At 53.7% G+C, this 57,671-nt stretch carries 50 protein-coding genes and 3 pseudogenes (2 of these 53 cut by a window edge); 19 read left to right on the plus strand and 34 right to left on the minus strand.

Translation table 11 applies throughout. From position 1 onward, the window contains the following. Window positions 1-513, plus strand: the 3' end of a protein-coding gene (gene hydA, locus HMPREF3119_RS03385; protein ID WP_070578447.1) for a dihydropyrimidinase. Its footprint begins 879 nt before the window's first position; the window shows 513 of its 1,392 coding nt (coding positions 880-1,392); its start codon lies off the left edge, out of view; its stop codon occupies window positions 511-513. Between the two features lie 46 nt (window positions 514-559). Beyond that, on the plus strand, window positions 560-1,492 hold the full coding sequence (arcC, locus tag HMPREF3119_RS03390) for a carbamate kinase (protein WP_070578450.1): 933 nt from the start codon (window positions 560-562) through the stop codon (window positions 1,490-1,492). Window positions 1,493-1,548: 56 nt separating this feature from the next. Here arcC and HMPREF3119_RS03395 read toward each other — a convergent pair whose 3' ends face one another. Further along, window positions 1,549-3,174, minus strand: a complete 1,626-nt coding sequence (locus tag HMPREF3119_RS03395) for a DUF4139 domain-containing protein (protein ID WP_070578453.1) — start codon at window positions 3,172-3,174, stop codon at window positions 1,549-1,551. 260 nt (window positions 3,175-3,434) lie between these two features. Here HMPREF3119_RS03395 and HMPREF3119_RS03400 point away from each other — a divergent pair, with 260 nt between their 5' ends. After that, the gene (locus tag HMPREF3119_RS03400) at window positions 3,435-4,664 is read left to right on the plus strand and encodes an MFS transporter (protein ID WP_070578456.1); all 1,230 of its coding nucleotides are present in this window, start codon (window positions 3,435-3,437) and stop codon (window positions 4,662-4,664) included. Window positions 4,665-4,810: 146 nt separating this feature from the next. Continuing rightward, window positions 4,811-5,362: an RNA 2'-phosphotransferase gene (locus HMPREF3119_RS03405; RefSeq protein WP_004238973.1), complete on the plus strand. Its 552-nt coding sequence runs from the start codon at window positions 4,811-4,813 to the stop codon at window positions 5,360-5,362. 6 nt (window positions 5,363-5,368) lie between these two features. Here the strand turns inward: HMPREF3119_RS03405 and fghA are convergent, their stop codons facing one another. Continuing rightward, the gene (gene fghA, locus HMPREF3119_RS03410) at window positions 5,369-6,199 is read right to left on the minus strand and encodes an S-formylglutathione hydrolase (RefSeq protein ID WP_070578459.1); all 831 of its coding nucleotides are present in this window, start codon (window positions 6,197-6,199) and stop codon (window positions 5,369-5,371) included. A 21-nt stretch (window positions 6,200-6,220) separates the two neighbouring features. Next, window positions 6,221-7,330 (minus strand): S-(hydroxymethyl)glutathione dehydrogenase/class III alcohol dehydrogenase, encoded by a 1,110-nt coding sequence (locus HMPREF3119_RS03415; RefSeq protein WP_004236057.1) that lies wholly within the window; start codon window positions 7,328-7,330, stop codon window positions 6,221-6,223. A gap of 131 nt (window positions 7,331-7,461) precedes the next feature. On the opposite strand from HMPREF3119_RS03415, the pseudogene HMPREF3119_RS03420 reads away from it, so the two are divergent. After that, window positions 7,462-7,614: pseudogene (locus HMPREF3119_RS03420) on the plus strand (TetR family transcriptional regulator); the annotation flags it as partial. A gap of 21 nt (window positions 7,615-7,635) precedes the next feature. Here HMPREF3119_RS03420 and HMPREF3119_RS03425 read toward each other — a convergent pair. Next, window positions 7,636-8,847 (minus strand): mechanosensitive ion channel family protein, encoded by a 1,212-nt coding sequence (locus tag HMPREF3119_RS03425; RefSeq protein WP_015422476.1) that lies wholly within the window; start codon window positions 8,845-8,847, stop codon window positions 7,636-7,638. 112 nt (window positions 8,848-8,959) lie between these two features. Further along, a complete protein-coding gene (locus tag HMPREF3119_RS03430; protein ID WP_004238977.1) occupies window positions 8,960-9,256 on the minus strand; it encodes a hypothetical protein in 297 nt (98 codons plus the stop codon). Between the two features lie 102 nt (window positions 9,257-9,358). On the opposite strand from HMPREF3119_RS03430, the gene HMPREF3119_RS03435 reads away from it, so the two are divergent. Next, window positions 9,359-10,717, plus strand: coding sequence for an Nramp family divalent metal transporter (locus tag HMPREF3119_RS03435; protein WP_036418853.1), 1,359 nt, complete (start codon window positions 9,359-9,361; stop codon window positions 10,715-10,717). A 38-nt stretch (window positions 10,718-10,755) separates the two neighbouring features. On the opposite strand, the gene yqeB is transcribed toward HMPREF3119_RS03435, so the two are convergent. Both yqeB and yqeC read right to left on the minus strand, forming a co-directional pair. Next, entirely contained in the window at window positions 10,756-12,372 is a 1,617-nt protein-coding gene (yqeB, locus tag HMPREF3119_RS03440; protein ID WP_049246440.1) for a selenium-dependent molybdenum cofactor biosynthesis protein YqeB, read from the minus strand. A 40-nt stretch (window positions 12,373-12,412) separates the two neighbouring features. After that, window positions 12,413-13,228 carry a selenium cofactor biosynthesis protein YqeC gene (yqeC, locus tag HMPREF3119_RS03445; RefSeq protein ID WP_004236063.1) on the minus strand — a complete coding sequence of 272 codons (816 nt, stop codon included), beginning with the start codon at window positions 13,226-13,228 and terminating at the stop codon, window positions 12,413-12,415. Window positions 13,229-13,374: 146 nt separating this feature from the next. On the opposite strand from yqeC, the gene HMPREF3119_RS03450 reads away from it, so the two are divergent. The 7 genes from HMPREF3119_RS03450 (at window position 13,375) to HMPREF3119_RS03480 (ending at window position 25,218) form a co-directional block, all read left to right on the plus strand. Next, window positions 13,375-13,926, plus strand: coding sequence for an NTP transferase domain-containing protein (locus HMPREF3119_RS03450; RefSeq protein ID WP_032099120.1), 552 nt, complete (start codon window positions 13,375-13,377; stop codon window positions 13,924-13,926). 344 nt (window positions 13,927-14,270) lie between these two features. Then, window positions 14,271-17,381 (plus strand): putative selenate reductase subunit YgfK, encoded by a 3,111-nt coding sequence (ygfK, locus tag HMPREF3119_RS03455; RefSeq protein ID WP_070578461.1) that lies wholly within the window; start codon window positions 14,271-14,273, stop codon window positions 17,379-17,381. Between the two features lie 2 nt (window positions 17,382-17,383). After that, window positions 17,384-18,709, plus strand: coding sequence for a putative aminohydrolase SsnA (ssnA, locus tag HMPREF3119_RS03460; RefSeq protein ID WP_070578464.1), 1,326 nt, complete (start codon window positions 17,384-17,386; stop codon window positions 18,707-18,709). Between the two features lie 58 nt (window positions 18,710-18,767). Further along, window positions 18,768-19,541 carry a molybdopterin-dependent oxidoreductase FAD-binding subunit gene (gene ygfM / locus HMPREF3119_RS03465; RefSeq protein ID WP_004236068.1) on the plus strand — a complete coding sequence of 258 codons (774 nt, stop codon included), beginning with the start codon at window positions 18,768-18,770 and terminating at the stop codon, window positions 19,539-19,541. A 3-nt stretch (window positions 19,542-19,544) separates the two neighbouring features. After that, window positions 19,545-22,415, plus strand: a complete 2,871-nt coding sequence (locus HMPREF3119_RS03470) for a molybdopterin-dependent oxidoreductase Mo/Fe-S-binding subunit (RefSeq protein ID WP_070578467.1) — start codon at window positions 19,545-19,547, stop codon at window positions 22,413-22,415. Window positions 22,416-22,476: 61 nt separating this feature from the next. Then, complete coding sequence (gene guaD, locus HMPREF3119_RS03475) at window positions 22,477-23,793, plus strand: guanine deaminase (RefSeq protein ID WP_004236071.1); 1,317 nt, start codon at window positions 22,477-22,479, stop codon at window positions 23,791-23,793. A 57-nt stretch (window positions 23,794-23,850) separates the two neighbouring features. Beyond that, entirely contained in the window at window positions 23,851-25,218 is a 1,368-nt protein-coding gene (locus HMPREF3119_RS03480; protein WP_004236072.1) for an NCS2 family permease, read from the plus strand. An 85-nt stretch (window positions 25,219-25,303) separates the two neighbouring features. Here the strand turns inward: HMPREF3119_RS03480 and HMPREF3119_RS03485 are convergent, their stop codons facing one another. Continuing rightward, the gene (locus HMPREF3119_RS03485) at window positions 25,304-26,230 is read right to left on the minus strand and encodes a diacylglycerol kinase catalytic domain-containing protein (protein ID WP_004236073.1); all 927 of its coding nucleotides are present in this window, start codon (window positions 26,228-26,230) and stop codon (window positions 25,304-25,306) included. Then, a complete protein-coding gene (locus tag HMPREF3119_RS03490) occupies window positions 26,227-27,249 on the minus strand; it encodes an SPFH domain-containing protein (RefSeq protein WP_070578470.1) in 1,023 nt (340 codons plus the stop codon). Before HMPREF3119_RS03490 ends, HMPREF3119_RS03485 begins: the two co-directional genes overlap by 4 nt. A gap of 159 nt (window positions 27,250-27,408) precedes the next feature. Here HMPREF3119_RS03490 and HMPREF3119_RS03495 point away from each other — a divergent pair, with 159 nt between their 5' ends. Beyond that, a complete protein-coding gene (locus HMPREF3119_RS03495) occupies window positions 27,409-28,131 on the plus strand; it encodes an NUDIX hydrolase (protein ID WP_004236075.1) in 723 nt (240 codons plus the stop codon). An 18-nt stretch (window positions 28,132-28,149) separates the two neighbouring features. Here HMPREF3119_RS03495 and HMPREF3119_RS03500 read toward each other — a convergent pair whose 3' ends face one another. The 24 genes from HMPREF3119_RS03500 to HMPREF3119_RS03615 form a co-directional block, all read right to left on the minus strand. Continuing rightward, on the minus strand, window positions 28,150-29,058 hold the full coding sequence (locus HMPREF3119_RS03500) for an ABC transporter substrate-binding protein (protein ID WP_004236076.1): 909 nt from the start codon (window positions 29,056-29,058) through the stop codon (window positions 28,150-28,152). Between the two features lies 1 nt (window position 29,059). Next, window positions 29,060-29,779 carry a (2Fe-2S) ferredoxin domain-containing protein gene (locus HMPREF3119_RS03505; RefSeq protein ID WP_070578473.1) on the minus strand — a complete coding sequence of 240 codons (720 nt, stop codon included), beginning with the start codon at window positions 29,777-29,779 and terminating at the stop codon, window positions 29,060-29,062. 12 nt (window positions 29,780-29,791) lie between these two features. Beyond that, window positions 29,792-31,756 carry a TonB-dependent receptor plug domain-containing protein gene (locus HMPREF3119_RS03510; protein WP_241157482.1) on the minus strand — a complete coding sequence of 655 codons (1,965 nt, stop codon included), beginning with the start codon at window positions 31,754-31,756 and terminating at the stop codon, window positions 29,792-29,794. A 338-nt stretch (window positions 31,757-32,094) separates the two neighbouring features. Further along, window positions 32,095-33,138 (minus strand): L-asparaginase 2, encoded by a 1,044-nt coding sequence (ansB, locus tag HMPREF3119_RS03515; RefSeq protein WP_004236080.1) that lies wholly within the window; start codon window positions 33,136-33,138, stop codon window positions 32,095-32,097. Between the two features lie 215 nt (window positions 33,139-33,353). Continuing rightward, complete coding sequence (gene eutR, locus HMPREF3119_RS03520; RefSeq protein ID WP_015422472.1) at window positions 33,354-34,388, minus strand: HTH-type transcriptional regulator EutR; 1,035 nt, start codon at window positions 34,386-34,388, stop codon at window positions 33,354-33,356. 35 nt (window positions 34,389-34,423) lie between these two features. Beyond that, a complete protein-coding gene (locus tag HMPREF3119_RS03525) occupies window positions 34,424-34,978 on the minus strand; it encodes a BMC domain-containing protein (RefSeq protein ID WP_004236084.1) in 555 nt (184 codons plus the stop codon). Between the two features lie 2 nt (window positions 34,979-34,980). Then, window positions 34,981-36,333: a 4Fe-4S dicluster domain-containing protein gene (locus HMPREF3119_RS03530; protein WP_004236086.1), complete on the minus strand. Its 1,353-nt coding sequence runs from the start codon at window positions 36,331-36,333 to the stop codon at window positions 34,981-34,983. Continuing rightward, a complete protein-coding gene (locus HMPREF3119_RS03535; RefSeq protein ID WP_004236088.1) occupies window positions 36,326-36,883 on the minus strand; it encodes a BMC domain-containing protein in 558 nt (185 codons plus the stop codon). The genes HMPREF3119_RS03530 and HMPREF3119_RS03535 overlap by 8 nt, the downstream gene beginning before the upstream one ends. A 47-nt stretch (window positions 36,884-36,930) precedes the next feature. Beyond that, complete coding sequence (gene eutL / locus HMPREF3119_RS03540; RefSeq protein WP_004238995.1) at window positions 36,931-37,590, minus strand: ethanolamine utilization microcompartment protein EutL; 660 nt, start codon at window positions 37,588-37,590, stop codon at window positions 36,931-36,933. A 13-nt stretch (window positions 37,591-37,603) separates the two neighbouring features. Then, window positions 37,604-38,497, minus strand: coding sequence for an ethanolamine ammonia-lyase subunit EutC (eutC, locus tag HMPREF3119_RS03545; RefSeq protein WP_004236091.1), 894 nt, complete (start codon window positions 38,495-38,497; stop codon window positions 37,604-37,606). 18 nt (window positions 38,498-38,515) lie between these two features. After that, window positions 38,516-39,877 carry an ethanolamine ammonia-lyase subunit EutB gene (locus HMPREF3119_RS03550; RefSeq protein WP_004236092.1) on the minus strand — a complete coding sequence of 454 codons (1,362 nt, stop codon included), beginning with the start codon at window positions 39,875-39,877 and terminating at the stop codon, window positions 38,516-38,518. A gap of 11 nt (window positions 39,878-39,888) precedes the next feature. After that, window positions 39,889-41,307: an ethanolamine ammonia-lyase reactivating factor EutA gene (gene eutA / locus HMPREF3119_RS03555; protein WP_004238997.1), complete on the minus strand. Its 1,419-nt coding sequence runs from the start codon at window positions 41,305-41,307 to the stop codon at window positions 39,889-39,891. 2 nt (window positions 41,308-41,309) lie between these two features. Continuing rightward, on the minus strand, window positions 41,310-42,575 hold the full coding sequence (eutH, locus tag HMPREF3119_RS03560; RefSeq protein ID WP_004238998.1) for an ethanolamine utilization protein EutH: 1,266 nt from the start codon (window positions 42,573-42,575) through the stop codon (window positions 41,310-41,312). A 48-nt stretch (window positions 42,576-42,623) separates the two neighbouring features. Beyond that, a complete protein-coding gene (locus tag HMPREF3119_RS03565; protein WP_004236096.1) occupies window positions 42,624-43,826 on the minus strand; it encodes an iron-containing alcohol dehydrogenase in 1,203 nt (400 codons plus the stop codon). Next, window positions 43,816-44,661 carry an ethanolamine utilization protein EutJ gene (gene eutJ, locus HMPREF3119_RS03570; RefSeq protein ID WP_004236098.1) on the minus strand — a complete coding sequence of 282 codons (846 nt, stop codon included), beginning with the start codon at window positions 44,659-44,661 and terminating at the stop codon, window positions 43,816-43,818. Before eutJ ends, HMPREF3119_RS03565 begins: the two co-directional genes overlap by 11 nt. A gap of 98 nt (window positions 44,662-44,759) precedes the next feature. Next, the gene (locus HMPREF3119_RS03575) at window positions 44,760-46,196 is read right to left on the minus strand and encodes an aldehyde dehydrogenase family protein (protein ID WP_004236100.1); all 1,437 of its coding nucleotides are present in this window, start codon (window positions 46,194-46,196) and stop codon (window positions 44,760-44,762) included. Between the two features lie 38 nt (window positions 46,197-46,234). Continuing rightward, on the minus strand, window positions 46,235-46,522 hold the full coding sequence (eutN, locus tag HMPREF3119_RS03580; RefSeq protein ID WP_004236102.1) for an ethanolamine utilization microcompartment protein EutN: 288 nt from the start codon (window positions 46,520-46,522) through the stop codon (window positions 46,235-46,237). A gap of 144 nt (window positions 46,523-46,666) precedes the next feature. After that, window positions 46,667-46,960 (minus strand): ethanolamine utilization microcompartment protein EutM, encoded by a 294-nt coding sequence (gene eutM / locus HMPREF3119_RS03585; RefSeq protein ID WP_004236103.1) that lies wholly within the window; start codon window positions 46,958-46,960, stop codon window positions 46,667-46,669. A 38-nt stretch (window positions 46,961-46,998) separates the two neighbouring features. Continuing rightward, complete coding sequence (gene pta / locus HMPREF3119_RS03590) at window positions 46,999-48,021, minus strand: phosphate acetyltransferase (protein ID WP_004236104.1); 1,023 nt, start codon at window positions 48,019-48,021, stop codon at window positions 46,999-47,001. Next, complete coding sequence (eutT, locus tag HMPREF3119_RS03595; protein WP_004239002.1) at window positions 48,011-48,856, minus strand: ethanolamine utilization cob(I)yrinic acid a,c-diamide adenosyltransferase EutT; 846 nt, start codon at window positions 48,854-48,856, stop codon at window positions 48,011-48,013. The genes pta and eutT overlap by 11 nt, the downstream gene beginning before the upstream one ends. A gap of 11 nt (window positions 48,857-48,867) precedes the next feature. Then, the gene (gene eutQ / locus HMPREF3119_RS03600; RefSeq protein WP_004236107.1) at window positions 48,868-49,632 is read right to left on the minus strand and encodes an ethanolamine utilization acetate kinase EutQ; all 765 of its coding nucleotides are present in this window, start codon (window positions 49,630-49,632) and stop codon (window positions 48,868-48,870) included. A 12-nt stretch (window positions 49,633-49,644) separates the two neighbouring features. Continuing rightward, on the minus strand, window positions 49,645-50,091 hold the full coding sequence (gene eutP / locus HMPREF3119_RS03605) for a EutP/PduV family microcompartment system protein (RefSeq protein ID WP_036418865.1): 447 nt from the start codon (window positions 50,089-50,091) through the stop codon (window positions 49,645-49,647). Between the two features lie 27 nt (window positions 50,092-50,118). After that, window positions 50,119-50,454: an ethanolamine utilization microcompartment protein EutS gene (gene eutS / locus HMPREF3119_RS03610; protein ID WP_004236109.1), complete on the minus strand. Its 336-nt coding sequence runs from the start codon at window positions 50,452-50,454 to the stop codon at window positions 50,119-50,121. A 312-nt stretch (window positions 50,455-50,766) separates the two neighbouring features. Further along, a complete protein-coding gene (locus tag HMPREF3119_RS03615; protein WP_105369943.1) occupies window positions 50,767-51,021 on the minus strand; it encodes a hypothetical protein in 255 nt (84 codons plus the stop codon). A gap of 391 nt (window positions 51,022-51,412) precedes the next feature. Here HMPREF3119_RS03615 and HMPREF3119_RS03620 point away from each other — a divergent pair, with 391 nt between their 5' ends. The 5 genes and pseudogenes from HMPREF3119_RS03620 (at window position 51,413) to nirD (ending at window position 57,479) form a co-directional block, all read left to right on the plus strand. Then, entirely contained in the window at window positions 51,413-52,123 is a 711-nt protein-coding gene (locus HMPREF3119_RS03620; RefSeq protein WP_004236111.1) for a UTRA domain-containing protein, read from the plus strand. 17 nt (window positions 52,124-52,140) lie between these two features. Further along, complete coding sequence (locus HMPREF3119_RS03625; RefSeq protein WP_064483883.1) at window positions 52,141-53,115, plus strand: sugar phosphate isomerase/epimerase family protein; 975 nt, start codon at window positions 52,141-52,143, stop codon at window positions 53,113-53,115. Between the two features lie 107 nt (window positions 53,116-53,222). Beyond that, a pseudogene (locus HMPREF3119_RS03630) lies at window positions 53,223-54,264 on the plus strand (MFS transporter). Window positions 54,265-54,599: 335 nt separating this feature from the next. Beyond that, window positions 54,600-57,141: pseudogene (nirB, locus tag HMPREF3119_RS03635) on the plus strand (nitrite reductase large subunit NirB). Window positions 57,142-57,143: 2 nt separating this feature from the next. Continuing rightward, a complete protein-coding gene (gene nirD / locus HMPREF3119_RS03640; RefSeq protein ID WP_004236118.1) occupies window positions 57,144-57,479 on the plus strand; it encodes a nitrite reductase small subunit NirD in 336 nt (111 codons plus the stop codon). 142 nt (window positions 57,480-57,621) lie between these two features. Here nirD and HMPREF3119_RS03645 read toward each other — a convergent pair whose 3' ends face one another. Next, window positions 57,622-57,671, minus strand: partial view of a dicarboxylate/amino acid:cation symporter gene (locus HMPREF3119_RS03645; protein ID WP_004236120.1) — the end only. The gene runs 1,246 nt beyond the window's last position; 50 of the gene's 1,296 nt are visible here — the last part of the coding sequence; its start codon lies off the right edge, out of view; its stop codon occupies window positions 57,622-57,624.

Here is a 57,671-nt window from a genome sequence, read left to right on the forward strand (position 1 = left end):
GAAGCCGATGCCTTGTGGCTGGGTATTGATGACGGCACGATTGATGTGGTCGCCACCGATCACTGCACCTTCCCGTATCAGCAGCGTCTGGCGCTGTCCGGCGGGAATTTCACCCGCTGTCCGAACGGCCTGCCGGGTGTTGAGAACCGTATGTTACTGCTGTTCTCTGCAGGCGTGATGCAGGGACGGATTTCACCGGAACACTTTGTTTCCCTCACCAGTGCGATGCCGGCAAAACTGTTTGGTATCTGGCCGGAGAAAGGCGTGATCCGCCCGGGCGCAGACGGTGATATCACCATTATCGATCCGGCGCAGGAAACCACTATCCGCCATGCGGATCTGCATGATAACGCGGACTACAGCCCGTACGAAGGCATGACGGTACAGGGCGCAGTCCGCTGCACACTGTCGCGCGGTGATATTGTTTACCGTGACGGCGAATTTACTGCTGAACCCGGCCGCGGCCGTTTCCTGAAACGCCGTCCGTTTAAGGCTCCGCACCGGTGTTATTAATTTTTTCCGATTATCGTTTCAACTAATTCATTACGGGTAAAAAAGGATGAAAAAAACAATCGTATTAGCACTGGGCGGCAACGCACTGGGAAATGATCTTCCGGGACAGATGGCTGCCGTCAAAACCACCTCTGTCGTGATTGCCGACCTGATTGCTCAGGGATACCGCGTTGTGGTCACACACGGTAACGGCCCGCAGGTGGGGATGATAACCGGCGCATTTGAGGCTGCCAGCAAAACCGAAGCCAAATCACCGGTTCTGCCGATGTCAGTCTGTGTGGCACTGAGCCAGGGATATATCGGTTACGATTTGCAGAACGCACTGCGTGAAGAGCTGCTGAACCGGGGTATCAATAAGCCGGTTGCCACTATCGTGACACAGGTGGAAGTGGATGCGGCGGATCCGTCATTTAAAAACCCGACCAAACCTATCGGCGCGTTCTACAGCAAAGAAGAAGCGGAAGCCCTGAGCAGGAAAGGGTTTGAGATGCGCGAAGATGCGGGCCGTGGTTACCGCCGCGTGGTCTCATCACCGAAACCGGTTGATATTATTGAAAAAGAAACCGTCAAAGCCATGCTGGATGCTGATCAGCTGGTGATCACTGTCGGCGGCGGCGGTATTCCGGTGATCCGCGACGGCAACACCCTGCGCGGGGCCAATGCGGTTATCGACAAAGACTGGGCGAGCGCCAAACTGGCAGAGATGATCGATGCGGATATGCTGATTATCCTGACCGCCGTGGAAAAAATTGCCATCAACTTCGGCAAACCAAACGAGCAGTGGCTGGATAAACTGACATCTGCGGATGCACAGCGTTATATCGATGAGAAACATTTTGCACCGGGATCTATGTTACCGAAAGTGGAAGCCGCGCTCTCCTTCAGCCGCAGTAAAAAAGGCCGCAAGGCACTGATTACTCTGCTGAATAAAGCCAAAGACGGTATTGAGGGTAAAACCGGTACTATTATCGGCGATTAATCTTCCTTTTGTTAATATAACGGCCGGGTTTCCCGGCCGTTTTTCTGCTGCAATAATTATAAACCACTGATTGGTTTTTCTTTCGGATATTTCAGTGTGTAACTCAGCGGCAGTTCCATTACCTGCTGCGGCTTCAGCTCCACTTTCCATTCCACTTCACCGGTCTGTTTATTAACGGTCCCTTCTCCGGTTTTGACATCTTTCACCAGGATATTGGTATCCTGACTGACCGGGATCTGATCAAAAACCGTTACCACCAGCGGCGCTTTGGCGAAAGATGACAGGGTAATCATATAGCCTTCGCTCTGTTCAACTGCAGAGCCCAGAATACCCGGCTGTTTTGTCAGTTTACTGTCCACCTTACGGCTGACCTGAATATCTTTATTCATACCGAACGGCAGTTCCAGCTCATTGGTGATCAGGCCGGAATCGATATAAGTCTGCCCGATATAACGGTTATCAAAATAGATATTCGCCTTACCGCTGAGCAGATTCAGCGCTGGTGCATTTTCCACAACCGCCTGTAAATACACATGCTCATCCATCTTCGGCCGTGTGATATAACGGTATTTTCCGTCCAGTGCCGTCTGTTTGATGGTCAGGGAACGGGATTCCGGAACTGACGGCAGGGAATACGGTTTATCAATACTGTACGTCAGGCTGATACCGTTACTCTCTGCGGTAACAAACGACGAGATCCCGCCGGCAGGGGCTTTTTTCACTGAGCGGTTACGGCTGTAATCCTTGTCCTCCGCCATCATGGCCACCGGAGCCGGTGCCAGCTCACCCATCACGGCATACTCATTGTACAGTGACAGATACTGCGGATAGAGCTGCGGCGGGGCAATACTCTGTACCGGATCGGCGGATGACAGCACCAGCTCCACCTGATCCCAGTCGATACCGGTGTTCTGGATCACATCCGCTTTGTAGGTCAGCGTCACCGGCTTATCCATACCGGCGCTGCGGATATCATAGGACGGTGCCCAGGCCGCATCCGGCGTGATATAGTCGATATCCAGTTCCGCTGTCACCGCTTTTTTCGCGGATACATTCAGCACCAGCTGTGTGCGGCGCTCCTTAAACTGTGTGACTTTCTCTTCATACTGCGCTTTCAGCAGTGCCAGTGCTTCGGTTTTTTCTTTGATTTGCCGGGAATATTCCAGCTGTTCCGCATAGATTTTTGCCATCTGAGTGCGGATAAAATCCAGCTTCTGCACGGATTGCTCCTGTGTCAGCGGCGCACCGCCGGTGCCGAAGAAATCCTGATCACGCAGCAGACCCAGCTGCTCGTTATTCACTTCCGTCTGCATATTCAGTTGCTGAATCGCCAGATCCTGCTCCTCAATCTGCGCCTTCATAGCATTGATTTCGTCTGAATACACCGGCTTTTCAATTTCGCTGCGCAGATTGACGGACTGAATGATGACATCATCATTATTCAGCATAACGGATAAGCTGCCGGGATTAATATTTCCGGCCACATTAGTCAGGATCACATCACTGTCACCGGCAGGCAGATTCAGTGTTGCGCTGTTACTCAGCTCTGCCCCGCGCAGGAAAATCGTGGCTTTGTTAAGTTTTACATCCTGAACAATTACATTCGGTTTGCCCGCCGCCGCGGCTGTTACCGCCATACCGGCGATCAGCAGGGTACTTTTAACGCCAAAGGTTAATGTCATTACTTAACTCCCTGATTATTATCATCACGATTCCGGCACCGTATACCGGCAGGCCGCTGTGTACACCATAACTCACCATAGTAGAACAGCTGCGGTAACGAAGATAACGGAATAACCTGAAAAGCGCGGCTGCCTGCCGTTTGCCGGGCTTTTTATATGTTACCGTCTCTTTAAAACGGTATTTTATGATTAACATTTGCACGTTTATTGTTTAGTATACTAAACACATTTTCTTCTGACGGATAAAAAAGGTCGCAACCATGACGACACTCCGGACACACACGGCAGCGCCTGCCACTTCACGCAACAAGCTGTTATGGATAGCCGGGATGGGCTGGACATTTGACGCCATGGATGTCGGGCTGCTGGCATTTCTGCTGGCCGCCTTACAGGCAGACTGGGGGCTGAGTGCCGCACAGCTCGGCTGGATCGGCAGTCTTAATGCCGCCGGGATGGCAGTCGGTGCCTTTGTTTTCGGTCTGATGGCAGACCGGAAAGGCCGCAAACCGGTGTTTATTCTCACTCTGCTGCTGTTCAGTCTGGGATCCGGACTGACCGCTGTCGCCGGTTCGCTGGCCGTGGTGCTGGTGCTGCGCTTTTTCATCGGTATGGGACTGGGCGGAGAGCTGCCGGTAGCCTCCACGCTGGTCAGTGAGAGCGTAGCCCCTCACGAGCGCGGCCGTGTGGTCGTGCTGCTGGAGAGCTTCTGGGCCTTGGGCTGGCTGATTGCGGCACTGATTGCCTATTATATTATCCCTGATTACGGCTGGCGTACGGCGATGCTGCTCAGTGCCCTGCCTGCGCTGTATGCCCTCTGGCTGCGGGCAAAGCTGCCGGAGCCGGTATCCCGCTATACCGCACAGGAGCGCCCGAAACTCACCATTGCACAATCGATGGCACTGATCTGGTCGCCGCAGTACCGCCGTGCCACCCTGATGCTGTGGATCCTGTGGTTCTGTGTCGTGTTTTCCTATTACGGTATTTTTCTCTGGCTGCCGGGCGTGGCGATCCTCAAGGGATTCAGCCTGATAAAAAGCTTCCAGTATGTGCTGATCATGACACTCGCCCAGTTACCCGGTTATTTCAGTGCCGCCTGGCTTATCGAGCGTTACGGCCGCAAATTCGTGCTGGTCACCTATCTCGCCGGAACAGCAATCAGTGCTTACGGGTTCAGTTGTGCGGAAACCGCCACAGCACTGGTCATTTCAGGGATGCTGCTCTCATTCTTTAACCTCGGTGCCTGGGGCGCGCTCTACGCCTACACACCGGAGCAGTATCCGGACAGTGTCCGCGCCACCGGCGCCGGTACCGCCACCGCAATCGGACGGATAGGCGGGATCCTCGGCCCTCTGCTGGCTGGTTACCTGATTCAGTATCAGTTTGCTGTCAGCACCATTTTCCTGATCTTCAGTGCAGCGGTGGTTATCGCCATTCTTGCGGTCATTTTCCTCGGTGCGGAAACCCGTAACCGCGAACTCAGTACCATTTAACATCTGTTCTGACGGCGGTTATTCCGCCGTCAGAGCCTGATGCAGCGCATAGTTATCGCTGTCATTCCTCCCCTTTACCGCAACAGGCGCGTATAATTCAGCCATTATGTCACTGCCGGATCGCCGGCAAAAACCGTAAAAAGAAAATGAATCAATACGATAAAATCAGTAAATTTCTGAGCTATGTCCTGCGGCACCAGCCGGACTCCATCGGGATCCGCCTCGACAATGAAGGCTGGACAGATATCACCGTACTGCTGCGTCAGGCCGCTGCTCACGGCACACCGTTTGACCGTGAAACGCTGGAAAAGGTGGTGGAAACCAATGACAAAAAGCGGTTTACGATCTCATCCGACGGCATGTATATCCGTGCGGCACAGGGGCATTCTGCCGGACAGGTGGCGATTGATTACCCGCCGCAGACACCGCCGGATATTCTGTATCACGGTACCGCTATCCGGTTTATCAGTGATATCTGTGAACTGGGGCTGATTGCCGGATCACGGCACTATGTACACCTCAGCGCGGATGAAGATACCGCACTGGCTGTCGGTGCCCGTCACGGCAAACCGGTGGTGCTCACCATTGCCGCCGGGGAGATGCATAAAACCGGTTATCCGTTCTATCTGGCGGATAACGGCGTCTGGCTGACGCCGCATGTACCGATTAAATACCTGTCGCAGAAAAAACCCGGCTGACCGGGTTTATGCGTTAAGACGTGCTGCATGCCACGCGATATGATCCGCGATAAAACTCGCAATGAAGTAATAGCTGTGATCATAACCGGCATGCACACGGATGGTGTGCGGGATATTGTGTGTTTCGCAGGCGGATTTCAGTAACCCGGTTTTCAGCTGTTTACTGAAGAAGGTATCGGCAAGCCCCTGATCAACCAGCACATCCGTCACCCGGTGGCCGGATTCAATCAGTTTCACCGCATCATACTGCTCCCACGCCGCTTTATCCTCTCCCAGATAGGCAGAGAAGGCTTTTTCGCCCCACGGCACCTGTGACGGTGACACAATCGGTGCGAATGCCGACACGCTGAGAAATGCATCCGGATTACGCAGCGCCAGCACCAGTGCTCCGTGCCCGCCCATCGAGTGCCCGCAGATACCGCGTTTTTCCGATGTGCCGAAATGTCCGCTTACCAGGGTGTGCAGCTCATCCAGAATGTAATCATACATCTGATAATGTGCTTTCCACGGCTCCAGTGTGGCATTGACATAAAACCCGGCGCCCTGGCCCAGATCGTACTCTTTATCATCCGCCACCTGACTGCCGCGCGGACTGGTATCCGGCGCGACAATCACCAGACCGAGCTCCGCTGCATAACGCTGCGCCCCGGCTTTGGTGATAAAATTCTGCTCGTTGCAGGTCAGCCCGGAAAGCCAGTACATCACCGGACATTTCTCTGTTTTTGCCTGCGGCGGCAGAAACACGGAAAAGGTCATCGGCGTACCGGTCACCGCAGAATGGTGACGCCAGACTTCCTGGCTGCCGCCGAAACAGGCGTGATGTTCAATCCGTTCCATATTATCTCCCTGAATACGTTATCAGTAATGAATGACGGTGCGGATGGATTTACCGTCGTGCATCAAATCAAAAGCTTCATTGATTTTATCCAGTTCCATCGTGTGCGTGACAAACGGTGCCAGCTCGATTTTGCCGCTCATGGCATCTTCCACCATTCCCGGCAACTGAGTACGCCCTTTCACGCCGCCGAACGCCGTACCTTTCCAGACTCGGCCGGTCACCAGCTGGAACGGACGGGTTGAAATCTCTTTTCCGGCACCCGCCACCCCGATAATCACTGACTGTCCCCAGCCACGGTGCGCACTTTCCAGCGCCGACCGCATCACATTGACATTGCCGATACATTCAAAGGTATGATCCACACCCCATTTGGTCATTTCGACCAGCACCTGCTGAATAGGTTTGTCATAATCATTGGGATTAATGCAGTCTGTGGCGCCGAACTGTTTTGCCAGCTCAAACTTGGACGGATTGGTATCGATAGCAAAGATGCGGCCCGCTTTTGCCTGACGTGCGCCCTGCACCACAGCCAGCCCGATACCGCCGAGGCCGAATACCGCCACAGAATCCCCTTCCTGTACCTTCGCGGTATTGTGTACCGCGCCGATCCCGGTGGTCACGCCGCAGCCGAGCAGACAAACCTGCTCCGCATTGGCCTGCGGATTGATTTTCGCCAGTGAGACTTCCGCCACAACGGTATATTCGCTGAATGTTGAGCAGCCCATATAGTGATAGAGCGGCTGACCGTTATACGAAAAACGGCTGGTGCCGTCCGGCATCACGCCTTTGCCCTGGGTTTCGCGGACCGCAACACAGAGGTTGGTTTTACCGGAGGTACAGAAATCACACTCACCACACTCGGCGGTGTACAGCGGGATCACATGGTCGCCCGGTTTCACACTGGTCACGCCCTCGCCGACCTCAACCACCACCCCGGCACCTTCATGGCCGAGCACCACCGGGAACAGACCTTCCGGATCATCACCGGAAAGCGTGTAGGCATCGGTATGGCATACCCCGGTGTGACTGATTTTCACCAGCACTTCACCTTTCTTCGGCGGTGCCACATCAATTTCAACAATTTCAAGGGGTAAACCCGGCCCGAAGGCGACTGCTGCGCGTGATTTCATAACGGTTCCTCTGTGTCTGAGGCTTATCATGGCAGGCGATAAGCACGAATGCCGTCCACCATACCGCACAACAGCGCTGCCTGTATAGCGCCGGTCAGCAGGTGGCCGCCACCACGGAAGCCGCGACCGCGCCGGTGGCACCGGACGAAAACCTGCCGCCGTTATTGCGGGAAGCGCTGCAGATTATGGACAGTGATGATGGTGAACAGGCCTTTCTGCACAGCCCGGAGAGTCTGATTCGGGGGTTTGAGGTGCAGCTTACATCAGCACCGGGGAGTTGCTGATAACGAAAAAAACGAAAACCATTATCGTCCGGCCCGGTAACGCAAATTCGCCAGATCATGACCGGACGGTTGCTGGTAAATATCCAGCCGGAAATATTTTGCCGACGCATTCACATATTCAAATATCTGCGACTGAGTTTCCTCATAATCAACCCAGGTGGTGGAGCGGGTAAAACAGTATATTTCAACCGGCAATCCCTCCGGTGTCGGCGACATGGTTCTGATCACCAGATACATATCCGCCCGCACATCACCGCGCATTTTGATCCAGTTAAGAAGATATTTGCGGAACAGCTGTAAATTAGTGACCCCTTTTGCAGCCATCCACTCTTTTACGTCATCATAACCGGTATTTTCCGCCAGTATTTCATCCAGTGACTGACGAAACGATTCCTGATTCCGCAGCTCCGCTAATAACGTTTCATCAGCAAACGATACTGAGGACTGATCAATATAAAAACTGCGTTTAATACGGCGGCCGCCGGAAGAGAACATCGGCTGCCAGTTAGTGTATTTTTCGGTCAGGAAATCTTTTGTCGGGATCCTTGAGATCGTATTATCCCAGTTGCGGACAGTAATGGTATGCAGCGCAATATCAATCACTTCACCGCTGATATTACTGCCGGGCAATTCTATCCAGTCATACAGTTTCAGCACCTTACCGTTGGAGACCAGAATATTGGCCACAAAGGATAATAAGGTGTGCTGAAAGACAAACATCAGAACAGCTGCAACGGCACCGAAACCGGAAATAATAATCAGCGGCGACTGCGAGGTCATTAACGCAATAATCAGGATAAAGGAAACAATCCACACCCCGATTTTGGCAATTTCAATATACCCCTTTATCGAGCTGTTACGGTACGATGAACGCCCGGTATGGCGCAGGATAAATATATCCAGCCCGTCATTAACCAGTGAAGCCAGATTAATAATCAGGAATGCGCTGCATACGGTATTAAACAGAATATTCATTTCTGCCGAAAAGGTCGGCAGCATTTTATTAATGTACAGCACCAGCGTGACAGCCACGACAGAGGCACTTTTCTTGGCAATACTGTGGATCATGCTGTCGTCAGTCAGGTTAGTAAATAACGACAACAAACGTTTTGCCACGCGCAGAAATATAAGCCGCCCGAGAAACCAGGTGACCAGCAGAATAACCACCAGAATCACCGCCGATAAAACGGCGCTCGCGGTAATAAAATCATATAATTCAGATAATTTTTCCATCATATCTCACAGCATACATCAAAATATCAGCAATAGAGTCTGACACAGGTAAAATATGTGTGTTTGATTACAGGTGATATCAGGCTGTTACCGGTTATTTCCGGCGGGAAATTCAGGATTTTTTCTGCGGCTCACAGACCATATGCCCCGGTGATTCCGGATTCAGATCACGGGTGCCGAAGCGGCGGACAGAATAATCAGAGCGGATACAGTGATAAACCCGGCCTGATGCGGCAGAGGATACCGTAAAATCAATATTCCGCTTGCCGGTAACGAACGGCGGATTTTCTTTAATATTGCTGATAGTGAGATCTGACATATCCCCCGCCTGAAAATCACGGTGAATCGCAGCCTGTGCATGCATTTTCAGGGAATCCGGCGTATAGAGAAGTCCTGTACCCGGTATCATCCGAAATCCGCCGGTACTACGATCGCACAATTGTGATAATCCCGCATCGCGATAAGGAATATAGTGATAATAGTTCTCATTACGATCACGGACGGATTTATCATGCTGAATACACCGCAACTCAGTCTGGCTGAAATCAATAATACCGTGCCGGTTGCCGGGGCAAAATCCGGTTTTCTGCGCAAGCTGTTTGCCTTTTCCGGCCCGGGTGCACTGGTGGCGGTGGGATATATGGATCCCGGAAACTGGATCACCTCGATTCAGGGCGGGGCGCTGTACAGTTATCTGCTGCTGTCGGTGATTTTGCTGTCCAGCCTGATTGCGATGCTGTTACAGGCAATGTGCGCAAAACTCGGGATCGTCACCGGTCAGGATCTGGCGCAGGCCACCCGGGCGCGGGTCGGGCCGAAGCTGGCGGCGCTGTTGTGGATCACCACTGAACTGGCGATTATGGCGACCGAGATTGCGGAGGTGATCGGCAGTGCGGTGGCACTGAACCTGCTGTTCGGCATTCCGCTGATGGCCGGTGTGCTGCTGACAGTACTGGATGTATTTCTGCTGCTGGTGCTGATGAAACTCGGTTTCCGCAAAATTGAAGCCTTTGTGTTTGTCCTGATCTTAACGATTTTCCTGATTTTTGCCTACGAGGTGATGCTGTCGGACCCGGACATGAGTGCAGTATTGCGCGGCTTTATTCCGTCGGAGAAAATCTTCACCGCCACACTGGCCGGGCAGGATTCCGCCCTGCTGATCGGGCTGGGGATTGTCGGGGCAACGGTGATGCCGCATAACCTCTATCTTCACTCTTCTATTGTGCAGAGCCGTCAGTATGACCGCCGCAGTGAGGCCGGGCTGCGCGAGGCGATCCGCTTTGCAACAATTGATTCCAATATCCAGCTCGGGTTTTCATTTATTATCAACTGTCTGCTGCTGGTGCTCGGTGCAGCGCTGTTTTTCGGTAACGATCCGTCTGACCTCGGACGTTTCACCCAGCTGTATGACGCGCTGCAGAATCCGGGTATCGTCGGCGGTATCGCCAGTGCCACGCTCTCCACACTGTTCGCGGTGGCGCTGCTCGCCTCCGGGCAGAACGCCACAATCACCGGTACACTGACCGGGCAGATTGTGATGGAAGGCTTTATTCATCTGCGGCTGCCGATGTGGCTGCGCCGGGTGATCACCCGTGGTCTGGCCGTGATCCCGGTGATTATCTGTATTTACCTGTGGGGGGATCGCGAGGATGTGGTGGAAAGTCTGCTGATTTATACCCAGGTGTTTCTGAGTATCGCCCTGCCGTTCTCCATGATCCCGCTGCTGCTGCTGACCTCGAGCAAAAAAATCATGGGGGTGTTTGTGAACTCGCAGCTGACGATCATACTCGGGACTGTTTCCACTGTAGCACTGGTGATCCTCAATTTACAGTTGATCCGGGAAGTGGCCGGGATGCTGTTCCGTGCCTGAATAATCCGGGTACGGTGCCGTACCCGGAAAATCCGTGATCAGCACTTCGGGGCGCTGTCCATTTTATTCAGCCGTGTCATGATGGCCTCCAGCACGCCGCCGCCGATCGCGCGGGCTTTGTCAGAAACCGAACGGAAGTCCGCCAGTGCACCGCGCGGGTCAACGTCAGCGATTTTAAACCCTTCCGGCACACACAGCCCTTCATTGAGCAGGCCGCGTACCATGCCGTCCATCGGCGAGAGAATTTCTGTGTCACCAATACGGGCAATCACATCCCCCTCATGTACCAGGTCGCCGATATTCACATGGCGCGTCATCATGCCGCTGTGCGGTGCGCGTAACACGCGTTCGGTGGTTTTGCCGTTGATATTGCCCGGAATACCGGTATTCGGTGCCGCGCTGCCGTGGGTGATCACCCGTCCGAGGTGATGACCGCGCTGAGTTTCAATCACCGCATCACAGTCCACACCGGCCTCAAAGCCCGGTCCGAGGGCAATGGTGCAGGGAGCCATCTTGCGGTGGGTACCGGCAACATTGCGTTTGGCGATAATGGCATCCACCACCACATCCGGGTGCAGCGCCGGTAACAGTTCGCCGTGTTCGTCCGCCAGCACCGGGATAGCGCCTTCTTTCAGGTAGCGGTTTACTTCATCAATATCATGAGCATAACGGGCACAGACGCCTTCCACACAGCTTTCGCCGTCATAGAGCGCCTGGGCGAAAGAGACCGTACAGCGGATCACGGTCGGTTTGCAGACATCCAGCATCACCACTTCAAAACCGCTGTGATACAGGCGTAATGCCACGCCGGTTGCCAGGTCACCCGCGCCGCGGATCACCACACGTTTTGCTCTGCGGACTTCTGCCGGGTTCTGTTTCATTGCCCCGCCCGGGGCATCATTCATAACCTGCAGCAGCTCGGCCAGAATACTGACCGCGATTTCATGGGGCGTTTCCGCGCCGATATCATAGCCAACCGGCGCATGAAGCCGGGAGAGCTGTGCATCAGATACCCCGGATTCGCTTAATTGTTTAGTGAATGTCTGTACTTTACGGCGGCTGCCGAGTAATCCGAGGTATTTTAACGGTTTATCGATAAGGCAGTTGAGGGATTCCAGATCCTGACTGTTGGTGGCGATAATCACATAATCTTCCGGCTGCGGATCCAGCTGATTCACCGCATCGGTAAATGAAGGTACGTGCCACAGGCGGGTTGACGGCGGGAACAGATCCGGCTCAAGGCTGCCGGCATACACATCCGCCACATGAATATCGATATTCAGGAAAGCCGCCAGCTGTGCAATGGCACGGTTGACGTGACCACCGCCGAGCAGGATCAGACGCGGACGCACACCGTGTACCGCGATATACACCGACATCGCGCCGCCGCAGTCAGAGCCGACAGCATGCTGCCCGTTGCGGGCCATCCGGCCGTGGAACATGCGGGAACGCCCTTCGTGCAGCGCTTCCACCGCCTCTTCAATCACTTTGCGCTCCACCATACCACCGCCGATGGTACCGATAGTTTTTCCGTCCCCCAGCACCAGCATTTGTGCGCTGTGACGGGGAGTGCTGCCTGAACATTCAATAATTTCCGCCATGGCAAACGGGCAATTTTTCTCAACCAACTTCGCTGCTTCGGTAAAAATTTTCATAAACAGACCTCAATGGATATCCCTGCATTTATCATTGATATTATTGTCGCTGCAATATGTGTGTAATTGCGGGATCTTCCCTGACGGCACCGAACCATACTGCGTTCAGCGGTGTGCCGCGGAGCCAGTCTGCCAGTATATCCGGCGAAAAATTCTCATTTTGAGAAAAGCGGTTTATCAGCCAGATCCGTAATGCGTCCGGTGGTGCTGATTTCCACATCCCCTGCGGATGCCGGATCAGGCGGCTTATCGCCCCCAAATCCAGCGTATCACCGCTGTTTAAGCCGGTAACGGCAGAGAAATGTGACCACCGGTGAACATTGTCAGGCCCGACGGGAGCCCCCAGAAGCCGGCCATCCGTCACAGCAATAACACAATCACTGTAATCAGGTATGCAAGGTTCATGCTCAGCCGGCGCTTTTATGCCAAAACCGCGAGCTCCGTCAGCTTCGGCTAAAATAACATCAACGGCATTTTGTTCCGCCAGGGCGTTAATATCGGCGGAGGAAAAGCCGCGAACCTTGTTATTCAGCGGGTTCCAGCCGGTATAACAGGCAAATGAGCCTCTGTTTGTGACCGCATCAGGCAGGCGGACCGGGTGACAGGCGAGAATGACCGGGAACCCTTCGCGGGGCAGAAACATATGGGTGGTGGTGGTGATCATCACCTTTTTCCCTAATTGAGAAAAAGCCTGTGCCAGCCAGAACAGACAGCTGGTTTTGCCGCCTGCCCCGACAATACTGATCACCATTGCATGGCCGCCCGGATGTGTATCACATAACCGGCGCAGCGGTTCAGGTATAGTGGCGCAACTTCGGACAGGGATCTGTGTATTGAGGGCCGTTGTCATCGTCATTACCGAATCCTTTGAATATCAGTCACTTTCAATATTTATCAGCGGAGTTTATACCCATTATGCCGTCTCACCCGACCTCAGCCGATACCGCTTTATCTTATTTATCAGTCCGGGAGCCGCTTTGCCCGCAGGAAACGGACTGCATAATGACGGCGGCCGGGCTCTCCTCACGGATGGGTGAGTGGAAAATGATGCTGCCATGGGGCAGCGGCGGTGCCACTCTGCTGGATACCAGTCTGTCGAATGCACTGCGCTTTTGTCACCGGGTTCTGCTGGTGACCGGCTTTCGCGGCGCGGAACTGGCTGCGCGTTATCAGTCCGTAAAACGTATTCAGATTCTGCATAATCCGGACTATGAAACCGGGCTGCTCTCCTCGCAGCACCTGGCCGCACAGGCGGTGACCAGCGAATACTGTTTTCTTACCCACGGTGATGTACCGTTTCTCACCCCGGCTATCTGGCAGACCCTGTGGGCACAGCGCGGTGATGCCGCACTCCTTCCCTGTTACAAGCAAGTTCCGGGCCACCCCGTGCTGCTCTCCCGCGCATGTCTGCTCGCCGCACTATCACAACCGGCGGGCAATACCATGAAAAAACGGCTGCTGGCCGGTCCTCACACCTTCCTGAATATGCAGAGCGATGAGGTTATTACCGACATCGATACACCGGAGGCTTATCAGCAGCATTATCGCGGGTAATCCGGCTGTACACTATTACTTCCGTCTCATTAATAACATTAATTGTTAACGCGGTTTTCCCATTATCAATGTGATACATTTTTTCTTTTTTTGAGAATCTCATTCACATGTTAATCCCATGGTAATAAAGATCTTTTTTATTGATTCATATTCTCATTTAGCGCTGTGCGAGCTGTTTCACACTTTGACATTAAGATTAGATTTGTCTCACATTTTTTTATTTCTCTGAATACGAAATCCGCAGCCTTAAACAATCCTGGCGTAATTGTTGCAACTGTGAGTGCATACAGTTGCATGTCCGGCACCACCGGCATGCCCCCTCATATTGCAGCAAGGAGAGTTTTATGGGAGATATAATGCGTCCCGTCCCGTTCGGCGAACTTCTGAACCGGATCTTTGAAGAATATAAGGCGAGCCGTTCCATTTTTGGTATCAATGAACGGCAGTTTTACCGCAGAGAACATCAGCATCCTCTGATGTCTGTCTTCGGTGAAACCTGCGAGACGCCGATCGGCCCGGCGGCCGGTCCCCATACTCAGCTTGCTCAGAATATTGTGGTTTCCTGGCTGACCGGCGGCCGTTTTATCGAGGTGAAAACCGTTCAGATCCTCGATGAACTTGAGCTCGAAAAGCCGTGTATCGATGCTCAGGACGAATGTTTCAACACCGAATGGTCCACCGAATTTACCCTGCCGAAAGCCCACGACGAATACCTCAAAGCCTGGTTTGCCCTTCATTTATTAGAAGCGATTTTTGACCCGCGCACCAAAGGCGAGGCGAAATCCTTCATCTTTAATATGAGTGTCGGTTATAACCTGGAAGGGATTAAACAACCGCGCATGCAGCAGTATATCCACGCCATGATGGATTCCTCACAGCTGCCGGTCTTCGCGAAATACCGCGAGGAGATGAAAGCCTTTATTTCCCGTCCGGGCTTCCTGAAAGAGCTGGGTCTGGAAGATCGCAAAGCCGATCTGCTGGCCATGACTGACCGCGTGCCGGGGGATTTATCCAAAGGTGTGACCCTCTCCACCATGCACGGCTGCCCGCCGGATGAGATTGAGGCTATCTGCCGCTACATGCTGGAAGAAAAGCACATCAATACCTATGTGAAGCTGAACCCGACACTGCTCGGCTTCCCGCGTGTCCGTGAAATCCTCGACACCTGCGGCTTTGATTACATCGGGCTGAGTGAGGAATCGTTCTCTCATGACCTGAAACTGGATCGCGCCCTGGAAATGTTACAGCGCCTGATGGATCTGGCGAAGGAAGTGGATCGCGGTTTCGGGGTCAAGCTGACCAACACCCTCGGCACCATCAATAACAAAGGGCGTCTGCCGGGCGGCGAGATGTATATGTCAGGCCGAGCCCTGTTCCCGCTCTCCATCAACGTTGCCGCGCTGCTCTCCCGTCATTTTGACGGCAAACTGCCGATTTCTTACTCCGGCGGTGCCAGTAAGTTCAATATCCGCGATATTTTTGAATCCGGTATCCGCCCTATCACCATGGCGACTGACCTGCTGAAACCGGGTGGTTATATGCGCCAGACCGAGTGCCTGCGTGAGCTGGATAAGTCCGATGCGTGGGGCATGACGCAGATTGATGTGGGTAAACTGAATGCGCTGGCAGAACGTGCCGTCAGCATGGAATATACCCAGAAACACTGGAAATCAGACCAGGAAATCGACGCCGGTGGCCCGCTGCCGCTGACCGACTGTTATGTCGCACCGTGTGTGACTGCCTGTGCCATCAAACAGGACATTCCTGAATATATCCGCCTGCTGGGCGAAGGCCGCTATGCGGATGCACTGGAACTGATTTACCAGCGTAACGCCCTGCCTGCCATCACCGGTCATATCTGTGATCACCAGTGCCAGTACAACTGTACCCGCCTGGATTACGAAAGTGCGCTGAATATCCGCGAACTGAAAAAAGTGGCGGTGGAAAAAGGCTGGAAAGAGTACAAAGCCCGCTGGCACAAACCGGCCGGTTCCGGTGATAAAAACCCGGTCGCGGTGATTGGTGCCGGTCCTGCCGGTCTGGCTGCCGGGTATTTCCTCGCCCGTGCCGGTCATCCGGTGACGGTATTTGAGAAAGAAGCCAATGCCGGTGGTGTGGTGGCGAATATCATCCCGCACTTCCGTATCCCGCGTGAAACTATTGAGCACGATATTCAGTTCGTCGCCGACCACGGCGTGAAATTTGAGTACGGCTGTGACCCGCGTCTGACCGTCGATAAACTGCTGGAGCAGGGTTTCACCTATGTGCTGGTCGCGATAGGGACAGACAAAAACAGCGGCGTGAAACTCGCCGGTGACAACCGCAACGTCTATAAATCCCTGCCGTTCCTGCATGATTACAACAACAATGCGCCGCTGAAAATGGGCAAACATGTTGCCGTTATCGGTGCCGGTAACACCGCGATGGACTGCGCCCGCGCCGCCAAACGGATTGCCGGTGTGGAAGATGTGACGGTTATTTACCGCCGTTCTCAGGCAGAAATGCCAGCCTGGCCGGAAGAGTATGAAGAAGCGGTTGAAGATGATGTGAAATTCATGTTCCTGCACAATCCGGAGCAGTTCAATGCTGACGGCACCCTGCTGGTCCGCACCATGAAACTGGGTGAGCCGGATGAGTCAGGCCGCCGCCGTCCGGTGGCGACAGAAGAGACTGTCTCCCTGAAAATCGACAGCGTGATCACCGCTATCGGCGAACAGCAGGACTGCGAAGTGCTGTCACAAATCGGCGTGCCGATGGGTGAAGACGGCTGGCCGGCGGTGTACCGCAACAGCGGTGAAACCACCCGCGCCAATGTGTTCCTGATTGGTGATGTGCAGAGCGGCCCGTCCTCTATCGTGGCGGCTATCGGTGATGCGGGTCGTGCGACGGATGCCATTCTGGAGCGCGAAAATATCCTCTCTCACTACAGCGACAAATACTGGCTCAATGTGGATCCGCAGGATATCACTGACCGCAAAGGCGCTATCGCCGTGCAGATGGTGGACAGCAACGACCGCGAGGCGTTCGTGAAACAGGAAGCTCAGCGCTGCCTGGAATGTAATTACATCTGTGCGAAATGTGTCGATGTGTGCCCGAACCGCGCCAACATTTCAGTGGCGATTCCGGGCTTCCGTAACCGTTATCAGACCCTGCACCTGGATGCGATGTGTAACGAATGCGGCAACTGTGCCCAGTTCTGCCCGTGGCAGGGCAAGCCGTACAAAGACAAAGTCACTATCTTCAGCCTACCGGAAGACTTCGAAAACAGCACCAACCCGGGCTTCCTGGCTGACGGCAGCACCTTTACTGTCCGCCTGGACGGCAAAGTCAGCAAATTACAGCTGGGTGCTGACGGGGAATTCAGTCAGGTTCCTCAGGAGCTGGAAGAGATGTGCCGCATCATGAGCCATGTCCATAAACACTATCGTTATCTGTTAGGCCGGGTGGAGAAATAATTATGCTGATTCTGAAAAATGCCACCATCACTGAGTTCGAACCGGCGGGGATCCGCGAAGGGGTCGATATCGCCATAGAGGGTGACAAAATTGCGGCTGTGGGTAACGGGCTTCATTCCCGTTACCCGGGCGCGGAAGTCAAAGAAATGAACGGCAAACTGGTGATGCCGGGGATCGTCTGTTCCCATAACCATTTCTATTCCGGCCTGTCACGCGGCATTATGGCGAATATCGCGCCGAGCCCTGATTTCATCTCCACCCTGAAAAACCTGTGGTGGCGGCTCGACCGCGCGCTGGATGAGGAATCCCTTTATTACAGCGGCCTTATCTGCTCTCTCGAAGCGATTAAGAGCGGCTGTACCTCGGTGATTGACCACCATGCCTCACCAAACTATATCGCCGGTTCCCTGAAAACCCTGCGCGACGGCTTCCTGAAAGCCGGTCTGCGCGGCATGACCTGCTACGAAACCACCGACCGCAACGGCGGCCTGAAAGAGCTGGAAGCCGGGGTGGAAGAGAATATCGCCTTTGCGGAGCTTATCGACAGCGAACGCAAAAGCGGTAAATCCCGCTATCTGGTGGAAGCGCACATCGGGGCACACGCGCCGTTCACCGTGGCGGATGAAGGTCTGAAAATGCTGCGCGAGGCGATTAAGAAAACCGGACGCGGCCTGCATATCCATGCGGCGGAAGACAGTTATGACGTCTCTTTCAGCCATGACAAATACGGCAAGGACCTGCTGATCCGCCTGGGTGAGTTTGATCTGATTGATGAAAAAACCCTGATCGCCCACGGCCTGTATCTTTCTTCCGCAGATATTGAGCTGCTGAATAAAAAAGATGGCTTCCTGGTCCACAACGCCCGCTCCAATATGAACAACCATGTCGGCTACAACCACCGCCTGGGTGACTACAACAACGTGGTACTCGGCACAGACGGTATCGGCTCCGATATGTTAGAAGAAATGAAGTTTGCCTTCTTCAAACACCGCGATGCAGGCGGCGCTATGTGGCCGGACAGCTTCACCCGCTTCCTGTGGAATGGTAACCGCTTACTGGCACGCAACTTCGGCAAACAATTCGGCCGCGTGGAAACCGGGTATCAGGCTGACCTGACCATTTGTGATTACACACCACCAACACCGTTTGTCGGGGATAACCTGCCGGGCCATCTGGCCTTCGGTTTAGGATCCAACAGTGGGAACAGCGTGATGGTGGATGGTGTGATGGTGTATGAAAACCGTCAGTTCCCGTTCGATATCGAACCGCTCTTTGCAGAAGCACGCAAAGCCGCGAAAAAGATGTGGGCCCGGATGGACGCACTGTAATAAAAAACCATGGCCTGCGGCACTGCCGCAGGCCGGAAGAGCAATGTAGGGGTAACCCATGATCGAACAATTTTTCCGCCCTGCCACCTTAACGCAGGCAACTGAGCTGAAACAACGCTTTCAGGAAAACGCTGTCTGGTTTGCAGGCGGCAGTAAACTGAATGCGGTACCGACCAAAACTGACCGCACTGTCGCTATCTCACTGTCACTGCTGCCGCTGAAGTCCATCGAGTGGCAGGACGGTATTCTGCGCATCGGCGCGGTTGTCACGCTGGAAACGCTGCGTGAAAGCCCGCTGATCCCGCGTGCGCTGTATGATGCGCTCGGTTTTGTCTATTCACGCCATATCCGTAACCAGGCCACCATCGGCGGGGAGATCGCCGCCTGTCAGCGCGAACATGCGCTGCTGCCGGTGCTGCTGGTACTGGATGCTCAGGTTCAGCTGGCCAGCAATGATGTGATCCCGCTGGAAAGCTATCTCGCCGCACCGGATGACCGCCTGATCACCCATCTGATTTTACAGGATCCGTTCCGCCGCTGTGCCACCCGTACTGTCCGCGAAACCGCTGACGGCTGGGCTGTGGTCACTGCCGCTGTCGCACTGACCGGTAATAATGAGCAGCGGATCGCCGTTGACGGTGTCGGTTGCGGTATCAGCCGTCTGCCGCAGGTTGAGGCGAAAAATCTCAGCGGGGAAGCGCTGGAGAAAGCCGTCAGTCAGGCCGTGAATCCGAAAGCGGATTTACTGGGCAGCGAAGAATATAAACGCTATATCACCGGAATTTTAGTTTCAGACCTGCTGACAGACTGCCGGCAAATGGGGGAGGAATAAGAAATGAACGTCCATTTTATACTTAACGGCACCCCGCATTCACCCGATTGCATTCCGGGCGAAAACGTCCGCAACATTCTGTTCAGCCTGGGTATGCACTCTGTGCGTAACAGTGATGACGGCTATGGCTTCGCAGGCTCTGACGCCATCTTATTCAACGGCCGTATTGTCAACGCCTCACTGCTGATCGCCGCCCAGCTGGAAGGCGCAGTGATTGAAACCGCCGAATCTCTCGGCAAATGGAATGAACTGAGTGATGTTCAGCAGGCGATGGTCGATGTGGGTGTGATCCAGTCCGGTTATAACGACCCGGCGGCTGCCCTGATCCTGACTGATCTTATCAAACGTATTCCGGAGCCGGATCGCGACCAGATTGATGATGCCCTTTCCGGTCTGTTCAGCCGTGACGCCGGTTATCAGCAATTCTATGAAGTCATTGATCTGCTGGTAAAACGCCGCAAAGATCCGCACTACAAAGCTGACAATGCACCGGCCTTCCGTGATGACCTGACCGTTGTCGGGAAAGTCACGCCGAAAACCGATGCTGCCGTAATGGTGCAGGCAAACCCGTGCTATGTGGAAGACCGCATTCCTGCCAATACCTGTGTCATTAAAATGCTGCGCAGCCCGCACGCTCACGCGCTGATCACCCGCCTGGATGTCAGTAAAGCGGAAGCCCTGCCGGGCGTGGTGCATGTTATCACCCACAAAAACTGTCCGGATGTGTATTACACCCCCGGCGGACAGAGTGCGCCGGAGCCGTCTCCGCTTGACCGCCGCATGTTCGGTAAAAAACTCCGTCACGTCGGTGACCGCGTGGCCGCTGTGGTGGCAGAAAACGAAGCTATCGCACTGAAAGCATTATCGTTAATCGAAGTCGAATATGACGTGCTGAAACCGGTTCTGTCTATCGATGAAGCCAAAGCTGACGGCGCACCGCTGGTGCATGATGAGCCGGTGATTTATGTTAACGGCGCGCCGGCTGACCTGGCAGAGCAGAATAAAAACGCGGCAGATCGCGGCGAGCATTTACAGATTAACTTCCCGATCGGCGCAAAACCGTGCAAAAACATTGCTGCGGGTGTTCACGGCCATATCGGGGATCTGGATAAAGGCTTTGCCGAAGCGGATACCGTTATCGAGCGCACCTATGAATCCCGCCAGGTTCAGCAGTGCCCGACCGAACCGCATATCTGCTACACCTACATGAACGGCGACCGTCTGGTGATCCACGCCTCCACTCAGGTACCGTGGCACTTACGCCGCCAGGTGGCGCGTATTCTCGGCCTGAAACAAAACAAAGTGCATGTGATTAAAGAGCGTGTCGGCGGCGGCTTTGGTTCCAAGCAGGATATCCTGCTGGAAGAAGTCTGCGCGTGGGCAACGTATGTCACCGGCCGTCCGGTCTCATTCCGCTACACCCGTGAAGAAGAGTTTATCGCGAACACCAGCCGCCATGTGGCAAAAGTGAAGATCAAACTGGGCGCGAAAAAAGACGGGAAAATCACCGCCATCAATATGGAATTCCTGGCGAACACCGGCCCTTACGGTAACCACTCACTGACGGTACCGAGTAACGGTCCGGCGCTGTCACTGCCGCTCTATCCGTGTGATAACGTCGATTTTCAGGTGACCACTTACTACTCCAACATCTGCCCGACCGGTGCATATCAGGGTTACGGGGCACCGAAAGGTAACTTCGCCCTGACCATGATCCTGGCCGAACTGGCGAAAGAACTGAATATCGACCTGCTGGATCTGATTGAAACCAACCGCGTGCATGAAGGTCAGGAACTGAAGATCCTCGGTGCTATCGGGGAAGGTAAAATGCCGACCTCGGTACCGACTGCCGCCAGCTGCGCCCTCGGCCCGATCCTGAAAAAAGGCCGCGAACTTATCAACTGGGATTCCCCGCGCAAACAGGACGGCGACTGGAAAACCGGACGCGGCGTGGCCATCATCATGCAGAAATCAGGGATCCCGGATATCGACCAGGCAAACTGTATGGTCAAACTGGAATCTGACGGCACCTTTATCGTCCACTCCGGTGGTGCGGATATCGGTACCGGCCTCGATACCGTGGTCAAAAAACTGACCGCCGAAGTGCTGTGCTGCTGCCCGGATGATGTCCATGTTATCTCAGGGGATACTGACCACGCGCTGTTCGACAAAGGAGCTTATGCCTCCTCCGGCACCTGCTTCTCCGGTAATGCGGCGAAAATGGCGGCAGAGAATCTGCGTAAAAAAATCCTGTTCCACGGTGCCGCGCAAATCGGCGAGCCGGTGGAGGATGTCACCCTGGCGGCACCGGGTGTGGTGCGCGGTAAGAAAGGCGAAATCACATTCGCGGATCTGGCGCATGCAGCCGAAGGCGGTACCGGGTTTGGTGTGCTGGTGGCAAACGCCAGTTATATCACACCGGACTTTGCCTTCCCGTACGGGGCAAACTTTGCCGAAGTGGCCGTGAACACCCGTACCGGTGAAATCCGCCTGGATAAATTCTACGCACTGCTCGACTGCGGTACGCCGGTGAACCCGGATCTGGCCTTAGGTCAGATTTACGGTGCCTCCATGCGTGCCATCGGCCACAGTATGTCAGAAGAGATCCGCTACGACGCCAAAGGTGTGCCGCTGACCCGCGACCTGAAAACCTACGGCGCACCGAAGATCGGCGATATTCCGCGTGATTTCCGCGCGTTCCTGGTGCCGAGTGATGACCAGGTCGGCCCGTATGGTGCGAAATCCATCTCGGAAATCGCGGTTAACGGTGCAGCACCGGCTATCGCCACCGCAATTCATGATGCCTGCGGTGTCTGGCTGCGTGAATGGCACTTCACGCCGGAAAAAATTCTGCGCGGCCTGAGCAAAATATAATTAAATCAACCCTGCCCTCGCCGGTTCCGGTGAGGGCTTTTTGTAAGCAGAGGAGTCAGCTATGTCGTCTGAACATACCGTCAAAGCGGTACGCGGGAAGTTCCTGGATATCACCCGCGTAGTGACCTCGATGGACGATCTGCCCGATGCAGTCCGCCTGATTGATGACGGCCTGATGCTAATCCGGCACGGAAAAATAGAGTGGTTCGGACAGTGGGAAGACGGGAAGCATCTGATCCCGGAAACCGTCCGTGTCCGCGATTACACTGGGAAACTGGTGGTGCCGGGCTTTATTGATACCCACGTTCACTATCCGCAGAGCGAGATGATCGGTGCTCACGGCGAGCAGTTACTCGAATGGCTCAACCGCCATGTGTTCCCGACCGAAAAGCTGTATCAGGATATTGATTACGCCCGTGAAATGTCGGCGTTTTTTATCAAACAACTGCTGCGTAACGGCACCACGACCGCACTGGTCTTCAGTACTGTTCACCCGGAATCGGTCAATGCCCTGTTTGATGCGGCAAGCCAGCTCAATATGCGCCTCATCACCGGTAAAGTGATGATGGACAGAAACGCGCCGGACTACCTCACCGACACACCGGAAAGCAGCTACGAAGAGTGTAAGGCACTGATCGAACGCTGGCATAAGAAAGGGCGTCTGCTCTATGCCATCACCCCGCGTTTTGCACCGACCTCCAGCCCGGAACAACTGGCGGTGTGTCAGCGGCTGCGCGAAGAGTATCCGGACACCTGGGTTCACACTCACCTTGATGAAAACAAAGCAGAAATTGAGTGGGTAAAAGAGCTCTATCCGGACAGTAAAAACTACCTGGATGTCTATCACCACTACGGACTGACCGGCGAACGCAGCGTATTTGCGCACTGTATCCACCTTGAGGAAGAAGAGTGGGACTGCCTGCACGATACCGGCTCGGCGGTGGCATTTTGTCCGACATCAAACCTTTATCTCGGCAGCGGCCTGTTTAATCTGAAAAAGGCGCTGGCGAAAAAAGTGAAAGTCGGGATTGGTACGGATGTCGGTGCCGGAACGACCTTCAATATGCTGCAGACACTGAGTGAAGCTTACAAAGTGATGCAGTTGCAGAAAACCTGTTTAACCGCCTTTGAAGCGTTTTATCTCGCCACTCTCGGCGGCGCGCATTCATTAGGACTGGATAACTGTATCGGTAACTTTGCCGCCGGCAAAGAAGCGGATTTTGTGGTACTTGAACCGACCGCGACCCCGCTCCAGCAGTTGCGTTATGACAACTCACGCACGCTGGCGGAGAAACTGTTTGTGATGATTGCGCTTGGTGATGACCGCACGATTTACCGGACTTACATCGATGGACGCCTGGTCTATGAACGGACCTGACGCACACCAATGCAGTGATTAAAACACATTTTCATTTCATTCTCGGGGTCTGCAATTATGTCTGATAATACAACACCGGATAACTCCGGGGCGGCAGCAAAAGGCGCACTGGACGCGTACTTTAAAATCTCCGCCCGCGGCAGCAGCGTCAAACGGGAGATTCTGGCGGGAGTCACCACCTTCCTCGCCATGGTCTATTCTGTCATCGTCGTCCCTTCCATGCTCGGCAAAGCCGGGTTCCCGCCGGGTGCCATCTTTGTCGCCACCTGTCTGGTCGCCAGTATCGGCTCCATCATGATGGGATTGTGGGCAAACCTGCCGATGGCTATCGGCTGTGCTATATCACTCACCGCCTTTACCGCATTCAGCCTGGTGCTCGGGCAGCAAATCAGTATTCCGGTTGCGCTCGGTGCGGTCTTTCTGATGGGTGTGATTTTTACCCTGATTTCCGTTACCGGGGTGCGAAACTGGATCCTGCGCAACCTGCCGATGGGGATAGCCCACGGCACCGGGATTGGTATCGGCCTGTTCCTGCTGCTGATTGCCGCCAACGGTGTCGGTCTGGTTATCAAGAACCCGCTGGAAGGTCTGCCGGTGGCAATGGGGGCATTTACCTCCTTCCCGGTCGCCATGTCACTGATCGGACTGGCGGTGATTGTCAGTCTGGAAAAAATGCACGTCCCGGGCGGGATCCTGCTGGTGATTATCGGGATTTCAGTTATCGGCCTGATTGTTGACCCGAACGTCACCTATCAGGGGCTGATCGCCATGCCGTCACTGAGTGGTGCGGACGGTAAATCTCTGATCTTCAGTATGGATATTATGGGTGCCCTGCAAACAGCGGTTCTGCCGAGTGTGCTGGCGCTGGTGATGACAGCGGTGTTCGACGCTACCGGTACCATCCGTGCGGTGGCCGGACAAGCCAACCTGCTGGACAAAGACAATCAGATTATCAACGGCGGCAAAGCGCTGACCGTGGACTCCGTCAGCTCCATTATCTCCGGTGCGGTGGGTGCTTCTCCGGCAGCGGTATATATTGAATCCGCTGCGGGGACAGCCGCAGGCGGTAAAACCGGGCTGACTGCCGTAACCGTCGGCGTGCTGTTCCTGCTGATCCTGTTCTTCTCACCACTCTCTTACCTGATCCCGGGGTATGCAACCGCACCAGCACTGATGTATGTCGGCCTGCTGATGCTGAGTAATGTGGCAAAACTGGATTTCGACGACTCTGTCGATGCCATGTCCGGGCTGGTGTGTGCGGTCTTTATCGTACTGACCTGTAATATCGTCACCGGTATTATGCTGGGTTATGTCACCCTGGTCATCGGCCGCCTGGTGGCAAAAGAGTGGCGTAAACTCAACACCGGCACAGTGATTATTGCGGTGGTGTTAGTCGCCTTCTATGCGGGCGGCTGGGCTATCTGATCAATAAACAAACGTGGTTTTATTCCTTACGGGGCACGCTGTGTGCCCCGTTCTGTTATCCGCCGCCCGGCGGTACACTGGTTTGTTATTCATACATCAGCCTTCCCTGTATATCCGCAATACCGATTGTGACAATACATCCTGCATTGAAATGAAGAAAATCGGACTCTATCCCGTCAGAAAAAATAACCCCGTTTTCCGGCATCTGTGATTCAAGCTGTAATGTCATCGTATTATCGACCGCCCCGAAAACCAGTGAGGTTCCGGATGTCCGCCCCGGGAAAGGCTCCCGCACACTGAACTGCAGCCGCTTTTCATCCCAGGCGATCCCGGCGCGCAGCGGATGTGAACTGCCGCCGGTCACGCCCAGCGCACCGGCCAGAACAGACTGTAACCAGCCCGTCGAACCGAGCCCTGTTGAGACAATCACCCCGGAGGAAGACTGCGCCTCCGCCTGCCCGCCGTGACTGAGAATATAGCGGGCCGATGTGTGACTTTTCGGCCCGATAAACAGATCATTGACCGCCAGCATTTTCTGTCCGTCATTGGTGACCGCCTGTGCAAAACTCAGGACTTTCGACGGCATATCCAGGTTCAGTGTCCGCATCACCACCGATGCCAGCTGCGGCAGTTCAAAAGGCAGCAGTATACCGTCCCAGCGTTCCGGATCCGGGTTAACCGCAATCACCGGCTGGCCGTTCAGGTATTTCAGGGTATTCGCCACCAGCCCGTCGCGGCCGATAATCACCACAATATCGCGGTCAGAAAACTGATACCCCGGCAGCAGCGTGCGATCCGGAATCTGTACCTGTCCCGCCTGCAGCAAAATACGTTTCGCCTCTGTCAGCTGCGCCTGGTAGCGATCATGCTCCGCGAGATAATCACTCACGGAGATGCCGTTATGCTCCAGATAAAACTTCGCCTGCGGCCAGGTATTGAAACGGGCGATCAGCTCCTGTAACCGGGTTTTCTGTGTAACCAGGACAAACCGTACCTCATCCCGGCGGCTCATGCTTTGCTCACTTTTTTCATCATCTGACTGAACATATCCGGCGCGATATTCAGCTCACCTATTTTTCCGGCATTCTGTGCCAGTGACTCAAAGGCCATCGCCATCAGCTGCTCCGGCGCCATCCGGCTCAGTGCCAGGGCTTTGAGATTCTCCACCGGCAGCTCACGGTACGCTTTCATTTTGGTTTCAATGGCATACGCATCCGCATCGGACTGAACGCGCTGATTATCGGCACTGAGAGAAACCAGTGTCTGACGCTGCTGCTCCTCACCAATCTCTGCCGCCAGCCGCTCCTGCGCCATTGCCGCCTGTTCACGCAACAGTGTGCGTTCGTTTTCCAGCCGGGATTCCTCTATCTGCTGCTCTTTTTTCTGCACAGAGAGATCGGTCTCCAGCTCAGCTTCTTTGATCGTGCGCTCCTGTTCAACGGAGGATTTACGCCGCGCATAAATCGCATCATCCGCCTCTTTCAGCAGGGATTCCCGGGCTTCCGCCTCAAGTGCGCGGGCCGTTTCAGGTGTCGGGGTAATCGCGGTGACAGAGAAATCCAGAATGGTGATCCCCAGAGCCTCAAGCGCCGCCTGCTGTGACAGACGTGACTGCACCAGTGCCACCAGCGACTGGCTGAGCAATAATGCACGGCGCAGCGGCGTGGACTGGATCTCCGCCTGGATAATGGTTTGTGCCGCGCGGACAATCCGGTCATTCAGTTTCATCGGGTCGTCGGTCGCGTAGGTTTTTCCGTCCCGGTTGAGTACAAAGTTAAGCACTCCGGCCGTTTTTTCCGGCGCACTGACCTGAAAGGAGAGTTGCCCCTGAACGCGGAGGCTCTGGAAATCCGCTGTCTGGAAATTGAAAATAAACGGGGTTTCCTGCGCACTTAAGGGTAGTGCGGCGATCGATGTGGTCGCACTGTTGTACCAGAAGCTCAGCCCTTGTCCCTGACTTTTGACATGACCGTTCACGGAACGGATAACAAATGTGGACGGGTCTGCTTTAAAGAATTTTAAATTAAACATAGTATCACCTCATTAGTGTCGTTATGACAATAACAAAATAGTGACTTATTGACACTATTGATGTCAAGCTGAATTAGTGTCTGAATGACATTTAATTTGCAATCCGGATTTCTCTCCTTACAATAGAATGACTTATCCCGATTTCAGGATGTGACGCAAATGGATGAACAAACTTACCTCGCCGGTTATCAGCGCCGTGATTTTTTGTCGCCCCTGGTGACTGTTGATGCTGTGCTTTTCACTTATCACAATGAAACCCTGCATGTGCTGCTGGCCGAACGTGCGGAACATCCGGAGAAAGGCAAATGGGGATTGCCCGGTGGTTTTGTGGATGAGGCACAGGATAAGACTCTGGAAGATACCGTACTGCGGAAACTGCGGGAAAAAACCGGTGTCACACCGCCGTACATTGAGCAGTTATGTACGGTCGGCAATGGTCAGCGGGACAAACGCGGCTGGTCAGTCACCGTCTGCTATACGGCACTGATTGCCATGCAGGCGTGTGAAAAGCAAATTAACACAGTGAATTCAGTCAGATGGATACCGCTGGATGAAGCAGAGAATATGATATTGGCGTTTGATCACCAGTTACTTATCCGTCAGGCCAGAGCGCGGCTGCGCCAGAAATCCCTCTATTCCGTCGTGCCGGGATTCGCCCTGCCGGAAACCTTTACCCTGCCGGAATTACAGCACGTTCATGAAATTCTGATTGGTCAGCCGATTCAGAAAAAATCATTCCGCCGCCGTCTCGAACAGGCCGATCTGCTGATTGATACCGGTGAAAAACGGGCTGAACGCGGTCGCCCGGCGGCACTGTACCGCCTGAAACCGGCGTCGGCTGATTACCGTTTTATCCGTAATCTGGAAACAGACGAAGAATAAAACCGTGTTCCGCCGGTATTACTTCCTGACGGCTTCTGCTATCGTCAGCAACACATCCGGGCTTTTGACGTTGGGATAAACGCCGCTGAACGGAATAACAATGTAACGTCCGTTTTTGACAGCTTCCAGGTGAGACAGCGCCGGATGATTTGCCAGCCAGGCTTTTTTCTTTTCTGCCGGTGACCAGACCGCATCGGCGAGAATAATATAGTCCGGCTGTTTATCCAGCAGTGTTTCCGGAGAGACGTGAATACCTGCCATCGGCATGTCGATAAACACATTTTCGCCCCCGGCCAGGGTGATAACTTCGGTCATAAACCCTTTCTTTCCCTGTGACATCAGGGTGTCACTCTGGCTGTCGAGGTAAAAAATCACCGGTTTCCGGGGCAGTGGCGGCAGGGATTTTACCTGCGCCAGCGTAGCATCGATACGGGCAACGGCGGCATCCGCCTCTTTTTCCCGCCCGAGGACCCGCCCCAGGCGCTGCAAATCAATTTTAATACTGTCAAATCCGCTGTATGCCTGACGTTCGCAGGAAAATGCCATCAGATAGCTGCCGATACCGGCACGTTGCAGATCATCCTGCCCGCCCATCGAAGCCATAAAGGCAGAGGAAAACCCAGCTACGACAAAATCTGCCCCGGAGGCGATCAGTTTTTCTGTCGCGGGGTATTTGGCCGAAAAAACCGGGATACCGTGATAGCGCCCTGATTTCAGTGCCTCCGCTGAATCATCAATATAACTCACGCCCAGCATCTGCGGCCCGGCATCCAGCGCCAGTACCATATCAGCGGCATGCTGATTCATGGCAATGATATGCTGCGGCGGCGCGGTTTTATCCCACAGCGGATCGCATTTATTTCCTGCCGCAGCCCCTGCAGACAGCAGCAACAGGATCACACTGACAGCATACCGGGTAATCTTCATTTTATTTATGATCCGCCAGCAACGACGGCACCACTCTTCCCTGCTCTATCTGTTCAGAAACAAACAGATGGATCTCTTCCGGCGTGGTCAGCCGGTACCATAAATTATCCGGATAGACCGTTACCAGCGGTCCCTGGTTGCAGGGATACTGACAGTGAGAGCGGGTCAGCAGCACGCCGTTTTCATTTTCAAACAGGTTCCGCGCCACAAGCTGATGGCGCAGCTGCATCAGCAGGGATTTGGCTCCCCGGCAGACACAGCGCGGCCCCATACAGAAGAAAAGGTGATAGCGGTACGGCGGTGTTTTTTCCCAGTTCGGGTTGGATTCAGCTTTCGGCTCACGACTGTTTGACTGCTTTTCCAGTTCCGTCATCACGTCACCGGCCTGTTTGGCATCTGCCGCAGAATCCCCCCCGGTAAGTACACACAAACTCCGGAACACCCGTAACTGCGGGTAATACTCTGCTATCTCCAGCTCCAGCGCCGACGTCAGAGACATCAGTTTTTCACCGGATTGCGCCGGGTCTGTCAGCACCATCAGCAGGACACAGCGGGTCTCCGGTATGATCGTTTCCTTCAGCTGATGCAATACTGCCCCGCTGTCCGCACAGCAGGCGGTATCACTGGGAAAGCCCTTCTCACTGAGTGACAGCCAGAAATCCGCAGATAAGCACGCCTCATTCTGCAACGTGTTCAGATACAGTGTGACATTCTTTCCCATAGCTCAGTGTCCTCAGAAACGGTAGGTGTAACGCAGTTCAGCGGTTAACGGACGACCGAGGTTGTCCACTTTTTCCAGACCGTTGCTGGTCAGACCCGCCGGGTAATCGCGGTCAAACAGGTTTTCCACCAGCAGCGTGAGCTTATGCTGCTGCGCATGATCCACATACAGATACGCGCTGGCATCAAACACGGTGTAATGGCCGTAGGTATCACCGCCGGATTTCAGTTCACCCACATAGCGGGCAGCCAGTTCCGCACCCCACTGTTTTGCCGGGGCGTCATAACCGATGCGGCCGCGGGTAAAGAGTTCCGGGATATCGTTGAGTGTCGCGCCGTTTTTGGTATCCAGCCAGTTACGGGTGATATCCCCGGAGACATACCAGGACTCATCAAAGTTCAGTTTGGTCGCCAGTACCACGCCTTTGGTACGGATTTCACCGTCACCGTTAACCCATTTATCGTATTTACCGACTTTCACTGTCGTGATCAGATCATTGATTTCACGGGCGTAGGCCGTTGCACCGAACTGCCATGCACCGCCGTTTTCCCACTTCGTCAGGTAGTCAAAACCGGCTTCGATGTTTTTACTGGTTTCCGCTTTCAGGTTGGCATCACCGATGGTTTGCTTACTTTCATCTTTGACATATAACTGCTCAGCGTTCGGCAGTTTAAATGCTGTTCCCACCTGGCCGCGTAAATTGAGCTTTTCATTCACCTCATATTTGGTGCTTGCCATCCAGACGGTTGCATCCTGGCCGCCTTCAAAGCGTTCATAACGCACGCCGAGACTTGGTTTCAGCTCCGGTAAGACAGGGATATCCGGCCGCACCTGTAAATACAGGGCATTGGCTTTCGCGGTATCCGTTTCGATCTTCATGACCTCATCTTTACCTTTGTACCACTGGTTATCTGTCCCGACGACAAACTCATTATCCCCGAACAGGTAAGATTTGATCTGTGCCTGAACGCCGTAGTCCCGGAATCCCCAGTAAGAATCATCATTCTGAATATCCACGGAGCCGTCCGCCAGATAGCGGCTGCGGTCATAACGGGTATTCCAGTCATTAAGATGTGCACGGATGGAGTAGCTGGTGTCCTGCGTCAGGAAATGCTCAAAGGAAACTGTGGCCAGATGATGGTCACGTTTGTTCATTGCCTGACGGTGATGGTTCGGGGACACCATATCCAGATCGGCCTGTGTGTACTGGTAGAATCCCTGCAATTGTGCGGTATCCGCAATAGTCTGGGTAACCTGGACACCAACAGATGTCACGTCATAGCCACGCTTTTTCTGACCGATCGTGCCGTTGTAATCACTGTCGCGATATGGCTGATAACCGTCAGATTTACTGCGGGTTACCCACGCCATCAGACCGGTTTTGCCGATATCGTTATCAAACGCTTTCTCGACGTAACCCTCTCCGTAACGGCCTTTATCCGTATCCGCGCCGACACTGAATTCACCGGACAGTACCTCTGAGGTCGGTTTTTTGGTGACAATATTAATCACACCGCTGATCGCCTGAGTACCGAAAGAGAGACTCTGCGCCCCCTGTAACACTTCGATGCGGTCAATCGCAATCAGCGGCAGAGTATCGAGATAGATCCCGCCGAACAGGCGGTTGTTCAGACGGACGCCATCAATCAGAATTAAGGTGTCATCCGGGCGGCCGCCCATAAAGGAATATTTACCGTAGCCGTAAGCCCCTTGTCCCAGAGAGACATATAATCCCGGCACATATTGCTGTAATACCTGGTTTAAATCGGATGACGGCCCGGAACGCTGAATTTCCTCACGGGTAATAACCTGTAATTTATTCCCGTAGTCGGCCAGTTCATTAACGGTGGTGGATTCAATGGTGGAAGATCGGACAATAATCGTGTCGTCATTATTTCCCAGTGTTCCGGCCTGCGCACAGAACGATAACAGCACCATGGCGGATAACGGTGCCAATGCAAACTTAACTGATTTCATACCTTTCTCTTTTATTATTTTGTTGTGATACATGCCGTGAAGACAGAGTCGCTCTGACTCAGAAGCAGACAATATACTGAATGAATTCAATGGGTAAATATGAGAACAGTTCTTTTTCCCGCTTTGTGAATACGGACAGATTCAGCCCCTTTTTTCTTTAAATTCCTGTAGGCAGCTGTGTCTTTTTTGTTTCATTTGTTAATTATCATTAATGACAACTATCACCTTAAACTCATTTATTGTTATGTTATAACATAACAATAAATGCATGAAAACCGATCCGAGAATAAAAAACCGCAGCCCCTTATAAGAGAGACTGCGGTCTGAAAATAATTTAATTAATATTTTTCGAAGAATGACTGAATTTTCTGCGGATCAGTGGTCTGTGTCAGAGCCAGTTGCAGCAATACTCTGGCTTTTTGCGGGTTCAGTCTGCCGGAAGCCACAAAACCGTATACATCATCATCCACTTCCGCGTTACGTGTTGTATAGCCCGTTGGCACCCGGCTGGCGCGGACAACCACCACGCCCTCTTTGGCTGCGGCGGCTAATGCATCAAAAACGCCTTTATACATATTGCCGTTACCCACGCCGGCACTGACAATCCCGGCATTTCCCTCTTCCCGCAGGGCTTTTACCGGCGCATCTGAAGCATTGGCATAATTATAAACAATACCGACTTTCGGCAGTTCGCTGAGTTTACTGATATCAAACACCGCACCGGCCTGCCGTGGCAGCGCTGCCTGATAATAGGTCACTTTGCCGTTATGGATAAATCCGGTATCCCCGGCATTCACCGCTTCAAACGCCTGAACTTCCGTGGTATTCATTTTGACCACATCCCGCCCGCTGATCACCTTGTCATTCATCACCATCAGAACGCCGCGATCGGCCGCCGACTTATCCGTTGCCAAAACTACTGCATTATAGAGATTCAGCGGGCCGTCCGCGCCCAGTGCCGTGGACGGACGCATTGCCCCCACCAGCACAACCGGCTTATGGCACGATACTGTCAGGTCAAGAAAATACGCGGTCTCCTCCAGCGTATCGGTGCCGTGAGTGATGATAAATCCGTCCGTTTTATCACAGGTCCGGTTGATTTCTTTTGCCAGCGTCAGCCACACCTTGTCATTCATATCCTGTGAGCCGATATTCACAATCTGCTCACCACTGAGATCTGCCAGTGCTTTGACTTCCGGTACGGCATCAATCAGCGCATTGACGCCTACTTTTCCGGCCTGATAACCGGACGAAACCGACGATTCCCCGCCCCCGGCAATAGTGCCGCCGGTGGCCAGAACTGTCACAGAAGGAAGTGCAAACGCAGGGGTCATAAAGAGAGATATCAACGCGGACAGCAGAATCTTGTTGCGGTTTTTCATACCTGAATACTCCGTTGCTCAGTAGAATTATAAATAGCCAATTAATAAATATAGAACTAATTAGATATTTAAATTCTCCTTACAGAGAATATTCACAGCAAGATGCTGAAAATGAGATCAGAAGCGGTATTTTAAAACGGTGACTCAGAAGAAGCCATTCTGACCTGCCGGAAAGAAAACACGATGCAGGTCAGAAAGCGGAAGCAGAACAACAATCACATCAGACGGCGGCTCAGTGTCTCCGACGGTTTCTCATTAAACAGGCGCTGATAGTCAGTGGCGAACTGCCCCAGGTGCCAGAACCCCCACTGCATTGCTGCGTCTTTGACGGTAGTCTGTTTTGAATACGGGCTGACCAGCTCACGACGCACAGCATTCAGCCGGATGGTTTTCAGATAAGCATTCGGGCCAATACCCAGTACCTGCTGGAAGGCATTCTGCAGCGTGCGGCGGCTGACATACAGCTCATTACACAATTCCAGCACGGTCACCGGTTCGGTGGCATTTTCAAACAGGTATTCACGGGCTTTAGAGACCAGTTTCAGGTAGTTCACACGGTTGGTGTAGTGCTCATCGGCCACGGTGCTGGCATCTTCCAGCAAGCCGAGGAATGCCGTCAGCAGGTTATGACTCAGGACACGGCTGACGGTACGGTTGCGTTCCTGCTCAATTTTGGAGTGCCAGAGGGCATGGCGGATATACTGCCAGATCGCCTCTTTTTTGAAGGGGTTCACACCCACAGCCGGATTTTCGCTGAGCAGATTCATCAGCCGCTCCGGGTTTTGCAGCACCACAGAGTGCTTTTTCAGGATATCGTGAGAAATCACCAGCCCCTGAATGTGATAATCATCCGGCGTACTCAGTTCAAATTCTTTTCCGCCCGGACGCACAGCGATTTTCTGCCGGCACAGCATCTGATTGCCGATATAGCCGGTATTCTGCTGCTCCCCCGGAATGCCGAACCAGAAGGCATTCGGCCAGACCATACAGGACTGGCGCAGAGACAGATTAGTGTATTCGTGGAATACCTGAAGCCCGTCAAACAGGGTTTCGGTCAGTTCCCCTTCAAACCGGCCCGGAGTCAGCTGATCATAAAGCTGCTGCCAGGCGGTAATAGCACACGCCTGATCATAGGCATCATGCGTATAACGCTGTGTAAAATTCTGCTCGATCACGATAGGGCTGAGATCGCGGTCATGCGGCACTTCATCATTAAGGTGATGTAAATCTGGTGTGATTTTTTTCATCATTATTTTTTCCCCAAAATGAACGGCCGCCATAAATGTTAACCAGCGACCAATTGCTGCCAGAAATCGGGATGAGGATTCGGTACGACCATGCTGTAAACCAGCGCACCTTTATCTGCGGCGACCTGTGATGCGGCTTTTTTGGCGGTTTCGACGTCTGCAACATCGCCGCTCATCACAAAGTAACATTTACCCCCGATACCATACGCCATATGAAGTCGTATTAACGTGACGCCGGCTGCTTTAACAGCAAAATCCGCCGCCTCAATGCAGGTTGCGACACTAAAGGTTTCCACTACCCCGACGGCTTCGCGGGCATTCACATCCGTCACACCACCGATAGCCGGGAGCACATCCGGGTGGATATTACTGAGCAGAAACTCATCCACTACCTGAGCACCGCCTTTTTCCACACCGCAGCGCATTGCCTGCTGTGCGGCGGCAACATCACCGCCGACCATCACCACATATTTGCCGGGACACACGGTTTTGCCCATCAGCAGGGTGACTTCCGCACTTTTGAGCATAAAATCGGTGACTTCCATCCCTTTGGCGATACTGGACAGTTCCACCATCGCAATTGCACTGTGCATAGTTATTCCTTCTCTATCGTGACAGCCGAGCTGTCAATATGGCGAACCACACCGCTGATACTGGCGTGAACCGGCGCACCCAGTGCTTTTTCCGGGACAGCGGCGATCAGCATGCCCGCCGTGACGTTATCCCCTTCACTGACAACCGGTACCGCCGGGGCACCGATATGCTGACGTAACGGGATAATCACCTGCTGCGGCGCGTAGATCTCATCAGTCATCGGCGCTTTGTGCATGTATTCCGTCAGTTCCAGACGGCGGACAAGGCGTTTGACCGGCAGCATGCGGTGCTGAGCCATCGGATCTTCCGGGCGCAGTTCACCTTCGTAGCGGATCCCTTCTTCGCGCAGCTTCACTTTCAGCATCTGATTCAGGCGCATCGGTGAGATCTCCACCGGGCAGGACCAGGCTTCACAAATCGCACATTCCGAGCAGGTCAGTGCCGCAACAACGGCTGACGGTGCGGAGATCTGCTCATACCCCACCGCGCGGACAATCAGGTGCGGCGGCAGTTCGTGGCCGATCATATGACGCGGGCAGAGCTCGGTACACATGCCGCACTGTTCACATACGGTACGCGCCTGGTTGATCACCGTGCGCTCCGAACGGGTCCGGCGCTGAATTAAAATATGGTCATCCGGCAGGACTAATAAGCCGCCGGTGGTTTTGGTCACAGCATCATCAAGGGATGTCTGTAATTTGCCCATCATCGGCCCGCCGTTGATATACGCCGGGTTGCTGATGGTGGATCCGCCTGCCAGTGCCAGCACTTCACGCAGTGTGGTGCCGACCGGAACGGAAACGGTAACAGGATGATGAACCGCGCCGTTCACCGTCAGGACACGGTGTATCACGGCCTGTTCCTGTTCAACGGCATACGCGACATTGATCAGCGTCTGCACATTACTGACCACCACGCCGACAGACAGCGGCAGTGCCGCAGGCGGGACCCGGCGGCCGGTCGCCAGCCAGATGGTGATCACTTCATCACCGGCCGGATAAACATCCGGCAGGATATGCAGACGGACAGAATCCGGCACGCGGGCATTCAGGATATCAATGGCCGCCTGGTGCTTGCCTTTGATGGCAATAATGCCCTCTTTCGCGCCGGTGGCCCGCATCGCATACAGCAAACCGCGGATCATCGCATCCGCCTCAAGGACAGCCAGCTGCTGATCCACCTGCAAAAGCGGCTCACATTCAGCCGCATTCACCAGATAGATTTCCGCCTGTGCCGCCAGTTTGACGTGGGTCGGGAACCCCGCCCCGCCCGCACCGACAACCCCTGCATCCTGCACACGCTGACGAATGATTTCGGGCCCGCACTCATGCAGACCCGGCATCAGATTACTCATCGCGGTTTCCCTCCTGTTTTACCCGGTAGCGGCTGCCGCGTTTGCGCAGTTTGCCCTGTTTAAACAGGTCTTCCAGCACATCACGGCTGTCCTCTATCAGGCAACTGAAATGCATGGCCGCTTCTCCGGCGGTCACGCCGTGGCGGTGTTTGGCTCCAGCGGCAAAGATCATCATAGCATCCGCATCCGGTGCAGCGGCAGAAACAGCTGCCGCCGGAGCCGGTTCAGATACCGGAACCGGTGCCGGAGACTGCGGTTTTACCTTCACCGGTACACCGCTGAAACCGGTGACCAGCCACTCGGTATCACCATCCGGACGGCCGATGACCTTGTGGCCGATCACTTTACCGGTACGGTTTGCGGCTGCAATGCCCGCATCCACCGCCGCACGGCACGCCGCCAGATCGCCCTCAACAACAAGCGTCACCATCCCCGGGATCACCATTTCATAGTTAAGGATGCGGACATTTGCCGACTTCAGCATCGCATCCGCCGCATCAATGCCGGACACCAGGCCGTATACCTCAAGTAATCCCAGTGAATCGATCATGACCTTTCTCCTGTGTTAATGACTGAACTGACGACTGACTGCACTGCTCAGGCGCGCTGAATAGGGTTGCGCGCGATATCCAGAACGGCTTCGGTAAAGGCATCACATGCTGCTTTACATGCTGCCTGGCTGCCGGTCAGGAAGGCTGCTGAGTAGTTGGTTTCTGACGGAGGCGGCACATAAGTGGCCAGCTGCACATCAGCGGCTTTCAGTGCGGCATCAATCCCGAAGGTCGCTTCCAGCGGCGGTGCCACCAGATAGGCAATCGGGTCACCGTGTTTAACTTTGTCACCATCAGACAGGTAAGAGCCGGTACGGGAGACCAGATGCGCCAGGAATGCGGTATCTTCTTTGTCATTCGCCCACTGGAATGCCGCGCCGGATTCGATATTGGCGACCATGGCATCCAGACCCGCGCGGACTTCCGCCGGGTTCGGGCCACCGAGGATAATCATCACTTCACCGGAGGTCGGTGATGGTGAGTTTGACGCCCCTGCATACAGGGAACGTCCGTAAACCACTTCCACCAGAGCTTGTTTGGTGGCTTCGTCAGCGGCAATGTAAGCAACATCGTCGGAGTCTGCGGTGATAAGGCCGAGGCTGCGGATGTGTTTCGGTAATTTCAGTTCACGGCAGAAATCTTCGTGTGCATTAGCGATAAGACGCATCGCTGTCACGCTCGGCCGGATAAGATCTAATGCAGGCATATTCAGTTCCCCGTTAACGGTTCATGTTGATACCGGACGCTTTCTGCTCCAGCATGCGTTTGGCTAAATCGACGATAACAGCGGCGGCTTCCACCGGCGGTGTCCCCGCGCGGTGAATGTTCGAGATACAGGTACGGTCTGCTTCCACTGTACCCGCCACTGTCGGTGAGTACACCGCGTAGCAGGAGAGGCTTTCAGACTGACCCAGCCCCGGACGTTCGCCCACCAGCAGGATAACCACTTTCGCGCCGAGCACTTCACCGGCCTGGTCTTCAATTTTCACGCGGCCGTAACGGACAAAGAACGGCGTGCCCACTTTCAGACCGGACTGCTCCAGACCTTTCATCAGCGGCGGCAGAATTTCGTCGTAGTTTGCGGTGATAGCATCGGTGGACAGACCATCAGAGATAATGACCTGCACATCCGGCGCCTGCACACACTTGGTTTTCAGCAGTTCGATGGATTCTTTATTCAGAATACGGCCCATATCCGGACGGGTCAGATACTGGTTTTTGTCTGTGATTTCAGACTGTAACTCCAGCAGGTTCTGTTTTTTCACCCATTCCGCCGGGACTTCTTTCAGTACGGTATCTTTGGAGCGCGAGTGGTCAGCCAGGAAGCGCAGCAGGCTCTGGGTGCGCGGACGCACACCGGCACGGCCGGAGCAGACACGGGAACCGGTGCTGTTACGCAGTTCCTGTAACACTTCTGCACGGTGCGGGTTCTGCACGCCGATCCACTGTTTTGCTTCCGGTGAACCGAGATCCCACTCAACGGACTCAACAGACGTATTACCCTGATTCAGCACAGCCTGCGTTGCCGCAGCAACCGCCTGTACGTTTTCGCCCGTGTGTCCCATCTGAGCCATCACGCTGCGTACGATGTCATTAATTTGTTTTTGATCCATGGTGATTTACCCCGAAAATCAGAAGAACAGTGACGGATCGCCGGCACGATTGGTAAGACGCCCGTTTTCCATCAGACCCATTTTTTCCAGCCAGGCTTCGAATTCCGGCGCAGGGCGCAGGCCGAGTAACTGACGGATAGTTGCGATGTCATGGAACGCAGTGGTCTGGTAGTTGAGCATGATGTCATCACCCAGCGGCATACCGATGATGAAGTTACAGCCCGCAGAGGCCAGCAGGATCATCAGGTTTTCGTTGAGGTTCTGATCCGCATCCGCATGGTTGGTGTAACAGCAGTCACAGCCCATGGAGATACCGCTCAGTTTGCCCATGAAGTGATCTTCAAGACCGGCGCGGATAATCTGGCGGTCGTTATAGAGATATTCAGGTCCGATAAAACCGACAACGGTGTTCACCATGAACGGATCATAGTGACGCGCCAGGCCGTAGTTACGGGCTTCCATAGTCACCTGGTCAGCACCGTAGTGAGCGCCCGCTGACAGTGCAGAGCCCTGTCCTGTTTCAAAGTACAGGCAGTTAGGACCGGCGATACGGTTGTACTGCGCACCGACGTGGCGGGCTTCGTCCAGCATTTCCAGCTCAACACCGAACTCACGCAGACCTTTTTCACTGCCGCAGATGCTCTGGAAAATCAGGCCGCCCGGCGCACCGCGTTTGATGGCTTCCATCTGTGTGGTGACGTGCGCCAGTACACAACCCTGAGTCGGGATATCGTATTTATCGATGATGCCGTAGACAGCATCCAGCACGCGGCTGAGGTTATCCACATCGTCCGTTACCGGGTTAACACCGATAACCGCATCACCGCAGCCGTAAGAGAGACCTTCATAAATCTGTGCCACGATACTCTGCACTTCGTCACGGGTATCGTTCGGCTGTAAGCGGCCGCTGAAGTGGCCCGGCAGACCCATGGTGTTATTCGCACGTTTCACGACAGGAATTTTCTTCGCGCCGTAAATCAGGTCTGCGTTGGAGCAGATTTTTGCCACACCGGCGATGACTTCTGAGGTCAGGCCTTTGCGCAGCAGATTGATATTATCGAGAGAGGTGGTGTCGCTCAGGACATGCTCACGCAGCTCACCGATAGTCCAGTTTTTGACCCGGTTGTATTCGGTTTCATTGATATCGTCCTGGATCAGACGGGTTACGCAGTCTTCTTCATACGGAACGACAGGGTTGTTGCGGACATCCGCAATCGTCAGTTCAGACAGCACTTGTTTTGCTGCCACACGTTCCTGGGCGTTACTGGCCGCGACACCCGCCAGGATGTCCCCGGAGCGGAGTTCGTTAGCTTTCGCGAGAACGTCTTTCACGTCCCGGAACTGGTAGGTCTGACCAAACAGCGTGGTTTTCAATTTCATATTACGTTCCCTCAGGAAGGAAATGCGAGTGATTTAACAGTAACAGGGACGACAGAGCCGCTGAATAACGGCGTGCCGATGTCGATATAGTCGCCTGTGTGCGTGATAACTTCGTCGATAACAGCCAGTTCGCGGCCGTTCATCAGCGGACGCAGCAGCATGCCCAGTGCCTTACCGAAATCCTGTCCCGCGATCACCAGCAGCGGCATGGTGTTCGGGTATGTTTTGGTAAAGCGTTCCAGAGCATCGATACAGCTTTGTACCGAGGCGTAGTTAGTCGGCAGTGATTCCGGTAAGGCCAGCGCGTACAGATCCTGCTGCGGATTAAGATCCATCTGCGTCAGGGCGCGGCTCCAGGTATTCACCAGATCTTCATCATCCGCGCGGCCCAGCGCCGGATGTACCACCGGAATATTGCGGACCGGCAGCGTGATGCTGTCCAGCCAGATGGTGCTGCCGGACAGGGACAGCGTATGCGCACCGGCGCCGATCACCGTGGCACGGACAGTCTGTGCCGGAGTCTGCATCGGTAAAGCACTGAAATCCGCATTGCGGTGTATCGCCTGTGCCAGCAGCGGCCCGATATCACCGAAACGGAAATCATTACCGCTTTCCGGATTGCTGTAACACTCCCCGACACCGCCGGACAGTGTGACCGCATAAAAAGAACTTTCCGCAGGCAGGCCGTCCGTCATCAGCAGCTCACGCCCGAGCGGGGTGAGGTTGCCGCTGATCACTTCATACAGCAGCTCACTCATGCGGTCGGCAATGGTATTCAGCTGTGCCGGTGTCAGGGACATCGGATCGGTCTGCTCACCAAAGCAGTCACGGGCGATCAGGCGGCCCGGCGCATGCACATAAGTAACGCGTCCGCTGCTGTCTGTTTCGAACAGACGGCCGCCGACGTTCAGACAAGCGGAACTGATCACATGACCGGCTTCGAACAGCACGTAGTTTGCTGTGCCGCCGCCGATATCGATGTTCAGTACCCGCGCCATCTTCTGCTCAGAAAGTGTCTGGGCACCGGATCCGAAACCGGCAATCACCGATTCCAGGTGCGGACCGGCGGTGGCGACCACGAAATCCCCGAGTTTCTGGGATAACGCCACCACAGCCGGACGCGCATTGCGGGTTTTAGCGGTTTCACCGGTAATGATGATGGCACCGGAGTCAATCGTCGCCGGGTCCATCCCGGCGGCGGCGTACTGATCCAGCACCAGCGCCAGCAGCTCTTCCTCACGCAGGTGGCCGTCTTTATCCACCGGCGTGAACAGAACCGGGCTCTGCCAGATAATTTTGCGATCCACAAACTCATAACGCGGCACCTGTGACACCGCCGCGCGGTTTACCAGAGCGAGACGGGAGAAAATCACCTGTGTAGTGGTGGTGCCCACGTCAATACCGACACTTAAGAGTTCGAGGGTTTTCATGCTTATTTCTCCTCCGCGACGCTTTCAGCAGCAGCTTCAGCGGCCGCAGCGGCATCTTCCTGCTCAATATTTTTCGGCATCATCATGATGGCAACGAAAATCGCAGTGATACCGCCGATAATTTTCCCTGCAATCATCGGGAAGATCATCGGTGCCATGTTGGCGGCCACAAAGCCCAGGTGGTCACCCAGTGCGAAGGCAGCGGACACGGAGAACGCACAGTTGATGATTTTGCCGCGGGTATCCATTTTCTTCATCATGCCGAACATCGGGATGTTGTTCGCGAGAGTCGCGATCATACCGCCTGCGGCCATGTTGTTGATTTTCAGCAGGCTGCCGATCTTCATAAAGGATTTTTCAAACCAGCGGGTCAGCAGCAGCACCATCGGGTACGCCCCTAACAGCACCGCAGAGATAGAACCGATAACTTCGATAGCGCGCATCACCTGGCCCGGCACATCACCTTCTGTCATAAAAATCGGATCCAGGCCCGGGATCAGGTTCCAGCCTACGGTGAACTTCGCTACTGCTGCCGCCAGACCGATAGTGATGATACCGACAAGGATTTTGGCGAAGATCTGGAAGCCGTTGATCATTTTCTCAGGAATGAATTTCAGGCCGAGACACACCAGCGCCGCCACGATGATCACCGGGATCATATTGACCAGCAGCATGGTCATGCTGAAATCCACGACCTGACCGTCAATTTCCACACCGGAGAATTTCGCCACCAGACCACCGGCAATACAACCGACCGGAATAGTCACGATACCGGCCAGCACACCGAGTGCCAGAAAACGGCGATCTTTCTTCTCGATAATGCCCAGCGCAACAGGAATGGAGAACACCATGGTCGCACCCATCATGGATGCCAGCAGTACGCCGGAATATAACCACGCAGCCACATCACCGCCGGACAGCTCTTTCGCGAGGAAGAAGCCGCCCATATCGATGGCCAGAATACTGCCCGCAAACACTGACGGGTTCGCACCCAGCATTTCATAGACAGGAATAATCACCGGCCCGAGCAGCATGGCGATCACCGGTGCCAGCGCGGTCATACCGACCATTGCCAGACCCAGTGCACCCATTGCCATAAAGCCTTCTTCAAACTGTTCACCGGAACCGGCAATGCCTTTCCCGACTTTACCCAGGCCGATCTTACCGAGGATTGCCTCTGAGCCACCGAACTGGCTGAAGATACGATCCACGGCTGCTATCAGCATAAAACTCATCATGATGTACATGATGATTTCATTAATGCCCATACCCTTCTCCTTCCGTGCCTGTCGCGCAGGCTGTTCTTATTGATTGACTCAGGCTGACTCGTAAATCGCCGTTATCTGAGCCGCTGTGACCGCGCGCGGATTGGTTTTGATGCAGATATCCTGCAATGCCGCTTTGGCAAAACCATCGAAATCCTCACGTTTTCCGCCCAGGGATGGCAGCGTCTGCGCGAGTTCCACGTCACTGATCAGTTGTTCCACGGCCTCAATGGCCTCCATGTCGGTCATCGGCCGCTGAGTCAGCGCATGACCAATTTCGCTGTACGCCTGTTTGCAGACCAGGCGGTTAAAACGCATTACCTGCGGCAGCATGACGGCATTCGCCTTGCCGTGCGGAATGTTGTATGCCGCGCCAATCTGATGCGCCATCGCGTGGCACAGCCCCAGACCGGCATTGGAGAACGCCATCCCGGCCATATAGGAAGCCAGCATCATGTCCTCGCGGGCTTTAATGTCATGCCCCTGACCGACAGCGATCGGCAGCGCGTGGCTGATCATGGAGATCGCCCGCAGTGCCAGCGCCTGTGTCAGCGGCGTGACGTTGCTCGCCACATACGCTTCAATCGCATGTGTTAAGGCATCGATACCGGTCATTGCTGTCACATGCGGCGGAACACCGAGTGTCAGACAGGCATCAATAATGGCGAGATCAGGCAGTAACTGGCTGTGTGCCAGCACCAGTTTGATATGATTTTCCGCAGTAATAATCACGGAAACATTGGTCGCTTCAGAGCCGGTACCGGCAGTGGTCGGGATAGCGATAAACGGCAGACGCGGATTGAGCGCCGCACCCGGCATCATATCCGCCAGCGGCAGATCCGGATTGGCAGCCAGCACAGCCACGGCTTTCGCCGCATCCAGCACCGACCCGCCGCCGAGGGCGATAATGCCGTCGCACTGCACGCTCAGCAGATGCTCAACGGTACGGAACACATCTTTATCCATCGGCTCGCCCGGCGGGCACGGCCAGATTTCATATGCAATGCCGCTGCGGCTCAGATTACGCTCCAGCACATCGGTAAGACCGGCCTGTAACAGCATGCCGTCCACCATAATAAAAACGTGCTTAATTCCGCGCTCCGCAAGAACATCCCCGCTGCGGCCGACGGCGCCCGGGCCGATTAATGTGGTCGGCGGGACAGAAAACTCACGCACCTGACGGGCATTCACCAAATCAAGCGCCTGATAGATAGCGGACTGAACCTCAGCCGCGGGTAAACGATTATCCGGCATGACGGTTTTCTCCCTGAGATACACCGCAGACGGCAATCGCCAGCGGCGTCATAAAAATAGAATGCTGTGGCAGTACCACGGTAAGATGCGGGAAACGCGCCTGAAACAGCGGCTGCACACCGGGCTGCATACAGGAGCCGCCCGCCAGCCACAGTTCAGTCACATCCTCACCGCGAATATGATCGTCGACGATATCCGTCATTTTTTCGTATACCGGACGAATAACCGGCCAGATGCTTTCACCGCGCTCACGCTTCATCTGCTCGGCATCTTCCAGTTCAATGCGCTGGTTGCCCGCCAGGGTCAGGGAAATATGATGACCGCCGGTGGCTTCGTCGCCGGAGCGGGTCACTTCGCCCTTCTGCACAATCGCGATCCCGGTGGTACCGCCGCCGATATCCACAACAGCGGCTTTATCCAGCCCCATCATGTCAGCGACCGCAGACGGCTCATCCAGCACTCTGGCGACCACCAGACCGGCAGATTCCAGCACATTCACGGAGATACGCGGATCTGTTCCCGGCGGGAATGACGTTGTCGCCACCTCAAACCGGAAACCGAACTGTTTTTCCAGCGCATCCAGATGTTTATTAACGATTTTTACCGCACCGAAGAAATCCCAGACCACACCGTCGCGCACCACATCTGCCCAGTCCAGGCACACCGCGACCGGCTGACCTTCCGCATTCACCACCATGGACACCACATCACAGGTACCGAGATCGATCCCCAGCCACAACGGCGCATCTTTGTGATCACCCGCCTGCGGCTGATTACAGATTTCCGCTGCCCGCTGTAAGCGCGATGCCAGCCATTCCTGATTGCGTTGAACCATCGGTTCCTCCGGTTTAAAACATAACGTCAGGGTTAACGTGAGTAACTCACACTAACCGGGAAAAAAGCGGTGAAGCCCGCAGGCCCCACCGCAGCGGCTTACACGATGCGGAATGAATCCACCATGGTGCAGCGGCGCAGACGAACGAACGTCCGCGCACAGGTCACACCTTCACCGGTCGGTGTGGTGATCGTCATGGTTGTCCAGCCTTCGCCGCCCAGTCCCAGACCGGCAATACACGGTCCGTTTTTCACGAAAATACTGGTATCGATGGCATTCGCCATGCGGTTCAGGTTGCTGATGTTATTGGAGTGCATCGCTGCGGTATGATGGCAGCCGCCTTCCAGTTTCACCGCCAGGTCAATCGCCTGATCCACATCTTTCACGCGGATGATCGGCAGAACCGGCATCATCAGTTCAGTGACGGCAAACGGATGTTTGCAGTCGGTTTCCGCGATCAGCAGACGGGTATCTGCCGGCACAGTCATACCGATAGCCGCAGCAATTTTCGCTGCATCACGGCCTACCCAGTCGCGGCTGACAGTGCCGTGGCCGGTTTCATCAACATTCTTCAGCAGAACCGGGATCAGCTTCTCGCTCTGTTCGCGGGTCAGTAATACCGCGTGATTACGCTGCATTTCGGTGATCAGTTTGTCTGCAATGCAGTCAACCGCGATCAGCACTTTTTCATCCGCACAAATGATGTTGTTATCGAATGATGCACCGTGAACAATGGCTTTCGCCGCACGTTCGATATCGGCAGTTTCATCCACCACGACCGGCGGGTTACCGGCACCGGCAGCGATCAGACGTTTGTTGGTGTGTTTGCGGGCGGATTCCACCACCGCATCACCCCCGGTCACGACCAGCAGGCCGATCCCCGGATATTTGAATAAACGTTGTGCGGTTTCGATATCCGGTTTGGCGACAGTCACCAGCAGGTTGTTCGGGCCGCCTGCGGCAACAATGGCTTCGTTCAGAATCGTGATGGTGCGCTGTGAGACTTTTTTCGCTGCCGGATGCGGCGCGAAAATCACACTGTTACCCCCGGCGATCATACTGATGGCATTGTTGATTGCCGTCGCCGCCGGGTTAGTGGATGGTGTGACAGAGGCGATAACACCCCATGCCGCATTTTCGATTAAGGTTAAACCGTGGTCGCCGGTTAACACTTCAGGACGCAGACACTCAACACCCGGGGTGCCGTTTGCCTGTGCTAAGTTCTTCGCGAGTTTATCTTCCACGCGGCCCATGCCGGTCTCTTCAACAGCCAGAACCGCCAGTTCGCGGGCATGTTCTGTTGCCGCACGGCGGATTGCGCCGATGCAGAGATTACGCATTTCAACAGTTTTTAATGATTTCTGTGCTTCTTTGGCGGCAAGAACGGCATCATCCAGGGATTCAAACACCCCGAAACCGTTATTCTGTGAGGCTGCCGCCTGCTGTGGTGCCGCTGATGCAGCCGCCGGTTGTGTGCCCGCACTCATGCTGGCCAGAACCGCTTTTACCACATTCTCAATTTCTTTCTGATCCATATTCACCCACGCCTCTTTCTGTGACTCGTTGCGGCGATTTATTTATGAAAAATCACCTGACTTTCCATAACGGCCTCATCCACAATGCCGATGATGCTGAGATCGACCGGTGACGCTTCTTTGCTCTGAGCACGCCGCGCCGAACTTCCGCTGACGATCAGCACCCATTCACCATTACCCGCACCGATACTGTCGGTTGCGACGGCCACCTCACCGTTAGGACGCCCCTGGCGGTCAATCATTTCCACCAGCAGTAATTTGTCGGATTCCAGTCCGGGATGACGCACGGTGCACACGATTTGTCCGATAACGACAGCCAGTTTCATGTTCACCTCTCTTTATATTTCAGCAGCCTGAATACAGCCGGCTACGGATTTCAGGTAAAAAAATCCCCTGCCGTCTGAGTGACAGCAAAAAAACCGGGGAGATTAAAATCGCGTGGCGTCAGAAGCACGCCACGCTAACAACGATTAATCGATTGATTTATCGCCGGACATTTTGATAGGAAACACTTCTTCCAGATCGCCATGCGGACGAGGAATAACGTGTACAGAGACCAGTTCACCGATACGCTGAGCTGCTGCCGCACCTGCGTCAGTCGCTGCTTTACATGCTGCAACATCACCGCGCACCATGGCTGTTACCAGACCACCGCCGATTTGTTTAACACCGACTAATTTAACGCGTGCTGCTTTGACCATCGCATCGGATGCTTCGATTAATGCAACCAGACCCTTAGTTTCGATCAGTCCTAATGCTTCCATGATATTTTCCTCTCATTGAGATCCCATCAGGGACCGGTTTAAATAACGCTTTCTGCTTCAGTGCGGCGGACAGGTTGTCCGGCCTGAGCTAACTGTGTTTGTGCTACCAGCACCAGTTCAATAATGTCGCGGGCATTACAGCCGCGTGACAAATCATGCACCGGTGCATTTAATCCCTGAATCAGCGGGCCGAGTGCCCGGTAACCGCCGAGACGCTGGGCAATCTTGTAACCGATATTGCCTGCTTCCAGTGACGGAAAGACCATGACATTTGCCCGCCCCTTTAACTCACTGTTCGGGGCTTTTTGCGCAGCGACACTTGGCACAAATGCCGCGTCGAACTGCAGTTCACCATCCGCCTGTAACTGCGGGGCGCGTGCATGAATAATTTCCACCGCCTGCTGCACCATCGCCACATTAGGATGTTTCGCGCTGCCTGCTGTTGAAAAAGACAACATCGCCACACGCGCGGTTTCACCGGTGATTGCCGTGAAGGTTTCCGCACTGCTCAGCGCAATATCCGCCAGCTGTGCAGAAGTGGGTTGAGGTACGACACTGCAATCAGCGAAACCCAGCACATTGCCTTCCGTTCCCGGCGGCAACATGATGAAAATAGATGATAATGTTTTAACGCCCGGCTTCAGGCCGATCACTTTCAGCCCGGCCCGCAGAACAGCGGCGGTTGACGAGATATTCCCCGCCACACATAAATCCGCTTTTCCGGCGGCAACCATGGCGGCACCGAACCACAGCGGCTGGCGCATGGCCTCATCCGCATCTTCCGGGGCTTTTTCGCCGAGGCGCGCGGTGATGGTATCCGCAAACTCTGCACGCCACTCATCCGCACTGTCCGGATCAATGGTGCTCAGGCCGTCCATAATGACACCGGTACGCAGCGAGAAATCACGCAGCGCAAACGGGTTTGCCAGCAGAACAGGCTCCGCCAGACCATTTTGTTTCAGATAACGGGCGGCGTGGATCACGCGCTCATCCAGCGCATCCGGCAGAACCACCCGCGGCGGGTTCAGTTTTGCCTGCTGACGGCATCGTTCAATGAGCATGTGTTCCCCCTTGCATCAGAGCCTGTTTCAGAGCCTGTGTGGTCATTACGCCGCCTTCGCGCACCACCATCACCATCAGGACATACACCGCACTGGAGAGGCGGTTAAGCGCCTGCATAATGTCAGGGCGGATGACCTGAAAATAACAATCGATATAAATACGTGCCGCACTGACTTCCGTTTCACGGACTTTGGTCCGCAGCAGGTTCAGCGCCGCCGCATCACGGCCGTGACTCACATCCGGAACGATATGGTCATGACCCAGGTATTTCAGCGGATTATGAGACAGCTTGTGCAGCTCATCCGCGTTCAGATCCGCAATACTCTGCTCACCGAGCGGTTCATTGAGCGCATCGGCACGCATAATATTGCCGAGCACAGAGCGGATATCCGCCAGCCAGCCTTTCAGCGGCGTCTGTGCAAATTCAGTCTGTAACCAGACGGCTTCGGCAATGGTGGCATCCAGCGCGGCGCGGAAGGCCAGACGCGGATCATTTTTCGCCACCATGGTGTGACCGTTAAGGTGTGTCAGCGTGTCCGGCTTTTTCGCCACCGGCTGATGGCATAATTCGCAGGCCGCGACATCCGCTTTATCCTTACTGGTTAACCCGTGTACCGCTTTCAGGTCAGGGACAGCCGTTTCGGTTTTACCGGATTCATCCGGCGTTTCCACAAACAGACGACCTTGTTTATCCTGAAATTTCACCTGTAAACGGCGGCTTTCGATCAGCTCACGGGCGGATGGTGTCATCCGGCTGTCAGCAGGCAGATGAATTTCACTGCCTTCGCTCAGCGTAAAGTTATCCCGCAACCAGTCTTCAGTGATAAAGGTCATGGCGATACCCCTCAGCAATCCTGCCAGTTAGCCGGCCAGGCCACATACAGGAAGCGGACAGTGGATGGTGTGCCGAACTCAATCGCGGAGCCTTTCGGAATAAACATCACATCCCCGGCTTTCGCGATCATGGTTTCGCCCTGATGGCGCACATGCAGCTCGCCTTCCAGAACCAGATCCACTTCGTCGTAATTCAGTGTCCACGGGAAGAATGCGTTTTCCCACTGCATAAACCCGGCAGCCATGCTGCTGTTGTCCTGCGCGGTGATCAGATCCGCAATCCCGACACGGTGCGGACCCGCACCATCGAAATTACCGAACTTAACCGAGCTGCTGTCGACCACTTTAATGCCGCCTTTGCCGGTGACACTGCGGTAGCTCTGGGTATTCGGGGTATCAGTGTTCTCTTCCGCCGGTTTGAATGCCGCCACTTTCGCTTTAATCTGCGCGATACGCTCCTGCACCACTTTATCGACCAATTGTGCAATCAGGGTTTCGGTGACATTGCCGTCAGGCAGCTGCGCGATAATGCACTCGCGGATTTTCTGACGCTCTGCGGATGAAATATTGGGTTCTGTTCCGGCGGTTGCGGCCAGCGGTGCGGCGGCCGGTGCGCTGTTCTGTGCGGCATCCACCTCACAAATCACAAAGCCCAATTGTTCAGCCACAACATGGGCTTCCGGCGTGACAATGCTCTCTTTCAGCACCACATCCAGACGGGTTTTGCCCGCTGCGTGTGCTTCCCGGATGTCATTGGCCGTTATTAGTTTCTTCATCGGATATTCCTCTTATTGGCTGTCGGCTGTGGCCAAAAACTGTTTCACTTTCAGGACGTCATCAGGATCAAGGCTGTTGATGGCAAGTAACGGTTCCTCAAACCCCCGCGTGGAGAGCAGCTCGCGCACGGCGGGCACATCCGCATCCGGTGCATCGGCTTTGCTGATAACCGCAAAGCGGCGCATACGGGGATAGATATCGAGTAATCCGGCAGGGATCCGGCACTCCGGGTTATTTGCCGCGTGGACATAAACCAGCACATCACAATCTGCCAGCGTATTAATCAGCGCGTGGTAGAGACGGGGATGGCTGAAATATTCACCCGGAGTATCAACACTGCCTTCATCATTGAACTCAATCGCCTGTGTTTTACGCGCAAGATCAAAATCTCCCTGCAACGCATTGAATAATGTCGTTTTTCCTGCACCCACATCACCCACAAACACAATTCGTTTCATTCAGACGGCATCCTTAACTGCACCCGCTCAGCTGCGGGTGATATCACAAACGGCATAATTGAGGAGCTGGCTTAACCCGCGTACAGTCTGGATCAATGCTTCTTCCACTGCGCCGACAGAGCCGTAAATCACGAGAGCACCGGTGAAACGGTCAAGAAAGCCGATATCCACACCAGCGGCCTTTGTGGCAAGATCACCCGCAATCATTGCGGTTTCGCCGGGTGTCAGCGTCATAATGCCGATGGCTTCAGCACCGGGAACCCCGATTTTTTTCGCCAGATCACTGCCCGGATGCGCAATCAGATGCGCCAGCGTGACCTGTTTGCCGGGAACAAATTCCTGGATGATACGTTCCTTTTCCATCGTGCTTACCTCGTCACTCTCCTCATAAGAATTGATTCAATCCTAGTCACACTCTTAAAAAGGGGATAACAAAAATCGGCAATCACGATTAAATGTTGAAACAGATCACTAATTGGCAGAATTGTTAATTTGGTAACAAACAGCGATCACCCGGGGAAAAGGCACGGAAATTGAATCTGTTATTTTTCACAGGATTGTTTCAGATGCGGTAATAAGCAAAATACGTAGTACTGAAATGCGTAAAATACAGCAATTGCCTTACCCGCGATATTCCGGTAAGGCAATAAGAGAGAAAGCGGGTTCGCGGTGTGATTATTTCTGTGTGTCACGAATAAAGTTTTTATCCGGCGACTGCTTGAGCAGACTGATAAACAGGTCCTCTTCTTCCGGGATGATATCCTTGATAAGACATCCTATCCCTATTGTGTAACTGTTTGTATTTGATAATATATTATTCATCGATCCCCGGTCATGGGTATAGATAACCCGGTCCGGGTCCTCAATCACAATCGCCTCTTCCATAAAAAACATTTCACTGAGAAAATCACTGTTATTCTGTACGTACATCACGGCCGGGTAATTTGCCAGCTCGCGGATATTAATCTTTTTTATACTGTACCAGCGGGTGTGTCCGGCAAATAAAATCAAATAGCCTTTTTTATCAGGATATAGATTTTTCTTATGATACGAACGGGGAAATAAAATAGTTATAAGAACCAGTGAGATAAATATTCATTTTCTGTTATTTTCCCGTCTGATAAAAAATAAAGCAGACAGCCTGCTATTTTTATCAATCCGGAATGAGAAACCGGTCACAACGGGGATTTTCGCCGGATCACCGGCAGAGTGTGAAGTATCCCGCAAATTGACATTTATTTATCACTTCCTCACTTGTACGTACAATAGCACTCACGTAACGTATAAACCAATCTGGTTTAAACCAAAAAAAGGTCATCCGATGAAAACAACACAAACTGCAGCTGATCTTGCCAGAGAGAAACTCGATGCCATGCTGACCGCCGGCGTTATCGCGCCCGGAGACAAGCTGCCCGCAGAACGTCCGCTGACAGAACAACTCGGTGTCAACCGGATGTCACTGCGCCAGGCACTGCTCAGCCTGGAAAATGACGGAAAGATCTTCCGCAAAAACCGCAGCGGGTGGTTCGCAGCCCTGCCGGTCTTCAATTACAACCCGAAATCCCCGGCAAGTTTTAATCAGGCGGCAAAAGCACAGGGACGGGTACCGTCATGGGAATACACAGACAAACTGACGGTCACTGATGCCCCTGCGGAGATTACCGGTAAATTCGGTCTTGCGGCCGGTGATGCGGTGTATCTCATTACCGGATGGGGGGCACTGGACGGGCATAAAGTGTTCTGGCACCAGACCTATATTAACCCGGCTGCCGGTCCGGACTTTACCGCAAAACTGGATAACCACTCTTTCGCGGCAATCTGGGAAGAAAAATACAATATCACCACCACGACTGCCGGACTGGCATTCAAACCGGCCCGGATGCCGGAAACCGCCAGTAAGGCTATCGGCTGTACAGCGAATTCCCCCGGCATCCGGGTGGAAAAATACCGCTGTGATGCGGAACATAATATCGTTCAAATCGACATTGAGTACTGGCGGTTTGAATCTGTTTATTTTTTTGTTGAGCTTTAGACACAGGAATCTGAATCATGAATACTGATGATGCCCGCCGGATTATTGAACGTGCAGATAAATTACCGTTATATCTGCATGCCTACGCCTATCATCTGAATATGCGTTTTGAAAAAATATTGCCGGGTGACTTACTGGATATCGCAAACGAACATCATTTGCCGGGCGTCAAAATACATGTGCTGGATGGTGAAACACAATCTCTTTCAACCATGACAGACGAACAGCTTGAGGCTTTTGCAGAGAAGGCAAAACGCTATCATCTGGATATTAATATTGAAACCAGCGCCTCCGATAATAAAACCCTGGATGATGCAGTCAGAATCGCACTGAAAACCGGGGCAAGCTCTGTCCGTTTTTATCCGCGCTATGAAGGTGCGCTGTCTGACGTGCTCCGCCGTATTTCCGCAGATATCGGTTATTTAAAAACACACTATCAGCACTCCGGTCTGACATTTGTTCTGGAACAGCATGAAGATTTAAAAAGCCACGAGCTGGTTAAACTGATAAAAGAAGCTGATTTCCCGGAACTGACGCTGTTATTTGACTTCGGCAATATGATCAATGCCTGTGAATTACCGATGGAAGCCCTGGCAGTCATGCAGGATCATATTACTCAGGTGCATATCAAAGATGCAGTGATTCTGGAGGAAGGTGATGGTTTCGGCCATACCGCCTGCCGTTCCGGGGAAGGTAATCTGCCGTTTAAAGAGATGCTGCGGGCATTAATATGTCTGGGTAAAGAGAAACCACAGGTTATTTCCTACGGGCTGGAAGAAGAAGTGGATTATTACGCACCGGCCTTCCGTTTTAAAAATGAAGGGAATGATCCGTGGATCCCGTGGCGTCAGCTGAGTGAAACACCGTTACCTGAAAATGAAATTGAAGAACGTCTCGCCCGTGAAAAAGAAGATGCCGTCAATCAGCTGATTTATGTCCGTAACGTCATTGATGAAATAAAAACAGAGGCACTTGCCGTTATTAATAAATAAAAAAATATCAGCACTACACACCATTAATTTAAAAACAACACTCAACACTGACTGAAAATTATTTTTCAGTCGGGAGGCACACTATGCTTGATAAAAAAAGATAGGCTATATTCAGCCTGTTAGTTCTGTGCGGCGGTACTATCTATAAATTACCGTCACTGAAAGACGCATTTTATGTTCCGATGCAGGAATATTTCCATCTGACAAATGGTCAGATTGGTAATGCCATGTCAGTAAACTCAATTGTGACGACCATTGGTTTCTTTTTATCTATTTATTTTTCTGACAAATTACCGCGCCGTCTGACAATTTCATTCTCATTAATTGCAACCGGCCTGCTGGGCAACAGCTCACAGCAGGGCCGGATATTCGGCTTCTTTGAAACCGGCCGCGGTGTGGTCGATACCGTGGTGGCCTTCTCCGCTCTTGCGGTCTTTGCCTGGTTCGGCAGTGGTTATCTCGGTTTTAAAATGGGGATCTTATTTTATTCCGGCGTGGCTATTCTGGTCGGTGGTATTATCTTCCTGTTCCTGAAAGATGATAAACACGCCGTCACCGAACCGGTGAATGAATCCGGTGAAAATAAAGAGAAAAAACCCGGCGTCAGCGCGGTATTAAAAGACGGCACTGCCTGTCGCACTGGCCGGTATTTACGGTATTCTGAATCAGTATTGCCTGAAAATGGTCGGCGGCCCTATCGGCGGATTAATCGCGGATAAGATTTTAAAATCACCGACCAAATACCTGTTTTATACCTTTATTATCAGTGTGATTGTCCTGGTCACCTTTATTTTCCTGCCGCACGAAAGTATGCCGGTGTATTTGAGTATGGTCTGCACACTGGGCTTCGGTACTATTGTTTTCACTCAGCGCGCGATTTTCTTTGCGCCGATTGGTGAAGCCAATATCAAAGAGTCCAGTACCGGGGCTGCAATGGCACTGGGCAGCTTTATCGGTTATGCCCCGGCCATGTTCTGCTTCAGCCTCTACGGCCATATTCTCGACAGCTATCCGGGCATGACCGGTTACAAAATCGTGTTCGGCCTGATGGCATTGTTTGCCTGCTGCGGCGCTTTCGCTTCCGGTATTCTGATTATCAGTATTAAAAACCGCAAAGCTCGCGCTGATATGATGGCATCTTCCCGCTAATCATACCGTACGGATAACATCCCCCTGATATACGGTGGTGTTATCCGTTTCTGTTTTCCGGATGGTTATTTCAGATATCTCCCTTTAGTTAAATATATTTCTTTTAATCCGGAAATTGTGTCATATGTCGTGAAATATATATTTGTCATTAAATGAGTAAAAATAACCGGTTGAAAAACCAATACATCACTACCCCTTAAGGAGTATTGACAAAAATTATTTAAAGCAATGAATTACATAAGCTGAATTGATTAAGCTGCATTTGATATACATCAATGAGAAAAACCGGGATCGCCGTATTTTTAGCCTTAATCCACACAAAATCTGAGGCTGAAATGAGCAACGTCAAGTTAGCAATCATCGGTAACGGTATGGTCGGCCACCGCTTTACCGAAGAGCTTACCGATAAAGCGGACGCCGGACAGTTCGATATCACCGTATTCTGCGAAGAGCCGCGTGTCGCTTATGACCGCGTGCATCTCTCCTCCTATTTTTCTCATCATACGGCGGAAGAATTATCCCTGGTTAAACCCGGTTTCTATGAAAAACACAATATTTCGGTATTAATCAATGAGCGGGTGATTACCGTTAACCGTCAGGAAAAGGTGCTGCATACCAATACCGGCCGCACTGTGCATTATGACAAACTGGTGATTGCGACCGGCTCTTATCCATGGATCCCGCCGATCAAAGGCAGTGATACCCGCGACTGTTTTGTTTACCGGACGATTGAAGATCTCAATGCCATTGAAGCCTGCGCCCGCCGCAGCCGCAAAGGTGTGGTGATCGGCGGTGGTCTGCTGGGGCTGGAAGCCGCCGGGGCCCTGAAAAACCTGGGTATTGAAACCCATGTTATTGAATTTTCGCCAGTCCTGATGGCGGAACAGCTCGATGCGCTCGGCGGTGAACAGCTGAAGCAGAAAATTGAACGGATGGGTGTAACGGTACATACCGGCAAAAACACCACGGAAATTACCGCATCCGGCAGCGGAGAGAGCCGCAAAGTGCTGCATTTTGCCGATGGTTCATCGCTGGAGACCGATTTTGTCGTCTTTTCCACCGGGATCCGCCCGCGTGACCGGCTTGCCCGTCAGTGCGGACTGGCCGTGGCGGAGCGCGGCGGTCTGGTGATTAATGACCAGTGTCAGACATCTGACCCGGATGTGTATGCTATCGGGGAATGCGCGTCATGGCACGGCAGAACTTACGGACTGGTGGCACCGGGCTACAAAATGGCACAGGTGGCGGCTGATCATCTGCTGGGGAAGGAGAATCAGTTTACCGGTGCGGATATGAGCGCAAAACTGAAACTGCTGGGTGTGGATGTCGGTGGTATCGGCAATACACATGCGACAGACGACGGCTGCCACAGTTATATTTATCTCGATGAAGCCAATGAGGTTTATAAGCGGCTGATTGTCAGCGACGATAATAAATATCTGCTGGGTGCGGTGCTGGTCGGGGATACCGAAGATTACGGTAATCTGCTGCAACTGGCACTGAACCGTATCGAACTGCCGGAAAATCCGGATGTTCTGATCCTCCCGGCACACGCCGGCAGCAAACCGGCGATCGGCGTGGAATCCCTGCCGGACAGTGCACAAATCTGTTCCTGTTTTGATGTCACCAAAGGAGACATTATTCAGGCCATTCATAACGGTTGCCAGACGGTTGCGGATATCAAAGCGGAAACCAAAGCCGGTACCGGCTGCGGCGGATGTGTTCCGCTGATCACTCAGGTGCTGAATACAGAACTGACTAATCTGGGTATTGAGGTGAATCATCACCTATGCGAGCATTTTGCCTATTCCCGCCAGGAGCTGTATCACCTGATCCGCGTGGAAAAAATCACTACCTTTGATGAGCTGCTGGGCCGCTACGGAGAAGGTTATGGCTGTGAAGTGTGCAAACCGACCATCGGCTCACTGCTCGCGTCCTGCCGGAATGACTATATTCTGCGCGACGATCTGGTGCCGTTACAGGATACCAACGATAATTTCCTCGCCAATATGCAGAAGGACGGCACCTATTCGGTGATCCCGCGCTCACCGGGCGGCGAAATCACCCCGGGAAGGTCTGCTGGCTATCGGTACAGTTGCACAGGAATACAATCTGTATACCAAAATTACCGGCTCACAGCGTATTGCGATGTTCGGGGCGCAAAAGCAGGATTTACCGGCTATCTGGGAAAAACTGATCGCCGCCGGATTTGAAACCGGGCACGCCTATGCCAAAGCACTGCGGATGGCGAAAACCTGTGTCGGCACGGCATGGTGCCGGTTCGGGGTCGGTGACAGCACCGCGCTGGGCGTTGAGCTGGAACACCGTTATAAAGGTATCCGCACCCCGCATAAAATGAAATTCGGCATCTCGGGCTGCACCCGCGAGTGCTCGGAGGCGCAAGGGAAAGATATCGGGATTATCGCCACCGACAAGGGCTGGAACCTGTATGTCTGCGGAAACGGCGGCATGAAACCGCGCCACGGCGATCTGCTGATGGCTGACCTTGATAAAGAGACCCTGATACGCTACATCGACCGCTTTATGATGTTTTACATCCGCACCGCCGACAAACTCAGCCGGACATCCACCTGGCTGGAAAGCCTGGAGGGCGGGATTGATTACCTGCGGGATGTGATTGTCAGCGATAAACTGGGGCTCAATGCACAGCTGGAGCAGGAACTGGCGCAGCTGCGCGAAAAAGTGACCTGCGAGTGGCAGGAAACGGTGAACAACCCGCATGCCCGCAAACGCTTCAGTCACTTTGTTAACAGCCCGCTGCCGGATCCGAATGTGCAAATGGTAAGTGAGCGCTCACAACATCGTCCGGCCCGCCCGGAAGAGCGGATTGCTGTCACTCTGATCGGGGAGGAATAATCATGAGTCAATGGATTACGGTTTGTCAGGTCAGTGATATCACCCCGGGAACCGGTGTGTGTGCGCTGGTAAAGGGTGAACAGGTGGCGCTGTTCCGTCCTTATCCGGACGAGCGCATTTTTGCCCTGAGTAATATCGATCCTTTTGCGCAGGCCAGTGTGCTGTCGCGCGGATTAATTGCAGAGCATGACGGCTCGCTGTGGATTGTCAGTCCGCTGAAAAAACAGCGTTTCCGGCTGACGGACGGGTTGTGTGCGGAAGACGCCGCATATTCCGTCGCCGCCTTTGCCGTTAAGGTGACGGATGGCACTGTGAGTGTTTCCGCCGTGCCGCAGTAACCCCATACAAAAAAAAGCGCAAAATGACTGAGGGCATTTTGCGCTTAATACTTAGTACATAACACATAAAACTGATTTTTTATTGTTGCGCGGTATCTGTATCCCTTGTACCGCGCCTGTCTTGTTTATTCTGAACGACCGGTCAGGCTGACGTTGTGGCCTGTGCTACCGGAGGTTCAATAACTGCCTTTG

The sequence above is a fragment of the Morganella sp. HMSC11D09 genome (assembly GCF_001807955.1).
GTDB classification, from domain to species: domain Bacteria; phylum Pseudomonadota; class Gammaproteobacteria; order Enterobacterales; family Enterobacteriaceae; genus Morganella; species Morganella morganii.

What these genes read in the sequence shown, in the direction of transcription:
- arcC (WP_070578450.1), top strand. Translation starts at nt 560, where the DNA reads ATGAAAAAAACAATCGTATTAGCACTGGGCGGCAACGCACTGGGAAAT.
- HMPREF3119_RS03395 (WP_070578453.1), bottom strand. Translation starts at nt 3,174, where the DNA reads ATGACATTAACCTTTGGCGTTAAAAGTACCCTGCTGATCGCCGGTATG.
- HMPREF3119_RS03400 (WP_070578456.1), top strand. Translation starts at nt 3,435, where the DNA reads ATGACGACACTCCGGACACACACGGCAGCGCCTGCCACTTCACGCAAC.
- HMPREF3119_RS03405 (WP_004238973.1), top strand. Translation starts at nt 4,811, where the DNA reads ATGAATCAATACGATAAAATCAGTAAATTTCTGAGCTATGTCCTGCGG.
- fghA (WP_070578459.1), bottom strand. Translation starts at nt 6,199, where the DNA reads ATGGAACGGATTGAACATCACGCCTGTTTCGGCGGCAGCCAGGAAGTC.
- HMPREF3119_RS03415 (WP_004236057.1), bottom strand. Translation starts at nt 7,330, where the DNA reads ATGAAATCACGCGCAGCAGTCGCCTTCGGGCCGGGTTTACCCCTTGAA.
- HMPREF3119_RS03425 (WP_015422476.1), bottom strand. Translation starts at nt 8,847, where the DNA reads ATGGAAAAATTATCTGAATTATATGATTTTATTACCGCGAGCGCCGTT.
- HMPREF3119_RS03430 (WP_004238977.1), bottom strand. Translation starts at nt 9,256, where the DNA reads ATGATACCGGGTACAGGACTTCTCTATACGCCGGATTCCCTGAAAATG.
- HMPREF3119_RS03435 (WP_036418853.1), top strand. Translation starts at nt 9,359, where the DNA reads ATGCTGAATACACCGCAACTCAGTCTGGCTGAAATCAATAATACCGTG.
- yqeB (WP_049246440.1), bottom strand. Translation starts at nt 12,372, where the DNA reads ATGAAAATTTTTACCGAAGCAGCGAAGTTGGTTGAGAAAAATTGCCCG.
- yqeC (WP_004236063.1), bottom strand. Translation starts at nt 13,228, where the DNA reads ATGACGATGACAACGGCCCTCAATACACAGATCCCTGTCCGAAGTTGC.
- HMPREF3119_RS03450 (WP_032099120.1), top strand. Translation starts at nt 13,375, where the DNA reads ATGACGGCGGCCGGGCTCTCCTCACGGATGGGTGAGTGGAAAATGATG.
- ygfK (WP_070578461.1), top strand. Translation starts at nt 14,271, where the DNA reads ATGGGAGATATAATGCGTCCCGTCCCGTTCGGCGAACTTCTGAACCGG.
- ssnA (WP_070578464.1), top strand. Translation starts at nt 17,384, where the DNA reads ATGCTGATTCTGAAAAATGCCACCATCACTGAGTTCGAACCGGCGGGG.
- ygfM (WP_004236068.1), top strand. Translation starts at nt 18,768, where the DNA reads ATGATCGAACAATTTTTCCGCCCTGCCACCTTAACGCAGGCAACTGAG.
- HMPREF3119_RS03470 (WP_070578467.1), top strand. Translation starts at nt 19,545, where the DNA reads ATGAACGTCCATTTTATACTTAACGGCACCCCGCATTCACCCGATTGC.
- guaD (WP_004236071.1), top strand. Translation starts at nt 22,477, where the DNA reads ATGTCGTCTGAACATACCGTCAAAGCGGTACGCGGGAAGTTCCTGGAT.
- HMPREF3119_RS03480 (WP_004236072.1), top strand. Translation starts at nt 23,851, where the DNA reads ATGTCTGATAATACAACACCGGATAACTCCGGGGCGGCAGCAAAAGGC.
- HMPREF3119_RS03485 (WP_004236073.1), bottom strand. Translation starts at nt 26,230, where the DNA reads ATGAGCCGCCGGGATGAGGTACGGTTTGTCCTGGTTACACAGAAAACC.
- HMPREF3119_RS03490 (WP_070578470.1), bottom strand. Translation starts at nt 27,249, where the DNA reads ATGTTTAATTTAAAATTCTTTAAAGCAGACCCGTCCACATTTGTTATC.
- HMPREF3119_RS03495 (WP_004236075.1), top strand. Translation starts at nt 27,409, where the DNA reads ATGGATGAACAAACTTACCTCGCCGGTTATCAGCGCCGTGATTTTTTG.
- HMPREF3119_RS03500 (WP_004236076.1), bottom strand. Translation starts at nt 29,058, where the DNA reads ATGAAGATTACCCGGTATGCTGTCAGTGTGATCCTGTTGCTGCTGTCT.
- HMPREF3119_RS03505 (WP_070578473.1), bottom strand. Translation starts at nt 29,779, where the DNA reads ATGGGAAAGAATGTCACACTGTATCTGAACACGTTGCAGAATGAGGCG.
- HMPREF3119_RS03510 (WP_241157482.1), bottom strand. Translation starts at nt 31,756, where the DNA reads ATGAAATCAGTTAAGTTTGCATTGGCACCGTTATCCGCCATGGTGCTG.
- ansB (WP_004236080.1), bottom strand. Translation starts at nt 33,138, where the DNA reads ATGAAAAACCGCAACAAGATTCTGCTGTCCGCGTTGATATCTCTCTTT.
- eutR (WP_015422472.1), bottom strand. Translation starts at nt 34,388, where the DNA reads ATGATGAAAAAAATCACACCAGATTTACATCACCTTAATGATGAAGTG.
- HMPREF3119_RS03525 (WP_004236084.1), bottom strand. Translation starts at nt 34,978, where the DNA reads ATGCACAGTGCAATTGCGATGGTGGAACTGTCCAGTATCGCCAAAGGG.
- HMPREF3119_RS03530 (WP_004236086.1), bottom strand. Translation starts at nt 36,333, where the DNA reads ATGAGTAATCTGATGCCGGGTCTGCATGAGTGCGGGCCCGAAATCATT.
- HMPREF3119_RS03535 (WP_004236088.1), bottom strand. Translation starts at nt 36,883, where the DNA reads ATGATCGATTCACTGGGATTACTTGAGGTATACGGCCTGGTGTCCGGC.
- eutL (WP_004238995.1), bottom strand. Translation starts at nt 37,590, where the DNA reads ATGCCTGCATTAGATCTTATCCGGCCGAGCGTGACAGCGATGCGTCTT.
- eutC (WP_004236091.1), bottom strand. Translation starts at nt 38,497, where the DNA reads ATGGATCAAAAACAAATTAATGACATCGTACGCAGCGTGATGGCTCAG.
- HMPREF3119_RS03550 (WP_004236092.1), bottom strand. Translation starts at nt 39,877, where the DNA reads ATGAAATTGAAAACCACGCTGTTTGGTCAGACCTACCAGTTCCGGGAC.
- eutA (WP_004238997.1), bottom strand. Translation starts at nt 41,307, where the DNA reads ATGAAAACCCTCGAACTCTTAAGTGTCGGTATTGACGTGGGCACCACC.
- eutH (WP_004238998.1), bottom strand. Translation starts at nt 42,575, where the DNA reads ATGGGCATTAATGAAATCATCATGTACATCATGATGAGTTTTATGCTG.
- HMPREF3119_RS03565 (WP_004236096.1), bottom strand. Translation starts at nt 43,826, where the DNA reads ATGCCGGATAATCGTTTACCCGCGGCTGAGGTTCAGTCCGCTATCTAT.
- eutJ (WP_004236098.1), bottom strand. Translation starts at nt 44,661, where the DNA reads ATGGTTCAACGCAATCAGGAATGGCTGGCATCGCGCTTACAGCGGGCA.
- HMPREF3119_RS03575 (WP_004236100.1), bottom strand. Translation starts at nt 46,196, where the DNA reads ATGGATCAGAAAGAAATTGAGAATGTGGTAAAAGCGGTTCTGGCCAGC.
- eutN (WP_004236102.1), bottom strand. Translation starts at nt 46,522, where the DNA reads ATGAAACTGGCTGTCGTTATCGGACAAATCGTGTGCACCGTGCGTCAT.
- eutM (WP_004236103.1), bottom strand. Translation starts at nt 46,960, where the DNA reads ATGGAAGCATTAGGACTGATCGAAACTAAGGGTCTGGTTGCATTAATC.
- pta (WP_004236104.1), bottom strand. Translation starts at nt 48,021, where the DNA reads ATGCTCATTGAACGATGCCGTCAGCAGGCAAAACTGAACCCGCCGCGG.
- eutT (WP_004239002.1), bottom strand. Translation starts at nt 48,856, where the DNA reads ATGACCTTTATCACTGAAGACTGGTTGCGGGATAACTTTACGCTGAGC.
- eutQ (WP_004236107.1), bottom strand. Translation starts at nt 49,632, where the DNA reads ATGAAGAAACTAATAACGGCCAATGACATCCGGGAAGCACACGCAGCG.
- eutP (WP_036418865.1), bottom strand. Translation starts at nt 50,091, where the DNA reads ATGAAACGAATTGTGTTTGTGGGTGATGTGGGTGCAGGAAAAACGACA.
- eutS (WP_004236109.1), bottom strand. Translation starts at nt 50,454, where the DNA reads ATGGAAAAGGAACGTATCATCCAGGAATTTGTTCCCGGCAAACAGGTC.
- HMPREF3119_RS03615 (WP_105369943.1), bottom strand. Translation starts at nt 51,021, where the DNA reads ATGTACGTACAGAATAACAGTGATTTTCTCAGTGAAATGTTTTTTATG.
- HMPREF3119_RS03620 (WP_004236111.1), top strand. Translation starts at nt 51,413, where the DNA reads ATGAAAACAACACAAACTGCAGCTGATCTTGCCAGAGAGAAACTCGAT.
- HMPREF3119_RS03625 (WP_064483883.1), top strand. Translation starts at nt 52,141, where the DNA reads ATGAATACTGATGATGCCCGCCGGATTATTGAACGTGCAGATAAATTA.
- nirD (WP_004236118.1), top strand. Translation starts at nt 57,144, where the DNA reads ATGAGTCAATGGATTACGGTTTGTCAGGTCAGTGATATCACCCCGGGA.